Source organism: Rossellomorea sp. NPDC071047, assembly GCF_050270195.1.
GTDB lineage: Bacteria > Bacillota > Bacilli > Bacillales > Bacillaceae_B > Rossellomorea.
Genome location: NZ_JBNNJT010000001.1, coordinates 957,554 through 1,013,656, shown reverse-complemented (window position 1 = coordinate 1,013,656; position 56,103 = coordinate 957,554). Strand labels below are relative to the sequence as shown.

The 56,103-nt window shown below is 38.6% G+C and carries 67 protein-coding genes and 1 riboswitch (1 of these 68 running past the window's edge); of the genes, 46 read left to right on the top strand and 21 right to left on the bottom strand.

From position 1 onward, the window contains the following. From ACQKFO_RS05390 to ACQKFO_RS05370, 5 genes are all read left to right on the top strand, one after another. Positions 1 to 493, top strand: partial view of an ABC transporter ATP-binding protein gene (locus ACQKFO_RS05390; RefSeq protein WP_427597293.1) — the final stretch only. It extends 500 nt beyond the left edge of the window; the window shows 493 of its 993 coding nt (coding positions 501–993); its start codon lies beyond the left edge, outside the window; its stop codon occupies positions 491 to 493. Positions 494 to 497: 4 nt separating this feature from the next. Next, positions 498 to 1,235: an ABC transporter permease gene (locus tag ACQKFO_RS05385; protein ID WP_427597292.1), complete on the top strand. Its 738-nt coding sequence runs from the start codon at positions 498 to 500 to the stop codon at positions 1,233 to 1,235. A gap of 24 nt (positions 1,236 to 1,259) precedes the next feature. Continuing rightward, positions 1,260 to 2,165 (top strand): glycine betaine ABC transporter substrate-binding protein, encoded by a 906-nt coding sequence (locus ACQKFO_RS05380; RefSeq protein ID WP_427597290.1) that lies wholly within the window; start codon positions 1,260 to 1,262, stop codon positions 2,163 to 2,165. Between the two features lie 119 nt (positions 2,166 to 2,284). Further along, the gene (locus tag ACQKFO_RS05375; RefSeq protein WP_427597289.1) at positions 2,285 to 2,686 is read left to right on the top strand and encodes a VOC family protein; all 402 of its coding nucleotides are present in this window, start codon (positions 2,285 to 2,287) and stop codon (positions 2,684 to 2,686) included. Further along, entirely contained in the window at positions 2,683 to 3,255 is a 573-nt protein-coding gene (locus ACQKFO_RS05370) for a sugar O-acetyltransferase (RefSeq protein WP_427597288.1), read from the top strand. Before ACQKFO_RS05375 ends, ACQKFO_RS05370 begins: the two co-directional genes overlap by 4 nt. A 56-nt stretch (positions 3,256 to 3,311) precedes the next feature. On the opposite strand, the gene ACQKFO_RS05365 is transcribed toward ACQKFO_RS05370, so the two are convergent. Next, the gene (locus ACQKFO_RS05365) at positions 3,312 to 3,947 is read right to left on the bottom strand and encodes a glycosyltransferase (RefSeq protein ID WP_427597287.1); all 636 of its coding nucleotides are present in this window, start codon (positions 3,945 to 3,947) and stop codon (positions 3,312 to 3,314) included. Positions 3,948 to 4,725: 778 nt separating this feature from the next. On the opposite strand from ACQKFO_RS05365, the gene ACQKFO_RS05360 reads away from it, so the two are divergent. Both ACQKFO_RS05360 and ACQKFO_RS05355 read left to right on the top strand, forming a co-directional pair. Continuing rightward, positions 4,726 to 6,141, top strand: a complete 1,416-nt coding sequence (locus tag ACQKFO_RS05360) for an N-acetylmuramoyl-L-alanine amidase (protein ID WP_427597286.1) — start codon at positions 4,726 to 4,728, stop codon at positions 6,139 to 6,141. Positions 6,142 to 6,270: 129 nt separating this feature from the next. After that, complete coding sequence (locus ACQKFO_RS05355) at positions 6,271 to 6,585, top strand: DUF3892 domain-containing protein (RefSeq protein WP_427597285.1); 315 nt, start codon at positions 6,271 to 6,273, stop codon at positions 6,583 to 6,585. Between the two features lie 85 nt (positions 6,586 to 6,670). Here the strand turns inward: ACQKFO_RS05355 and ACQKFO_RS05350 are convergent, their stop codons facing one another. Both ACQKFO_RS05350 and ACQKFO_RS05345 read right to left on the bottom strand, forming a co-directional pair. After that, the gene (locus ACQKFO_RS05350; RefSeq protein ID WP_427597283.1) at positions 6,671 to 7,432 is read right to left on the bottom strand and encodes an AAA family ATPase; all 762 of its coding nucleotides are present in this window, start codon (positions 7,430 to 7,432) and stop codon (positions 6,671 to 6,673) included. A gap of 100 nt (positions 7,433 to 7,532) precedes the next feature. Beyond that, complete coding sequence (locus ACQKFO_RS05345) at positions 7,533 to 7,769, bottom strand: hypothetical protein (RefSeq protein ID WP_427597282.1); 237 nt, start codon at positions 7,767 to 7,769, stop codon at positions 7,533 to 7,535. Between the two features lie 205 nt (positions 7,770 to 7,974). On the opposite strand from ACQKFO_RS05345, the gene ACQKFO_RS05340 reads away from it, so the two are divergent. The 3 genes from ACQKFO_RS05340 to spoIIP all read left to right on the top strand — a co-directional run bounded on the left by ACQKFO_RS05340 (position 7,975) and on the right by spoIIP (position 11,329). Next, the gene (locus ACQKFO_RS05340) at positions 7,975 to 9,450 is read left to right on the top strand and encodes a flavin monoamine oxidase family protein (RefSeq protein ID WP_427597281.1); all 1,476 of its coding nucleotides are present in this window, start codon (positions 7,975 to 7,977) and stop codon (positions 9,448 to 9,450) included. Positions 9,451 to 9,590: 140 nt separating this feature from the next. Continuing rightward, positions 9,591 to 10,064 (top strand): DUF2975 domain-containing protein, encoded by a 474-nt coding sequence (locus ACQKFO_RS05335; RefSeq protein WP_427597280.1) that lies wholly within the window; start codon positions 9,591 to 9,593, stop codon positions 10,062 to 10,064. 101 nt (positions 10,065 to 10,165) lie between these two features. Beyond that, positions 10,166 to 11,329 carry a stage II sporulation protein P gene (gene spoIIP / locus ACQKFO_RS05330; protein ID WP_427597279.1) on the top strand — a complete coding sequence of 388 codons (1,164 nt, stop codon included), beginning with the start codon at positions 10,166 to 10,168 and terminating at the stop codon, positions 11,327 to 11,329. Positions 11,330 to 11,411: 82 nt separating this feature from the next. Here the strand turns inward: spoIIP and ACQKFO_RS05325 are convergent, their stop codons facing one another. After that, the gene (locus ACQKFO_RS05325) at positions 11,412 to 11,981 is read right to left on the bottom strand and encodes a TVP38/TMEM64 family protein (RefSeq protein ID WP_427597278.1); all 570 of its coding nucleotides are present in this window, start codon (positions 11,979 to 11,981) and stop codon (positions 11,412 to 11,414) included. A gap of 220 nt (positions 11,982 to 12,201) precedes the next feature. After that, positions 12,202 to 12,417, bottom strand: a complete 216-nt coding sequence (locus ACQKFO_RS05320; protein ID WP_427597276.1) for a Fur-regulated basic protein FbpA — start codon at positions 12,415 to 12,417, stop codon at positions 12,202 to 12,204. Between the two features lie 105 nt (positions 12,418 to 12,522). Beyond that, positions 12,523 to 12,630, bottom strand: a riboswitch (SAM riboswitch). 234 nt (positions 12,631 to 12,864) lie between these two features. On the opposite strand from ACQKFO_RS05320, the gene ACQKFO_RS05315 reads away from it, so the two are divergent. Next, positions 12,865 to 14,253: a protoporphyrinogen oxidase gene (locus tag ACQKFO_RS05315; protein WP_427597275.1), complete on the top strand. Its 1,389-nt coding sequence runs from the start codon at positions 12,865 to 12,867 to the stop codon at positions 14,251 to 14,253. 96 nt (positions 14,254 to 14,349) lie between these two features. Here ACQKFO_RS05315 and ACQKFO_RS05310 read toward each other — a convergent pair whose 3' ends face one another. The 7 genes from ACQKFO_RS05310 to ACQKFO_RS05280 form a co-directional block, all read right to left on the bottom strand. Then, complete coding sequence (locus ACQKFO_RS05310; protein ID WP_427597274.1) at positions 14,350 to 15,264, bottom strand: NAD-dependent epimerase/dehydratase family protein; 915 nt, start codon at positions 15,262 to 15,264, stop codon at positions 14,350 to 14,352. An 18-nt stretch (positions 15,265 to 15,282) separates the two neighbouring features. Further along, on the bottom strand, positions 15,283 to 16,581 hold the full coding sequence (locus tag ACQKFO_RS05305; RefSeq protein WP_427597799.1) for a glycosyltransferase family 4 protein: 1,299 nt from the start codon (positions 16,579 to 16,581) through the stop codon (positions 15,283 to 15,285). Between the two features lie 29 nt (positions 16,582 to 16,610). Continuing rightward, complete coding sequence (locus tag ACQKFO_RS05300) at positions 16,611 to 17,672, bottom strand: phosphotransferase (protein ID WP_427597273.1); 1,062 nt, start codon at positions 17,670 to 17,672, stop codon at positions 16,611 to 16,613. 2 nt (positions 17,673 to 17,674) lie between these two features. Continuing rightward, entirely contained in the window at positions 17,675 to 18,853 is a 1,179-nt protein-coding gene (locus ACQKFO_RS05295) for a carbamoyl-phosphate synthase (protein WP_427597272.1), read from the bottom strand. After that, the gene (locus ACQKFO_RS05290) at positions 18,853 to 20,187 is read right to left on the bottom strand and encodes a glycosyltransferase family 4 protein (RefSeq protein ID WP_427597271.1); all 1,335 of its coding nucleotides are present in this window, start codon (positions 20,185 to 20,187) and stop codon (positions 18,853 to 18,855) included. Before ACQKFO_RS05290 ends, ACQKFO_RS05295 begins: the two co-directional genes overlap by 1 nt. Continuing rightward, positions 20,184 to 20,840 (bottom strand): PIG-L deacetylase family protein, encoded by a 657-nt coding sequence (locus tag ACQKFO_RS05285; RefSeq protein ID WP_427597270.1) that lies wholly within the window; start codon positions 20,838 to 20,840, stop codon positions 20,184 to 20,186. Before ACQKFO_RS05285 ends, ACQKFO_RS05290 begins: the two co-directional genes overlap by 4 nt. Positions 20,841 to 20,932: 92 nt before the next feature. Then, positions 20,933 to 22,900 carry a hypothetical protein gene (locus tag ACQKFO_RS05280; RefSeq protein WP_427597269.1) on the bottom strand — a complete coding sequence of 656 codons (1,968 nt, stop codon included), beginning with the start codon at positions 22,898 to 22,900 and terminating at the stop codon, positions 20,933 to 20,935. 162 nt (positions 22,901 to 23,062) lie between these two features. On the opposite strand from ACQKFO_RS05280, the gene ACQKFO_RS05275 reads away from it, so the two are divergent. The 3 genes from ACQKFO_RS05275 (at position 23,063) to ACQKFO_RS05265 (ending at position 24,828) form a co-directional block, all read left to right on the top strand. Next, positions 23,063 to 24,160, top strand: a complete 1,098-nt coding sequence (locus ACQKFO_RS05275; RefSeq protein WP_427597267.1) for a hypothetical protein — start codon at positions 23,063 to 23,065, stop codon at positions 24,158 to 24,160. Between the two features lie 112 nt (positions 24,161 to 24,272). Then, positions 24,273 to 24,479 carry a hypothetical protein gene (locus ACQKFO_RS05270; protein ID WP_113967737.1) on the top strand — a complete coding sequence of 69 codons (207 nt, stop codon included), beginning with the start codon at positions 24,273 to 24,275 and terminating at the stop codon, positions 24,477 to 24,479. Between the two features lie 160 nt (positions 24,480 to 24,639). After that, positions 24,640 to 24,828, top strand: a complete 189-nt coding sequence (locus tag ACQKFO_RS05265) for a hypothetical protein (protein WP_113967738.1) — start codon at positions 24,640 to 24,642, stop codon at positions 24,826 to 24,828. 174 nt (positions 24,829 to 25,002) lie between these two features. Here ACQKFO_RS05265 and ACQKFO_RS05260 read toward each other — a convergent pair whose 3' ends face one another. Next, a complete protein-coding gene (locus ACQKFO_RS05260) occupies positions 25,003 to 25,551 on the bottom strand; it encodes an RIO1 family regulatory kinase/ATPase (RefSeq protein ID WP_427597266.1) in 549 nt (182 codons plus the stop codon). Between the two features lie 750 nt (positions 25,552 to 26,301). On the opposite strand from ACQKFO_RS05260, the gene ACQKFO_RS05255 reads away from it, so the two are divergent. The 5 genes from ACQKFO_RS05255 to ACQKFO_RS05235 all read left to right on the top strand — a co-directional run bounded on the left by ACQKFO_RS05255 (position 26,302) and on the right by ACQKFO_RS05235 (position 30,508). After that, positions 26,302 to 27,666: a hypothetical protein gene (locus ACQKFO_RS05255; RefSeq protein WP_427597265.1), complete on the top strand. Its 1,365-nt coding sequence runs from the start codon at positions 26,302 to 26,304 to the stop codon at positions 27,664 to 27,666. Between the two features lie 242 nt (positions 27,667 to 27,908). After that, positions 27,909 to 28,754, top strand: coding sequence for an aminoglycoside adenylyltransferase domain-containing protein (locus tag ACQKFO_RS05250; protein WP_427597264.1), 846 nt, complete (start codon positions 27,909 to 27,911; stop codon positions 28,752 to 28,754). A 61-nt stretch (positions 28,755 to 28,815) separates the two neighbouring features. Further along, the gene (locus tag ACQKFO_RS05245) at positions 28,816 to 29,703 is read left to right on the top strand and encodes a diacylglycerol/lipid kinase family protein (RefSeq protein WP_427597263.1); all 888 of its coding nucleotides are present in this window, start codon (positions 28,816 to 28,818) and stop codon (positions 29,701 to 29,703) included. Between the two features lie 12 nt (positions 29,704 to 29,715). Next, positions 29,716 to 30,027 carry an iron-sulfur cluster biosynthesis family protein gene (locus ACQKFO_RS05240; RefSeq protein ID WP_427597262.1) on the top strand — a complete coding sequence of 104 codons (312 nt, stop codon included), beginning with the start codon at positions 29,716 to 29,718 and terminating at the stop codon, positions 30,025 to 30,027. Positions 30,028 to 30,133: 106 nt separating this feature from the next. After that, on the top strand, positions 30,134 to 30,508 hold the full coding sequence (locus tag ACQKFO_RS05235; RefSeq protein ID WP_427597261.1) for a nucleotide excision repair endonuclease: 375 nt from the start codon (positions 30,134 to 30,136) through the stop codon (positions 30,506 to 30,508). Positions 30,509 to 30,602: 94 nt separating this feature from the next. Here the strand turns inward: ACQKFO_RS05235 and ACQKFO_RS05230 are convergent, their stop codons facing one another. After that, positions 30,603 to 31,040 (bottom strand): hypothetical protein, encoded by a 438-nt coding sequence (locus ACQKFO_RS05230; RefSeq protein ID WP_427597260.1) that lies wholly within the window; start codon positions 31,038 to 31,040, stop codon positions 30,603 to 30,605. 232 nt (positions 31,041 to 31,272) lie between these two features. Next, positions 31,273 to 31,830, bottom strand: a complete 558-nt coding sequence (locus ACQKFO_RS05225; protein WP_427597259.1) for an MEDS domain-containing protein — start codon at positions 31,828 to 31,830, stop codon at positions 31,273 to 31,275. A 228-nt stretch (positions 31,831 to 32,058) separates the two neighbouring features. Between ACQKFO_RS05225 and ACQKFO_RS05220 the strand changes: the two genes are divergently transcribed. Both ACQKFO_RS05220 and ACQKFO_RS05215 read left to right on the top strand, forming a co-directional pair. After that, complete coding sequence (locus tag ACQKFO_RS05220; RefSeq protein WP_427597258.1) at positions 32,059 to 32,634, top strand: GNAT family N-acetyltransferase; 576 nt, start codon at positions 32,059 to 32,061, stop codon at positions 32,632 to 32,634. Between the two features lie 369 nt (positions 32,635 to 33,003). Then, on the top strand, positions 33,004 to 33,720 hold the full coding sequence (locus tag ACQKFO_RS05215) for a class I SAM-dependent methyltransferase (RefSeq protein ID WP_427597257.1): 717 nt from the start codon (positions 33,004 to 33,006) through the stop codon (positions 33,718 to 33,720). Positions 33,721 to 33,785: 65 nt separating this feature from the next. Here ACQKFO_RS05215 and ACQKFO_RS05210 read toward each other — a convergent pair whose 3' ends face one another. Further along, on the bottom strand, positions 33,786 to 34,664 hold the full coding sequence (locus ACQKFO_RS05210; RefSeq protein ID WP_427597256.1) for a LysR family transcriptional regulator: 879 nt from the start codon (positions 34,662 to 34,664) through the stop codon (positions 33,786 to 33,788). Between the two features lie 106 nt (positions 34,665 to 34,770). Between ACQKFO_RS05210 and ACQKFO_RS05205 the strand changes: the two genes are divergently transcribed. From ACQKFO_RS05205 to ACQKFO_RS05190, 4 genes are all read left to right on the top strand, one after another. Next, on the top strand, positions 34,771 to 35,865 hold the full coding sequence (locus ACQKFO_RS05205) for a citrate synthase/methylcitrate synthase (protein WP_427597254.1): 1,095 nt from the start codon (positions 34,771 to 34,773) through the stop codon (positions 35,863 to 35,865). 816 nt (positions 35,866 to 36,681) lie between these two features. Beyond that, on the top strand, positions 36,682 to 37,038 hold the full coding sequence (locus ACQKFO_RS05200) for a VOC family protein (RefSeq protein ID WP_427597253.1): 357 nt from the start codon (positions 36,682 to 36,684) through the stop codon (positions 37,036 to 37,038). A 60-nt stretch (positions 37,039 to 37,098) separates the two neighbouring features. Next, positions 37,099 to 37,503, top strand: coding sequence for a hypothetical protein (locus ACQKFO_RS05195; protein ID WP_427597252.1), 405 nt, complete (start codon positions 37,099 to 37,101; stop codon positions 37,501 to 37,503). Positions 37,504 to 37,573: 70 nt separating this feature from the next. Then, positions 37,574 to 38,029 (top strand): NUDIX hydrolase, encoded by a 456-nt coding sequence (locus ACQKFO_RS05190; protein WP_427597251.1) that lies wholly within the window; start codon positions 37,574 to 37,576, stop codon positions 38,027 to 38,029. Positions 38,030 to 38,113: 84 nt separating this feature from the next. Here the strand turns inward: ACQKFO_RS05190 and ACQKFO_RS05185 are convergent, their stop codons facing one another. Further along, positions 38,114 to 38,620 (bottom strand): GNAT family N-acetyltransferase, encoded by a 507-nt coding sequence (locus tag ACQKFO_RS05185; RefSeq protein WP_427597249.1) that lies wholly within the window; start codon positions 38,618 to 38,620, stop codon positions 38,114 to 38,116. A 187-nt stretch (positions 38,621 to 38,807) separates the two neighbouring features. Between ACQKFO_RS05185 and ACQKFO_RS05180 the strand changes: the two genes are divergently transcribed. The 6 genes from ACQKFO_RS05180 (at position 38,808) to ACQKFO_RS05155 (ending at position 42,518) form a co-directional block, all read left to right on the top strand. Further along, positions 38,808 to 38,981: a hypothetical protein gene (locus ACQKFO_RS05180; protein WP_427597248.1), complete on the top strand. Its 174-nt coding sequence runs from the start codon at positions 38,808 to 38,810 to the stop codon at positions 38,979 to 38,981. 12 nt (positions 38,982 to 38,993) lie between these two features. Beyond that, entirely contained in the window at positions 38,994 to 39,455 is a 462-nt protein-coding gene (locus tag ACQKFO_RS05175) for a pentapeptide repeat-containing protein (RefSeq protein ID WP_427597798.1), read from the top strand. Between the two features lie 162 nt (positions 39,456 to 39,617). Further along, entirely contained in the window at positions 39,618 to 39,962 is a 345-nt protein-coding gene (locus tag ACQKFO_RS05170; RefSeq protein ID WP_427597247.1) for a DoxX family protein, read from the top strand. Positions 39,963 to 40,148: 186 nt separating this feature from the next. Then, positions 40,149 to 41,060, top strand: a complete 912-nt coding sequence (locus ACQKFO_RS05165; RefSeq protein ID WP_427597245.1) for an ABC transporter ATP-binding protein — start codon at positions 40,149 to 40,151, stop codon at positions 41,058 to 41,060. Positions 41,061 to 41,075: 15 nt separating this feature from the next. Further along, positions 41,076 to 41,819, top strand: a complete 744-nt coding sequence (locus ACQKFO_RS05160; RefSeq protein WP_427597244.1) for an ABC transporter permease — start codon at positions 41,076 to 41,078, stop codon at positions 41,817 to 41,819. Positions 41,820 to 42,062: 243 nt separating this feature from the next. Next, complete coding sequence (locus ACQKFO_RS05155) at positions 42,063 to 42,518, top strand: GNAT family N-acetyltransferase (RefSeq protein WP_427597242.1); 456 nt, start codon at positions 42,063 to 42,065, stop codon at positions 42,516 to 42,518. A 72-nt stretch (positions 42,519 to 42,590) separates the two neighbouring features. Here ACQKFO_RS05155 and ACQKFO_RS05150 read toward each other — a convergent pair whose 3' ends face one another. Beyond that, positions 42,591 to 43,079, bottom strand: a complete 489-nt coding sequence (locus ACQKFO_RS05150) for a sigma-70 family RNA polymerase sigma factor (protein ID WP_427597241.1) — start codon at positions 43,077 to 43,079, stop codon at positions 42,591 to 42,593. A 328-nt stretch (positions 43,080 to 43,407) separates the two neighbouring features. Here ACQKFO_RS05150 and ACQKFO_RS05145 point away from each other — a divergent pair, with 328 nt between their 5' ends. Together ACQKFO_RS05145 and ACQKFO_RS05140 are read left to right on the top strand one after the other, a co-directional pair. Next, positions 43,408 to 43,707: a hypothetical protein gene (locus tag ACQKFO_RS05145; RefSeq protein WP_427597239.1), complete on the top strand. Its 300-nt coding sequence runs from the start codon at positions 43,408 to 43,410 to the stop codon at positions 43,705 to 43,707. Positions 43,708 to 44,009: 302 nt separating this feature from the next. Beyond that, on the top strand, positions 44,010 to 44,348 hold the full coding sequence (locus ACQKFO_RS05140; RefSeq protein ID WP_427597238.1) for a DUF4181 domain-containing protein: 339 nt from the start codon (positions 44,010 to 44,012) through the stop codon (positions 44,346 to 44,348). Positions 44,349 to 44,565: 217 nt separating this feature from the next. Here ACQKFO_RS05140 and ACQKFO_RS05135 read toward each other — a convergent pair whose 3' ends face one another. Beyond that, positions 44,566 to 45,618, bottom strand: a complete 1,053-nt coding sequence (locus tag ACQKFO_RS05135) for a serine hydrolase domain-containing protein (RefSeq protein WP_427597236.1) — start codon at positions 45,616 to 45,618, stop codon at positions 44,566 to 44,568. 177 nt (positions 45,619 to 45,795) lie between these two features. Between ACQKFO_RS05135 and ACQKFO_RS05130 the strand changes: the two genes are divergently transcribed. Continuing rightward, complete coding sequence (locus tag ACQKFO_RS05130; protein ID WP_427597235.1) at positions 45,796 to 46,161, top strand: VOC family protein; 366 nt, start codon at positions 45,796 to 45,798, stop codon at positions 46,159 to 46,161. Between the two features lie 86 nt (positions 46,162 to 46,247). Further along, a complete protein-coding gene (locus ACQKFO_RS05125; protein WP_427597233.1) occupies positions 46,248 to 46,703 on the top strand; it encodes an NUDIX domain-containing protein in 456 nt (151 codons plus the stop codon). 78 nt (positions 46,704 to 46,781) lie between these two features. Here the strand turns inward: ACQKFO_RS05125 and ACQKFO_RS05120 are convergent, their stop codons facing one another. Beyond that, the gene (locus tag ACQKFO_RS05120; protein WP_427597231.1) at positions 46,782 to 46,964 is read right to left on the bottom strand and encodes a DUF1272 domain-containing protein; all 183 of its coding nucleotides are present in this window, start codon (positions 46,962 to 46,964) and stop codon (positions 46,782 to 46,784) included. A 178-nt stretch (positions 46,965 to 47,142) separates the two neighbouring features. Here ACQKFO_RS05120 and ACQKFO_RS05115 point away from each other — a divergent pair, with 178 nt between their 5' ends. From ACQKFO_RS05115 to ACQKFO_RS05095, 5 genes are all read left to right on the top strand, one after another. Then, the gene (locus ACQKFO_RS05115) at positions 47,143 to 47,814 is read left to right on the top strand and encodes an HAD family hydrolase (RefSeq protein WP_427597230.1); all 672 of its coding nucleotides are present in this window, start codon (positions 47,143 to 47,145) and stop codon (positions 47,812 to 47,814) included. Between the two features lie 240 nt (positions 47,815 to 48,054). After that, positions 48,055 to 48,330, top strand: a complete 276-nt coding sequence (locus tag ACQKFO_RS05110; protein WP_427597228.1) for a helix-turn-helix transcriptional regulator — start codon at positions 48,055 to 48,057, stop codon at positions 48,328 to 48,330. A gap of 262 nt (positions 48,331 to 48,592) precedes the next feature. Next, positions 48,593 to 49,273, top strand: coding sequence for a serine/threonine protein kinase (locus ACQKFO_RS05105; protein WP_427597227.1), 681 nt, complete (start codon positions 48,593 to 48,595; stop codon positions 49,271 to 49,273). 260 nt (positions 49,274 to 49,533) lie between these two features. Further along, positions 49,534 to 50,607 carry an NAD(P)H-dependent flavin oxidoreductase gene (locus ACQKFO_RS05100; protein ID WP_427597226.1) on the top strand — a complete coding sequence of 358 codons (1,074 nt, stop codon included), beginning with the start codon at positions 49,534 to 49,536 and terminating at the stop codon, positions 50,605 to 50,607. A gap of 180 nt (positions 50,608 to 50,787) precedes the next feature. Beyond that, a complete protein-coding gene (locus ACQKFO_RS05095) occupies positions 50,788 to 51,477 on the top strand; it encodes a hypothetical protein (RefSeq protein ID WP_427597225.1) in 690 nt (229 codons plus the stop codon). 35 nt (positions 51,478 to 51,512) lie between these two features. Here ACQKFO_RS05095 and ACQKFO_RS05090 read toward each other — a convergent pair whose 3' ends face one another. Next, entirely contained in the window at positions 51,513 to 51,992 is a 480-nt protein-coding gene (locus ACQKFO_RS05090) for a hypothetical protein (RefSeq protein WP_427597224.1), read from the bottom strand. A 95-nt stretch (positions 51,993 to 52,087) separates the two neighbouring features. Between ACQKFO_RS05090 and ACQKFO_RS05085 the strand changes: the two genes are divergently transcribed. The 6 genes from ACQKFO_RS05085 to ACQKFO_RS05060 all read left to right on the top strand — a co-directional run bounded on the left by ACQKFO_RS05085 (position 52,088) and on the right by ACQKFO_RS05060 (position 55,786). Then, on the top strand, positions 52,088 to 52,675 hold the full coding sequence (locus tag ACQKFO_RS05085) for a vWA domain-containing protein (protein WP_427597223.1): 588 nt from the start codon (positions 52,088 to 52,090) through the stop codon (positions 52,673 to 52,675). 363 nt (positions 52,676 to 53,038) lie between these two features. Next, positions 53,039 to 54,217 carry a TraB/GumN family protein gene (locus tag ACQKFO_RS05080; protein ID WP_427597222.1) on the top strand — a complete coding sequence of 393 codons (1,179 nt, stop codon included), beginning with the start codon at positions 53,039 to 53,041 and terminating at the stop codon, positions 54,215 to 54,217. 105 nt (positions 54,218 to 54,322) lie between these two features. Next, positions 54,323 to 54,517: a hypothetical protein gene (locus tag ACQKFO_RS05075; RefSeq protein ID WP_427597221.1), complete on the top strand. Its 195-nt coding sequence runs from the start codon at positions 54,323 to 54,325 to the stop codon at positions 54,515 to 54,517. Between the two features lie 39 nt (positions 54,518 to 54,556). Continuing rightward, on the top strand, positions 54,557 to 54,865 hold the full coding sequence (locus ACQKFO_RS05070) for a hypothetical protein (protein WP_427597220.1): 309 nt from the start codon (positions 54,557 to 54,559) through the stop codon (positions 54,863 to 54,865). Between the two features lie 69 nt (positions 54,866 to 54,934). Beyond that, positions 54,935 to 55,459, top strand: a complete 525-nt coding sequence (locus tag ACQKFO_RS05065; protein ID WP_427597219.1) for a histidine phosphatase family protein — start codon at positions 54,935 to 54,937, stop codon at positions 55,457 to 55,459. Between the two features lie 27 nt (positions 55,460 to 55,486). Further along, positions 55,487 to 55,786 carry a DUF2812 domain-containing protein gene (locus ACQKFO_RS05060; RefSeq protein ID WP_427597218.1) on the top strand — a complete coding sequence of 100 codons (300 nt, stop codon included), beginning with the start codon at positions 55,487 to 55,489 and terminating at the stop codon, positions 55,784 to 55,786. Positions 55,787 to 56,103 lie beyond the last annotated feature (317 nt).

Genomic DNA, 56,103 nt, shown 5'->3' with positions numbered 1-56,103 from the left:
TGATCCAATCATTCGTGAAAAAATACAGGATGAATTTCTGCAGATACAGCGGGAAGTGAAGAAAACGATTCTTTTTGTGAGTCATGATATCGATGAAGCGATTAAAATGGCAGATAAGATTGTTCTGTTGCGTGGAGGAGAAATCATGCAGTATGACACTCCATCAGAAATGCTCGTCCGTCCAAAAAGTGATTTTGTTTATGAGTTTTTTGGTAAAGATCGTGCTATTAAAAGTTTAAGTTTACATACGATTGAAAACTTGAAGAGCATCATAGGCTTAGCGGACTTTGATGAATCCATTCCTGATACGAAAACGATCAATATTCGTCATGATCTTCGAAATACCTTGTCAATGCTTTTAAATCAGGAAGCTGACCAGGTCATCGTGACTGATGACGCAGGTATCAAACAAGGGGCCATTACCATTGATCTTGTACAAAAATATCTACACTATGAGATCAAAGGAAAAACGAACCTGGTTCAGAAAGGATGATTCTGTGAATACAAAAAAGGTTGTCAGTAATGTCGTTCGGTATTTCGTATATGCACTGGTCATCCTTTTCTTTGCCTGGGCTGTTAGTAATCAATACTTCGATTATATGTTCAGTCAATCGAAAACGTTTCTCCTTTTATTGAAGCAGCATTTGCAGCTGGTATTTGTATCTTCCATATTAGCTCTTATAGTCGCGGTCCCGGCCGGAATCTTGATTACACGAAAGCAGTTCAGACGAGCAGAGTGGATCGTGTCTAATACTGTCAATTTTGGGCAAACGATTCCGAGTTTAGCGGTTCTTGCACTTATGATCAGTATATTAGGAATCGGTTTTAAAACAGCCATTTTTGCACTGTTTATTTATTCCCTTTTACCGATTTACAGAAATACGGTTGCTGGAATTGACTCGATTGATGAAAATCTTATCGATGCTGCCAGAGGAATGGGGATGAAGCCGTATCAAATCCTCTTTCGGATTGAATTACCCAATGCAGCATATTCGATCCTGGCTGGAATCCGAACAGCGGTCGTATTGAATATCGGTACAGCTGCCCTGGCTTATGTCGTCGGTGGTGGAGGATTAGGTGTCTGGATTTTTACAGGTATTCAATTGTTCGATAATGGATACTTAATCTCAGGTGCCATACCTGTAACGATACTGGCGATACTGGTAGATTTACTACTGCGATTGGTGGAGAGAATCGTCGTTCCAAAAGGTACGAAACAAACATTAGAAATGTAATTCATAAAGCAGGAGGTGACGATCGTGATACGGAACTCAAAGTGGATAGGGATTCTCATCCTGACTCTTATGCTAAGCGCCTGTTCGAACGTAGGAATTGGAGGCAAACAAATATCTGTTGGGGGAAAGAACTTTACGGAGCAATATCTTCTTTCAGAGATGACCGCTTTTCTATTAAAGGAAGAGGGTTTTAAAGTAAAGCAAATGAACAACCTGGGAAGTACGGTTGTTCGTAAAGCATTGGAAAACGAGCAGGTGGATATGATGTGGGAATACACGGGAACGGCCCTTATCACATATATGGGGAAAGAACCGATGTCAGACCCCGAAGAGACCTTTCAAAAAGTGAAAGAGCTTGATGCGAAAAGGGGCATTCATTGGATGAATATGTCCAATGTGAATAACACATACGCACTAGCCATGAATAAGGATCAGGCAAAAGAATTGGGTATTGTATCAATCAGTGATCTGGCTGATTATGTCAATAACAATCCTGGAGAATTAACAATGGCGTCTGATGCAGAATTTGCGAATCGTCCGGACGGTCTTCCCGGAGTAGAGGAATTGTATGGTTTCAAATTCGGTTCCGGACAGATCAAACAGATGGATCTCGGCCTGACGCAAAGAGCACTGAATAACCGCCAAGTCGATGTTTCGGTTGCCTTTGAGACAGATGCAACGATTGTAGATTATGACCTGGTGACGTTGAAGGACGATAAGAAATTCTTTCCACCGTACCGGGCCGCCGTCAGCATAAATAAAAACGTTTATGAAAAATACCCGGAAATCAAAGTCATTACGGCTAAATTAGCCGATAAACTTAACAGTGATATTATGCGGAAGCTAAATTACAAAGTGGATATCGAAGGGAATAGTGTATCTGTTGTCGCGCATGACTGGCTTGTTGAGAATGGACTGATTAAGGAATAAGCGAGGGCTGAATCTTAGCGGATTCAGTCCTTTTCTATGGAATCTATTTATTTTTTATATAGGAAAGTTAATGTTTTCATCGAAATAGTTAACTAGAAGATAAAAAGGAGTTGAGTATAATGAACAGCGATCAGAAAATCACAACATTTTTCATGTTTAACGGTATGGCCGAAAAAGCGATGACTTTTTATTCATCGATCTTTGAAGATTCGAAGATTATGAATATGGTGCACCACGAAGATGGCACCGTTTTGCATGCGACCTTCATGTTAAAAGGACAAACCTATATGGCAATCGATAATGTGAATAGGGACGATCATCCATTTTCACCTGCCATGTCTTTATTTGTGGCGTGTGATTCTGAAGAAGAAATCGACCGCGTGTATGATAAACTATCTGTAGACGGAACTGTGCTTATGTCCTTGGAGGAGTCTCCCTTTAGTGAGAAATTTGCCTGGGTAGAGGACAGGTTCGGCGTCTCCTGGCAGTTGAATTTATCAAGGGTGGAGGAAGACATATGAAAACTGAAAAACAAAAAATGCTTGATGGTGAGCTTTACGAACCATGGGATCCTCAGTTACTGAAAGATCGTAAAGAAGCACGTTATTTAACACGAAAGCTAAATCAAACGACAGAAGAAGACGATACGGCGAGGGTGGATGCCATAAAAAGGTTGTTCGGGTCTACTGGGGAAAACGTTTATTTAGAGCCTGACTTCAGATGTGATTATGGATATAATATTCACGTTGGAAATCACTTCTTCGCTAATTTTGACTGTGTGATATTAGATGTGTGTGAAGTCCGCTTCGGTGAAAATTGTATGCTCGCACCTGGAGTACATATTTACACAGCGACTCATCCAGTGAATCCGGTTGAGCGAAATAAAGGACCGGAATTTGGGAAGCCTGTCAAAATCGGAGACAACTGCTGGATCGGTGGAGGCGCTATTATCAATCCCGGAGTCACGATAGGTGATAATGTGGTTATTGCTTCAGGTGCAGTCGTGACAAAGGATGTCCCGGCTAATGTAGTGGTGGGTGGAAATCCTGCCCGTATCATTAAGGATATTGACTTGGAAGATAAGAGATAGAGCGTATTTGCACATTATAGTTGAGCAGCTGGAATAATTAATCCCAGCTGCTTTGATTAAAACTTCTCCGGAAACTGCTTCACAATTCCAGCTGATAGGGCATCAGACAAGTGAAGAATATGGGCTTTTCCTTTATCGAAGCTTGTAATGTTACCTTTCCAGTCTTTCTTGATTCGTGCGACTGCTTCATCGGTGACGAATTGCAGGTGCATATATAACAGGTCTTTTAGCGCATTTTCAGACCAGTAAGGATTTGCTTTTGCTAAAAATCCTGCAATGTCATCTGCATTTCGATACCATTCTTTGTCTAATTTCTCCACCTCTGCTTGCTTTCCATTTTTTGCGGCATAGACGATTTTTCCTGCCAATACAATATGCTCGGTCAACAAATCAGCCAGCTTATTACCAGCTTCTTCGCCGTAAAAAGGTTTGATTGCGTTTCCGATGTCTTTTTGATTCTGAAGTAATCTTGCAAGGACCACATCCTGATCTTCTAATCCATCAACGGCACTAATGATATAACTACGCGTATAGATCACATGATCGGTCCATAAAATTCTCATCTCTTCTTTTGCTTTCACGCTGGCTTCACTTACACATTCAGCCTGCTTAGCTTCAGCTGAAGTACTGAGTAAAGGTAAGAAAGAAAGTGTTATCATCACACTCATTACAAGAATTCCAATCTTTTTCACTAAAACTCCTCCAATCATTTTGCATTCGCCCCTTATTATTCGCTTCTTTTCCCCATTCACTCATAGAAACTTAATTGGAAAAATATGCTGATATATTTAATAATCCGTAAAAGGGTAGATGTTCCTATTAGCTTGAAGGTGGAGAGTGACAGCAGCCTTTAGACTGAATGAGGGTGGGAGGTAAGTAGTATGGTAGCGAATTTCTCTCTCTTTTGAGGGAAGCCATAAAACTTGAGAAGGGCTTCGTTTTTGTTAAAAAAAGGCAGTCCAATTTTCTATAAAACTCGTTGCTTGTCCTCACCTTCCTTTCACTCTCGGCATAAAGTATTCTATGGAGGTGATGCATTGGCAAGAAAATTACAAGTGTATCTTTTCAGCAGTCCACCAGTAACTCATCCTAAGTATGACTTGGGATCTCCTTCTCTCACAAATATGTACGTTGCACAGTTTGGGGTTACTCTTCGACTCCTGACTTAGTAAAAGAACAATGGTTGTAAGATCAACAGTTCATACTGAAAAAAATGAAGCGAGCACCAGTATGAACCTCCGCCGGAAAATTGATACAAAATGATGAATAAGAACGAGAGTAGAGAAATAGAATAAAAACACCTATAAGAAAGTTTCCTCCATAAAAATAGAATCGTGCATAAAAAATGTTCCCTTCACTACAGGGAACATTTTTTAGTATTATCTAAGAGGAGAAAGCAGGTAAAGTCCAAGCAGGCTTGTCCATATGTGAATATAGTACTATATGTCAAACTCTAAGGAGGAAATATTATTGAAAACTATAATGATTGATCCTGGTCATGGAGGTACTGATCCAGGAGCTGTTTACAATGGGAATGAAGAAAAAACATTCAATCTCTCAACGGCCCTTATTGTAAGGGACTTTTTATTGAAAAATTACAATGTGAAAATTTTGATGACGAGAACTGGAAATGAAACGCTTTCTTTAACTGAAAGATCAAACCTCGCCAACCGTACAAGTCCTGATTTCTACTTGTCCATCCATCATAATGCTGGAGGTGGAACCGGGTTTGAGAGCTATATGTATAATGGCAGTGTTCCTAACCAGACGATTACCTATCAGAAAATCATTCACGATGAAGTGACTTCAGCTATTAAATCAACTTATAAAGTGCTTGATAGAGGTAAAAAGAGAGCGAATTTTCATGTATTACGTGAAACGAACATGCCTTCACTTCTACTTGAGATTTTATTTATTGATAATCCAAAAGATATTGTGTTAATGAACAACGCTACATTTAGAAACGCTGTAGGAGTGGCAATCGCAAGGGGTGTTGCAAAGGCTTTAGGTTTACCTGCGAAAATAGTGAATGGGAAAGAACTTTTCAAAGTGATTGCTGGTTCATTTACAAAGCGTGAAAATGCTGAAGACCGGGTAAATGAATTGAAAAGAAAAGGTGTGAATTCATTCATTGATACTGTGGTGGTTTTGGATAAAACGTATTACAGGGTCCAAACCGGAGCTTATGCGGAAAGAGCGAACGCAGATAAACAAGTGGCCAGCCTGAAAAAAATGGGTATTGAAGCATTTATTTTAGTAAGAGCTGACGATGATAACCCTAAGCCACCTGTACCGTCTCCGACTGAACCGCCAAAACCGACACAACCTCCTCAGCCACCGGGAATACAGTATTCGATCCTGGGTACATCTGTATTAAAAGCTGAACAACTGGATGACTTTGCGAGAACGATTAACCGGGATGCTCCACTTTTAGGCAGATTCTATCTCTTTTACGGGAATCTTTATGGTATTAGAGGAGACGTAGCTTACGCTCAAGCTATACATGAAACCAACTATTTCAGGTTCACAGGACAAGTCAAACCAAATCAAAACAACTATGCAGGGATTGGAACTACCGGCCCTGGTAATGACGGAGCATCATTTAAGACTCCTGAAGAAGGGGTTCTTGCTCATATTCAGCATCTGTACGCGTACGCATCAACCAATCCAATTCCACAAGGACAAGCACTCGTGGATCCCCGTTTTTCATTAGTCACACGAGGGAGTGCCAAAAATTGGACAGACTTGAATGGAAAGTGGGCAGTGCCAGGGACTACCTATGGACAAAGTATACTCTCTGTTTTTAATAAAAACATCCAAAATGCGATAAAAACAATGGATGAACAAAAAATTGTGTTAAATGATACTCTTGGGAAATTGAAATGATGATAGTGGAGTGCCTCAATGGATGGCACTCTTTTTGGTTGGAAGAGAAACCAATGTATACTTGCCTTTTTTTATCATAATACATTGCTCCGGAGTCAATACTAAACGTATGTTCGGGAGGTGAACCAGATGGAAAAGAAAAGCTTTGAAGAGATTTATGAAGAATACAAGAAGCAGGGAGAATTTCAAGCTAAAGTAGAGATGGCTCAGGAGCTTGCAACTGGGGCGGAACAGATTGTAGCCGTTCGCCGAAATGGGGATGACGATCTCATCGCTTTTAAAACCGAAAGTGGGAGGGAGTTGGATTATATCACTGCACTAGAAGAAGCAAAGTCAGGAAAACTGGCTCATGTCGATGTGATTCATCGGTATGGCAGAGATGTTCTTCGCAGTGAACCCGACGGTTTAAAAGAAAATAACCTTAGTGAACTTCCTTCCTTTTAAAAAGAAAGAACCGAGCCTAAATCCGGTATTGGTATTAGGCTCGGTTTTAGTCATCTCATGTTTTGGTTAATTCATCTTTCCACATTCAGTTATCTTCTTTCAGTAGATGATGGATCATTCGTTCCCGGTCATCAAAAAATTGCTTCATAATCTTGTAATGGCTCGTTTCTTCCAATGAAGACTCTTCTAAACCTTCTTCTGTTAATTCAATCAGGGAAGAAGAAGGGTATGCCATCAGAATGGGAGAATGAGTGGCAATAATGAACTGGGAGTTGTCATTCACAAGTTCATGTATCCTTGAGAGCATGGATAACTGCCTTAAGGGGGAGAGTGCGGCTTCCGGCTCATCCAGTATGTAAATCCCTTTACCTCGAAAACGATTCATAAAGGTTGAGAAAAAGGCTTCTCCATGTGATTGCTCATGAAGAGATTTCCCTCCATATGAATCAATCACCCGTGGCCCAAAAGAGGGCTGCTGATCCATTTCTTCTATATTCGTCGCAACATTGTAAAAGCTTTCTGCCCTCAAGAAAAAACCGTCCTTAGGTCGATCGACTCCTCTCACAATCCTTAAGTACTTATCCAGATTCGAATACGAATCATATGTGGAGAATGAAAAGTTCAGCGTACCTCCTTCAGGATTAAAACCAATGGCCATTGCAATGGCCTCAAGGAGAGTTGATTTCCCCATTCCGTTTTCCCCCACGATAAATGTAACTTTTGGGTGAAAGGAGAGGTCTGTCAGGCTTCGTATACTCGGAATATGAAAGGGATAAGAATGAAAAGAAGGAACGTTTTCCCTATGGAGTGACACTTTTCGAATATAAGATTGAGAAGATAAAGACATAATGTCCCTCCTTTTTATCTATAGGTTAGCATAATAAAACAGAATCCGGGTACAAAAAAATGCCATCACGATTTTCGTAATGGCATTTTATATTATAATCTTATCTTGAAGGTTCGAGAAGAACAACACTTTCTATAGTTGTAGCCAAAAGGCTGATGTCTGTAAACTCTTCAACTATCATTGAATCCATATATGTGATTTGAAAGCAATCCCTGTCCAACTGGTAGGTAACAGTCATAACAGGTGAGTGATCATAACTTGATATCGTATGAACGATCTCACTATCCTTGAATTCCTTAAGAGTATTGAGCATGGTTACGATATTTTCTAGTGACATATAACATGTCTCCCTTCTACTTGCTAGAGGGATTGACTAAATACAGTCTCGTAGACCCAATGAAACTTAAGTATAACACATAAACGTATATATAGAAACGTTTGTTCTGAAAATGACTGGAAATGAGCTCTTTGTCTCAGAGGTCATACGTATACCCCCTTTCTTGACGTCATATGATGTAAGAAAAAGGGAGGCGGGTGATGAGGTGGTAATTCAACTTTCAAGAGATGACCCCTCCGAATTGAACTATCCAGACGATATGCTGGCCATTATCCGGAATGGATTAAATCCGACAAAGTCTAAAAAAGTGATAATCATTGGAGCAGGAATGAGTGGTTTAGTCGCTGCATCTCTATTGAAAAAAGCCGGGCATGACATAACGATATTAGAAGGGAATAAACGAATCGGCGGCAGGGTATATACAGTGCGGAAGCCATTCACATCCGGTAATTATATGGACATGGGAGCCATGAGAATTCCCGATAATCATAAGTTGGTGTTTGAGTATATCCGAAAATTCAATCTGCCTTATCAAGAATTCATCAATAATTCCCCAAGAGATTTACTATTTGTAAACAATATCCTTACAACAAGGGAGATATATGAAAATAATCCAGGCATTCTACAGTATCCTTTACCAGAAGGTGAGCAGGGAAAAACGGCTTCGGAATTATTCCTTGAAGCAACCAGACCCTTTATCGAATTGTATAATAACAGTGACCAAGAGGAACAACAAAATTTAATAAAAAAATACTCGGGCTATTCGATGGGACAATTTTTAGCAAATAACCCATACGGTAAATCTTTATCCTTTAATGCAATCCGGAAAATCAATGTTATTCTCGGGATAGAAGGCTTCCCGGAATTCTCCTTTGTCGACATATTAAAAGACATTATTTTTCCTATATTCAGGAAACAAACAAAATTTTATCAAATAAAAGGAGGAAACGATCATTTAGCTTATGGATTTGTCCAAGAGATTGGGTCACACATTCTACTGAATCAAAAAGTGACCCACATTATTCAGTCCGATGGCGGAGTAAGCGTTCGATCAGTAAACTCCGCAGACGGATTGGTGCGGGAATACAATGCCGATTATGTCATTGTCACCATCCCATTTACTGTCTTCCAGTATATCGATGTCATACCTTATGATTCAATATCCTTCAAAAAGTGGCAGGCGATTCGTGAAGTAACGAATGTTCCATCCGTCAAAATAGGAATCGAATTTCGTCGTCGCTTCTGGGAAGATTTGAATTACGGAAACATTGTGTCAGATCTCCCCACACGCTTTACGTATATGCCGAGTCATGACAAGGGTAGCAACAAACCAGGGGTCATGTTAGCAAGTTACAGCTGGGGACAGAATGCACTCTTATGGAACAGTAAATCAAAACAAGAAATCATCAAAGAAGTTTTAGAAGACCTCTCTAAAATATATGGCGAACAGGTGTATACAGAAATGCTGAATTATGTAGTCTACAACTGGAGTAAAAACCCATTCTCTGCAGGATGTTTTACCCTTTATACCCCTGGTCAGGCAAGTGATATCGGGGATTATATTAAGATACCCGAAGGCAGAATTCATTTTGCCGGAGAGCACACGTCCTCATTTCACGGTTGGATGGAAGGGGCGATTGAGTCGGGGGTGAGGGCAGCAAATGAAGTGAATATCAGATAAGGGTGTAAAACGCATGAGTTTACTCATGCGTTTGTTTGTAAAGAAGTTTTTAACAGAGAATATAAAAATCAATAATATTTTATTGGAAAACAATAAATCTCATTATATAATTTAGAAAAACATGGTATCAGAGGTGTGTTATGAAACGAGGAACGACGATTTTTTTAAAAGGGGCAGTAATGGCAATAGGAGCGATTGTATTCATCCTTTGTGTTGTCTGGCTGCCAACCATGGCGAAGCATTCAGCTGATCTATTTCCCGAATTCGCTTATTTGAAATGGCCGATTTTAGTAGGATTATACTTAACAGCGGTTCCATTTAATTTAGCGTTGTACCAAGCATTTAAGCTTTTAAAATGTATTGAAGAGAACGCTTTTTCAGCGAAAGCAATAGAGTCTCTTCACCGAATAAAACTGTATGCCTTACTAATTACTGCCATTTATGTGTCAGGTATAGTGTTTCTACTAATCCAAAATGCTCTTCATCCGGGTATTGCTATGGTTGGGATCATTATTAGCTTTGCGTCTGTCACCATATCTATTTTCGCGGCAGTCCTTCAAGAATTACTGCGAAACGCACTTAAACTAAAAGCTGAAAATGATTTCACAGTATGAGGTGAAATAGGAAATCCGACCGAATCCCGGAAAAGACCTTCTACTCTATCAACCCCCTGCATAAAGTTAACTATTAAATACTTTATATAGGGGTACTGATGATGTCGTATAAGTCTCGTAACAACAATAGTTTAGTCCCACTAGTATTCGTCTCTATGAAGGCCATCATTCGGGTAGTATTGATCGGTATTGTACTCATGTACTTGACCGTCTGGTTGATTTCGTCAACTGCCATTAAATTGAAGGTGGATAGTTTACTGTATTCATCAATGTCGGAACTAGTACCGAAGGAAACGTTTCTTATGTTGTTGTCACAGGAAATGACAGGATTGCGGGTTACAAATGAGGCAGCTTTAAACAGTGATTTTGATTGGTTGGAAAGTGTCACGAATGTTTCACTCCTTGATCCGCGAAGTTTATTTGGAAGGGAAATCCCAGGAATCGAAAATTATCATACTCACATAGCCGTTGCGGGGAAGGGGACGGACATTACGAACCTCCCAAATGAATCACCGGCTCCAACAGAAGATCAGTTGAAAGATCAGGAAATCGATCAGAGTCAAATTGATCAGGCAAACAACAACTCAGGAGACGGAGTACAAGAGATTGATGAAAAATCCGTCTACATCTATCATTCACATAGCTGGGAAGCGTTCAGCCCGCTAATCAAAAATAACGATTCGAAAGATCCAGCGAGTACCAACGAGAAGGTCAACGTCATCGCTGTAGGATCCAAATTAAAGCAAGAGCTTGAAGCAAGGGGGATTGGGGCAGTTCAGGATAAGACAGATGTAAACAAAGCACTCAAAGACAAGTCATGGACATATTTTGAATCCTATCAGTTATCAAGGGGACTAGTACAAGAAGCCATTGCCCAAAACGATGATTTAACGTACCTGATCGATATCCATCGTGACTCTCAGCCGCGGAGCATCACGACCAAAACCATTAATGGTAAAAACTATGCCCGCTTATTTTTTATCGTAGGGAAAGAAAACAAAAACTTTGAAAAGAACCTTAAGATCGCAAAGGAATTGAATGCTAAACTGGAGGAAAAATATCCTGGCATCAGCCGGGGAGTTTTCATCAAAACAAGAGCAGAAGGTAACGGAGTTTACAATCAGGACCTAACCGAGAGAGCCATGTTACTTGAGTTTGGCGGAGTGGAAAATAATTTAGTGGAATTGTATAACTCTACAGAAGCGTTCGCGGAAATCTTTGCAGAATATTACAAGAAGGATGCTGTCGAGGTAAATGCACAATAAGTGAAAGGGAGAAAAGACGTACGCCATGTGGTGGACGTCTTTTTTCTTTTCCTGAGGGGAGTGGTGTCCGTAACTGACACAATTATGATTTATTGTTCTTCCACCAACGATATCCCAAATATAGCATCCCAATCACCATCGAACCTGCCAATAAAATGACCGTGCCCTTATCCGCATCCAACACATTCATCACCACGAATGCCTCAATCAACAACGAAGGAATCTTTCCGACAGAACTGATCATAGAAAAAGCAACGATAGAAATAGAGCTAAAGGCAGCGGCAACGGTTACCACACTTGAAGGAACAAATGGAACCATGCGGAACAAGAATAGAAGAAAGATCCATTCCGTACCAGACGCTTCTTTTAATTTAAGAAAGTATTTATTTGACAGAATTTGATCAATACCTGCGAACTTCATTCCTTTTCGGTACAAATAAAAACTAACAATGGCCCCTAGGGATTCACCAAGTATGGAAATACAGATTCCTGGCCAAAACCCAAATGCAGAAATATTAAAGGCCGTTAAGAAGACACTTGGCAGGAAACCAAGAATACTGATGAGTATATTAATGAATATACTGATGAAAATGAGAGACCAACTATCTAAGCCGATGAATTCGTTCATGAAATGCTGCAGGATGGAAGTCATATATTAATTCCTTTGTAAGAGATAATAGATTATCAGAATAAGACATCTGGATTGTTTTTGAAAGAATTTTTTTGAAAATGGATTAGATAATCGTCTATATATGAATCAACTTTGTTAAAAAACTAGAATCACAACGAGGAGGATGTGCAGTTGAATGCAAACATTTAATTTAACTATAGAAAAAAGGAAGCAGCAATCCACAACCTTGGATTGCTGCTTTTTAACTGCTTAATTTCGCACAATTTTTCCAATGGATGGACCCAACATCGCTATGCGGATGGCATTCCTTTTGAAGATATTCGTATTCATCCTCAAGTTCTTGCAACGTCAGCTCGAATAATTGTTTGTCCCCTTTTTTGAAAATGTTGTGGACAATTAATTTGTTTATTAACTCATTTTTGCGATTATGAATAGCTTCCTGGAGAATTTCCCCCATGTTTGATCACTCCTCTTATTAGTATTCGAACATTGGAAGTGGCTCATTCATTGAAAAGAGCCCTCTTCCTAGTAGATAAGAAGAAGGCTTTATGTATCAAACTTCAACTCATCTTCCAAGCTCAATGCTTGTGGAATTAGCACAGTGTTCTACGATCTAGAATCTGTTGCTGAGGCATCATCGGGCCAGTCCCTCTACCTCTCTGGATAAGTAGCTATATAGTTGTCATGGAATACTTATATTATATATATAAGTATTCATAGTTGTCAACTAGGGATTGAAAGGTGGATATAGTTAATAGGATAGAATAGGGGCATTAAAAATAAAATATAAAGGTTTAACTAACCTTCATTCCGACTTTTTCCCAATTCAGACACAGAATCTTTTTCTAATCAACCAAAAACATGATAATCTGTATACATAAACGCAATTATTGGAGTGAATCGTATGAAGACAGTGGTTGTTATAGGTGGAGGAATTACAGGATTAACAGCTCTGTACCATCTTCAAAAAATGTCCAAAGAACGAGAAATAGATATTGAGTTAATCTTAATCGAGCGAGATCGGCAGCTTGGCGGCAAAATTAGAACCATAAGAGAAGGCGAATTCATTATGGAAGCAGGAGCAGATTCCATCGTAGCCCGAAATGAAGGGGTTCTTTCTCTAGTTGAAGAACTTCAACTTCAAGAGGATCTGGTCTATAATGAAACAGGCACATCCTACATATATACAAATGGCGAATTACACGAGATTCCCCAAGATACGATATTCGGAATTCCCATGTCAGTCGAGTCACTTAAAAGTAGCACCCTGGTGTCAGAAGAAGGAAAGATTGACGCTCTTAAAGACCTTGAATCGGAAAATATACATTTTACAAAAGAGAGTTCCATCGGTGAATTTTTAGAAGCATTCCTGGGTAAGGAACTTGTCGTAAAACAGATAGCTCCAGTATTATCAGGGGTTTATTCCGGTAATTTGCATAAACTCACTATGGCATCAACACTTCCGTACTTACTTGATTATAAAAATGATTACGGCAGTATTATTAAAGGTTTATCAGCAAATAAACAAAAATTCCAAGGGGCATCCAAAAAAAAGTTCATCTCGTTTAAAAATGGTTTATCAACCATCATCGAACGGTTAGAAGAAAAATGCTCAGGTGCCACAATTTTAAAAGGTGTAGAAACAAAAGCTTTTCAAAAAACGGGTGATAAATACAAACTCACTCTTAATGGTCATGGCAGCATTCAAGCGGATTATGTAGTTTTCGCAACACCTCATGATGTAACCCAAAAGATACTGACTCATGAACAACTGGAACCAGATTTTAATAAACTGAAAAACTCATCACTGATTTCGATCTACCTCGGATTTAACATTCCAGATGCGGACCTTCCTGCTGATGGGACAGGCTTTATCGTATCAAACGGCAGAGATGTGAAATGCGATGCATGCACATGGACGAGTCGGAAGTGGAAGCATACATCCAATAACCAAAGACTATTATTGAGACTTTTTTATAAAAGTACAAACCCTCATTACATCGAGTTGAAAGAATATAGCAAGGAAGAACTTGTAAGTACGGCACTGGAGGATATCAGAAAAAGCATAGGTATAGACTGTGACCCGGTTTCTGTTGAAGTAACGAATTGGAAAGATCTGATGCCAAATTATCATCTTGAGCACAGTCAGTCTGTCCATTCATTAGATAACAACCTGGCAAACGAGCTACCAGGCGTGAAGCTGGCCGGTTCTTCGTATTATGGAGTGGGTATAGGTGCGTGCATTCAGAACGGAAAGAAAACAGCCGAATGGATTGTAAATCGTCTAGAGTAGAATACATGAAAATATTGACAGAAGATCGCGACCTAAGAAAAAAAAGCCTGGCATACAGGCTTTTTCTTCTAATTTATGCGATTTATGATAGCATGACTACTCTTTCTTTTTGAAATATGCTGCCGTTTTCTCGAGTCCTGAGATCAGATCATATTCAGGTTCCCATTTAAGGTTTTCAAGCGCTTTCGCGTTTGATAGGTGACTGTGTAAAATATCTCCTTCCCGTTTCGCTTCGTAGTTTGGCTGTTTGGAAGAGTGGATTTGGTTCGAGAGCAGGATGTAGAGTAAATTGACGGATGTTTGGGTGTTGGTGCTGATATTGATGACTTGGTTGTCAGCATTGGTGATGGCAAGAAGATTCGCCCGGGCTACGTCTTCTACATATACAAAGTCCCGTGTCTGATTTCCGTCCCCAAAAATGATTGGTGTCTCATTGTTTAATAGTTGCTCAATAAAAATGCTTATGACTCCGCCCTCACCATCAGACCTTTGCCTTGGTCCATATACATTGGCGTATCGCAAGATGGTGTACGGCAGGTCGTAGAGCCTATTAAATAATTTGATATAAGTTTCAGATACTAATTTTGAGGTACCGTAAAAGGAAATAGGACTAGTGGAACTATCTTCATGAATCACCTCATTTGTATAGCCATATACTGCGCTCGAAGAGGAGAAGATGAATTTTTTCACATCGTATTTGATGCTGTACTCCAACAACTTTACGGTTCCTAATACATTGACTGCGGCATCTTCTGCTGGATTTTCCAACGATTTGGCTACGCTTACTTGGGCAGCAAGGTGCATGACGATGTCGGGTTTTTCTTTTTCGAAAATTCGTTCAACTTTATCAGATAAAAGATTTTTCCTATATATTTTGACTCCGCTTGGCACATTTCCCTCCTTGCCATTAGAGAAGTTGTCGAGAATAATGGGTGTGTGACCTTCCACGAGCAGTAAATCTATGAGTTGGGAGCCGATAAATCCGGCACCGCCTGTAACTAAAATCTTCATTTTTGATCCTGGATCAGTTTATTCTCCCTCATGATGAGTCTCCTTTCTACATAAATATAATTGATAGATCTGTTCAATTTTTCTCGTCATTTCTTTGCTTGTTAAGTGTTGATGAGCATAGGATTCAGCAGCTTTTGCAAACCTATCACGTTCTTCCCTGTCTGTAATGAAACGCTTTATCGCTTGTGCAAGCTGTTCGACGTTACCTGGTTCACAAAGGATGCCTGTTTCCTCATGTTGGACCATTTCCGGGATTCCCCCACATGTGGTGGAGATGACCGCTTGCCGGGAAAACATCGCTTCCATGACGGATAGGGGAAAGTTATCATTCTCAGTTGCTAACACATAAATGTCCGACATCGAAAGAATATCGGGTATATCGTGTCGTTTTCCAAAAAAAACCACGTTATTCAGATTAAGTTCTTTTGCTTTTTTCAACAGTTTTTCCTTCATGACACCATCTCCGACAATCCATACTTCTACATTGGTCAGGTGTTCCCGAACCTTGGACAATGCTTCTAGGAGAAATCCATGACCTTTGCGTGGAGATAATCGGGAGACACATGTCAGGATGATGTTTTCATGATGTTTATGAGGAAGTGGTTTGAAATCTATACCCGTATGAACAGTGACCATTCTTTCATCTTTTGCACCGAAGTCCATTAAGTTAGATCTAAAGGAATCTGCAATCATCACGATTTCAGTACTTGCTCCAATACCTATTTTTTCAAGCTCAGTAAAGTAGGCTTCTTCAATGGAACCTTTCTCCATTTTGTTGAATTTCAAGCGGCTTTTCGTAAAGAAGCCGTGTGGAGTAAAGAGTAAAGGTTTTTTGTACGTTTGATTTAAATGTCCCAGAATGAAAATGGCAAATAGGTCTTGAGCGTGAATGATGTCATATTGATGGAGATTTTTTTCTTTGAGAAAGTGTTCAAATACATGAAGGTAGCTAAGATTTTTGACGATTTTATCATTTGCGTTTCCGTAGCGGTTAAGCATAAAGTTATGGGCTTCAGAGGCAGCTTGGGGAATCCATACTTCCAGCTGTTCTGAAGACATTTGATTGGGCGCAAGTACATCTACAATATGACCGACCTTTTCAAAACCGTTTTTTATTGAAGTGATGTAATGAGATAATCCCCCTGTATGAGGGTATTGAAAAAATGTAACGTATAAGATTTTCATTGGCTTTGAATAACCGCCTTTTGTCTTCTGACCGAATGGTTGGAGAGTGAGAGACTCCTTAAAGTCTCTTTCCACATCATAATACTGATCCATGATGGCAAGAAGAGAGGGATGAATGTTGAAAGGGGGCATTCGACTCAAGTTTTCTCATCCTTTCGTATCTATTTATAGATTCCCAGTTCACTTCCCCAGGTTGATATTTTTTCTAAATGGTAGGGAAGAAGCTCACCTCCGCGGTTATCAAAGATCCGTCTCAGCTGAGTGTGTAATCCTTTTTCGAGGGTTCTTTGAAGGTACGCCATTTTGTACAGGTGAATCGGTTTGGTTTTAAACTCGATTCCATATTTCTTCATTTCATTCGTATACACGGTGACTGCATGGGTACGAATTTCTTCCGCATTGCTTTGCCAATCCTTCCGAAAACCTAGTAAAATTTCTACCAGGACAATCATGTCAAACCATGTTGGGGAATACTTGGCTGATTCCCAATCGATGAATTGAATCGCCCAGGGTTCATTTTTGCTGACATCTTTAGAACAGATATTCTGCATATGAAGATCTCCATGAGTAATGGAGGAGCCGCTTGCCAATAGTTCCGGAAAGAAGTCAGGACCATGACTGTATAAGTTTTTTAGTGATTTATAATGTGGTTTGATGATGTCCTTCAAATTTTTATCCTTCTTGGCATTGTCTAGAAAAGTCATGGTATTTGAAATGAATTTTTCCCTGTCGCTTTTCATTTTTGGCGAGTTGTAAATGGGAAACCAATTTTGAAATGTGTTTTTTTCTTTCTTGAAATTTTCTTCGTACGTGTGGGCGTGAAGTTTTGCAAGTGTTGGGATAATAAAATCAAAATGTTTGGGTGTAAAGGTCAGCTGTCCACGAATTTGACGGACAAACTCCATGAACACCCACGTATCACTTCCATGTTTCTCGATTAGGTAGATTTCAGGAAGAAACTCTTTTAAAAAAGGGTAAGCATGACTGTAGATATTAATCTCGACTTCATTTTTGTATTTGGTAGAATGGTAGATTTTAAAAATGATAGGGAAGGTGTCGGTGTGTTTTTGTAGCTGAAGTTGATAAATGCTGCTTCTCTTAGTTGATTTAAGGTTTTGTATTGATGAAGCAATGATAGTCACTTTATTCCCAAGGGTTGTGGAGAGTTTTTCTTCCATTGAGTGTTTATGAAACATAGAATTCAGTTCTTGTGGTGTGTACATAGTCAATCACTCCTTCGTTTTCTTTTCCACGCATTCCGCAGGTGAGACATGGTACTCCGGATAAAGGGCATTGGGTCATCATAGGCAAGAAGAGCGAATACCTTTTTTCCTCTGAGACCATAAAAGAAGTCTTTTAAGCTCATTTCCCCACTTTTTCTTTTTTCAAGAAAGGTAAGGAAGTACCGTACCAGGTAAATCCATTGAACACCGTCTATTTGCTTAAGTTTCGGAGTTGGGCGTTGACCTGTGAGATACAGGTAATATTGGAGGGCAAAATCAACTCCGGAATGACCGGTTAAACTATGGGTCAGCCAGAACCTGGGATTGATTTCAATGAGCTTATATTGCCCATCCCGTGGATCTTTTTTATATTCGATCATACTTACTCCTTTTAGTCCCAACTCTTTCAATAGTGGAACACCAACTTCGACCAGGTCAGGTATTCGTTTGCTAACAATATGTGCTCCCGTTCCGAATTGTGCAGGGAATTGGTGGTTTTTCTGGAGTGTGAAAAGGGCAAGTAATTCCATTTCATCATCGAAAAATGTGGCAACTTTATAAAAGCATTGGTTGTCTCCAGGAATGATTTCCTGAATAATAAGTTCACCGAACTTGCGGTAAATAGGATAGATTTTCTTTAATTGGATTGGGTCTTGAATATGAATGGCTTTCTTATTTACATGTTTTCTGAATTCATGTCCGAACACAGGCTTTAAAATACATGGGAATTCTAATTGAGCAATCGCCTCCTCAAGCTGCTCTTCATTTTCAACAAAAAAGGTTTTGGCTGTTGGGACATTATATTCCAATGCTAAATCATAGGTTTTCTTTTTATCTAATAAATCCATAATTAATGAGTGATCAGGATATAAAAACAAGAAGTATTGGGATAATTCGTTCCTGTATTTTGAGATGAAGACAACATAATCATCTGCACCTGCGTAGAGCACAGGTTTCATATCAAGATTTACCGCGATTCCTTTTAAAAAAGAAAGCAGTTCTGCTTCTTGGTTTAAGGGGCTTGGACATACCCCACATGTTGCTAGTCTTGATTTCCCCTTTGAATAGGGACCTTCTGTATCAAATGCAAATACATCAATTCCTTTTCGGGAAAGGGCATGAATGATGCCGACTCCATTAGCGCTTAAATCAAGGACAACAGCTGGATGTGATGACAACATTATTCATCCCCCGAACCTAGTAGATTTTGGTAAATACCTTCAATCTTGCCAACCTTGGCTTCCCGAGTGAGATGATTTTTGGCATATTGATACGCATTGCTTCCCAGTTTCTTTCGCAATGCTTCACTCCCTATCAAGAGTTTGAGTTGAGCTGCTAACTGACTGACATTGCCTGGCTCTACAATGATTCCGGTTTGATTATGGTGGACGATTTCCGTAATCCCACCGCAATTAGTTGTCAGGATCGCTGCACCGCTGTGCATGGCTTCAATAATGGAAATAGGAAGGTTGTCATTGACGGTTGGAAGAACAAATATATCTGTTTTGCTTAATATGGCCGGGACATCATCGCGTTTACCTAAGAATCGAACGTTTGAGAGCCTCAACGATTTGACTTGAGCTTCAAGCGCTTCACGCATTTCCCCATCCCCTACAATTTGAACCTCAACCTGATGACTTAATCCATTCACTCGGGAAAGGGCATTAAATAAATCCGAATGTCCCTTTCTAGGTCCAAGTCTTGCAATGCATGAAATCACAATTTTCCCACTTGTTTTACCTCGATCAATGGTTTTAAAATCAATCCCTGTATTAATGGTTGTAAGATTTGCAGGTTTTGCTCCCAGTGAACTTAATGGATCACGGAAAGAGTCACTTAAAATGACCATATGGGTCGCATATTCAATCGCTTTTTTCTCAATCTCTTTGTAATACACTTCTTCTACGGACCCTTTTTCAATTCGATTAAATTTGACCCTGCTAAAGGTGAACATGCCATGTGGGGTAAAAAGAAGAGGTTTACCTAAATCTTCATTGAATCTCCCTAATATATTGGCTGTGAATAAATCCTGAGCATGAAGAATATCGTATTTTTCCAGTTTTACAGATTTCAGCATCTGTTCATAGATGTAGAGCAAACGACAACTTTGTATGATTTTGCTTGTGTATGATCCGTATCGTTGCTCAAAAAAAGTCTTTAATTCAGGGACGATCACTTCACGCAGCTTTTCTACATTCACTTGTGAAAACTGATTCGGAGCAATGACATCCACTTTGTGACCTAAAGATCGCAAGCCTTCTCGTAGAGTAGTAATGTAATTAGAAAGGCCGCCCGTATGAGGATAGTCCCAAAAAGTCGCTATCAAAATGGATAGTTTCTTACTGCCAGGTTTGCTTTTTTTCTTTTTCGTCTTTATTTTCTTTTTCCGTTCTTTTTTTCGTTTAGAATCTTTATCCTTATCCTTTATTTTTGCCGTTATGGGTTTTGACTTTACTCCATAATAATTATCGAGAGCAGAAACAAGGTAAGGATAAGGAAAATATAGTTCTTTCAATTCCAGACCCTCCTTATAACTTCAAATGCTTCAGCATACGGTACCCCAACCGTCATACCTCGGACACTTGCTAAATGTTTGACTCCCTCATAGGAACGCGGATGTGGATACTCTCGCATTTCCACTTCATAATGCTTTAAGGAAGCAATTTTTTGAACAATCACCGATGAAATGTTCACATAATAATTCGGTTTAAATTGCTTATCATTTGTCTGGGTATTCCATTCACTTGAGGATACCGTTTCAAAAGTAATCAATTCAATCGGTTGTCTATTTGGTAGAGGACGAACTGCTGTTAATACGGCTTGAAACGTAATTTGGTGATCACGATTCACATCACCGTAATGATGGGTAAAAATCTTAGTAGGTTGATAGATATCGATTAATTTTTCAATTTCCTTTGTAAATAAGTGAAGAGGCATCATTTCTAATTCCAGGTTCGGATGCTCCAGAAATATAACTTCTTTAATCCCAATTTCTTTGTTTGCTTTCCGGGCAAGCTGCTGTATGTGATGGGCCTCTTCTTTTCTTCCGTTTGCTGTAATGATCGAGACGACTCTATTTCCTTGATCCACTAACCTTTTTAGCGTACCAGCTGTCCCAAGTAGTTCATCATCTGGATGTGCTGCTAAGACCAATACAGTTTCTTTCATTCCCTTCACCCCATTCTTATCTCTATTACATTACTATATGTATCCTTCTATATTGTCGAAACAGACACCAGCACAGGGCTAATGTCTGTTTCTTATTTTTTCTTTTTTGTTTGACCGATACTAATTCCACCGCTGATAATTTGTAATCGTACAAATCCTTCACCATCAATCCATATGAAGAAATCAGGTCCGGCTGTTAAAAATGTTCCTTGCTGATCAAGTAGTTTACTTCCCGCATATACATTGATTTTGTCACCAAGTGTGAAATATTTATTCAAAATCGTGGTATGGAAGTCGTCTTTATCCTTGGTATGAGAGGAAGTTGAGACTGGCTTTCTAACCTTTTTCTTAGCTTTCTGGTGGAATGGTTGTAATTTTGATTCATCAATTGGGGTGCTTTTGTGTAAGATATCGAAATCCTGCTCTTTAGTACTTTTAACTTCGTCTTTTACGATATTTTTTTGTTTGTGATTTTTGTATTTGACTTGTTTGTTAGTGCGATTTAGTTTGTATTTCACTTCAGTCCCGGGTGACTTAGAACTTAAGGTATCAGATTGAACTGTTTTAATAGATGGAGTAGATTTTGTTTCGTTTTTATTCACTTTCATAGGTGAAAAGTCAGTTGGCTTGACGTCCTTTTTAACTTCTTTGACAGATGAAGCAAAGTGTAAGATATCAAAGTGAGATTCTTTAGTAGGTGTAGGGAAATTTGATTCATCACTTACCGATTCTAAAGATGAGTGATCTTCGCGTTTGACTTTATTATTTCTTTCTTCAGCTGGTAAGCTCGAGTTTAAGGTTTCATCAGCACTTTTCTTATATTCATCAACGGTTTTTTTTGTTCTAAATTCAGTGCGATTTAGTTTGTATTTCATTTCTTTGCGAGGAGGGCTTGAGCTAAGGATCTCGAAATTAAATTCAGCAGCATACATCTTATGTTCACTAACGATTTTCATAGCCCTGACGCAAGTGCGATTTAGTCTATACTTGACATCTTTCGCTGGAGGAATCGAGACTGGTTTGTTGTTTTCTGTAGAAGATTTTATATTACTATCTTCGTTTACGTTTTTATTTGTTTTGTTACCCAATCTTGATGTGTATGGGGGTGTTTCCTCGTACGAATTCCCGGGTTTTAAAATGTCAGTATCCATTGTAAATGATGATTGGTTAGAAAAATCTTTATCAACTTCATATAATCTAGTTTGGAGCTGCTCATCATTTTCACCTTCCAGAAGGTCATCATGTAAAATTGGTTTCATTTTTTCTTCTTCTTTCAAACTCATATCATGAATACCATCTTCAATGGACGAGCTGGCAGAGTAAGTTTGTTTCGTAACATCTGATTCTAATAAGTGTGAGGGACGCATAGATTTCATTTCGTGCTTTTTTATGTCATGTGGTTTTTTCTCATTAGAAACATTATCTCTAACTGGTTCCTGACTTTTTATATAGGTTTTTTGATCATTTTGATGAATGTCTTTCCTAGTCTCTTTTCTTAATACTTTCTCCTGCTCGTGCTTAATTTCAATAAATTCTTCTTTACCTTCTTTATTGTCACATTGGCTGTTCGATGGATTATTTCTTTGTACATATTGTAGGGGTGCTGCGCTTGCTTGATATTTTGATTGGGGGATACTGTTGTTGTGATCGATATAGTTGAATCTTTCGAATGCTCGCACCTCTCGAGATAGTAAGCGAGGACATCTGCCACGTCTTTTAGGGTGTTTTGGCTTAGATACTCGAGAAAGTACTATGCTGGGTTGATCTTCTGTTGTTAGAGTGATGTCGAAAGAAGGTCGCTCAGTAAATTGATGGTGAGTATTGGTTTCGTTCAAGCTGCTCATCATACTGTGAATGATTTGAGATACATGAGTTTGATTTAGAAAAGGAGCATCTTGCAGCTGTTCTACTACGGGAAAAGTAACAGATTCTTTTTGGGGTTTTTGGTAACTCACAAAGATGGATTGATTGTGACAAGGGACCATAAAGTCATCGTAATAACAGGAGGAAAAGATCCTTGGCAATATATATTCATTAATAAAAAGATAACAATTGGGCATGTGCTTCACTCCACGTCTCTGTATCTATTAATAACCTATTCAAAAGCCCGGTTAGAGTGAGCGGAATTTAGGTTAATACGATAAAAATAGGCTATACATTCCTTTTTTACATACATATATTGATTATGAATTGTAGACAAATTGTAAAGGAGTGGAAAACCTATGGTAGAAGAGTATGATGATTACACTAGAAAATATTCCGATCATCATGACGATGAAGAGCATTGTGAGGGAGACCCCGATGAGCAAGAAGAGTTATGCTCAGGAGACGCCGGTGTGAAAGAAAACCCAGGCAATCAAGATCTTCCAGAAACAGATGAGAACTGTGCACACGATCATGAAGAGCATTGTTCAAATCAGGATTTTGACGACCTTCCGTGTAAAACCGTTGAAGGCGTGTTAAATTCAATGTTCCAACTTGGAGATCATCTTGAAGTTTTCTTTGAGGATGAAATGATTGACAGCGGTGGGACATTCGTAGCAGCATTCGACAATATCCTCATTTGGATGGATTATGATGCAAATGTCAATTTCACAGATTTATGCGGTCCGATCAGTGTAAGAAAAATGGGCTCCAAGAAAAAGAAAAACCAGAAACACAATGATAAAAAGAAAAATGAGCCTAAACATAAAGCTGATAAAAAAATCGATAAGAAGAAAAAAGACAAATCGGATAGGAAAGAAAAAAGTCCAGAGAAAAAGGCTGTAAAGAATGAACAGTCCGATGTTAATGAAGAACTTCTGACCTTCGTAAAGCTTGAGAAAGAAGAACATGAGACTGAGGGAATGTCCCAGGAGAGTCTAAATCTTCAACACATACATGAAGACAATGAAACAATTGAAAATGAGAGCAACACTGTAGAAACTGTTGATTCCTCTGTTGATGAAGGAGAAGACTCCGATCCAGGTTCAGTTGATGAAAAAGAAGGGATAATCAATTTGCTCGTTGAAGATTACTCGAACGATTCAGATGAGGAAGAAGAGGAGTACACTTCACGATTGGAAACAGATGAAGATCAACGTGAGGAAAAAGAGTTAGATCAAGGCAATGAAGAGAAAACTTCAGAAAACGAAAGTGACTCACAAGAGGTTTTAGAGGAGGAGCTGGACATCAATATCCAAGAGGAGAGCCTGGCTTCTTCACAAGTTGAAGAGTTCGAAAGCCAGGAGGAGACTTTGTTCAGTATGGAGGAAAGCTCTTCAGAAGATAATTCGGAACATTCTCCAGCCAACTCACCCATTGAGAATGAAAAAGAATAATTAATCTAGTAAATGACTAATTCGAAAAATTTTTATGAAATCTAGTTATCTGCCTTTACGCATTTAACGGTTCAGCATAAAAATAGAGTAAACACCGAAAGGAGGAAACATAATGTCTAATTTGTTCAAAGATGGTAATATGGCTGATTTTCTTAATAAAATTTTATCTCTAGGTGATAAAATCGAGGTCCTATCTGGTGACGAAGAAATCGAAGAGGGTTCATACGTTTACGCAAGCGATAACTTCGTTGTATGGGCTGATGATAACGGCCATATGAACACGTCTAACTTAAATAATGTTACTGTTCGTAAAGTTTAGTTAACATTATTTAGAAACGAAAAAAAATGACTGGACGCAATCCAGTCATTTTTTTTTTGGAGGAAAAATAAAAATGATAGGTAATAGCCCTATCATTTTCCGTTTTTTTTAATATAAATATATAGACTGTTGAATGTTAAAAGAGAAAGGAGGAGGCATTATGGGATTTTCCGATAAACTTAATAAAGTACTCAAGCTTGGTGACAAAATCGAGGTTATTTCAGGGGCAGAAAAAATAGACTGCGACGGAACATTTATAAAAGCTGAAGATCACTATTTAGTATGGTCCAATGGTAATGGTGACGTTTTATTTACTCACCTGGATAGGGTAACGGTGAAAAAAGTATAATCATTTTAATTAAAAAATCCAGGGATAGTACTTTATATGGGAGTACTATCCTTTTTTTTGATTCCAGTTGCTTGTACTAAAACTTTTTAATAAAACATTCTTTCCTTATTGATTAAAGGAAAGAACGTTCTTGTTTCTATGATATTTTAGTGAGGAACTTCATCATGTATGGAACTACTTATGTTTCTTCCAAGCATCATGGAGCTCAGGATTTAAATTCTTTACATTTTCCAGGAATTCGCCTGTTAAACCAAATTTCTTCATTCCTTTTAACAACTTCGTTGGAACAGGTGAGTCGGATGTAAATGCTCGCTTGTGATCAATCACTTTGAATTCCCCATTTTCATCCATTAACATATGGCGAACCTCCGTATCCCATCGAGTAAAGCCTAATCGTTTAAATTCTTCTATGACGAATAATATTTTTCTAGTCATTTCTTCATCAATATAGCCGTGTCGTTTCATATGACGGGCAAGGGATATTCCTTGTATAAACTCCATGACAATGTAATTGTCACCAAATTCATATAGACGAGGCATAATGGCCGAAGTTTGACCTATTTTCATCGCTTCTAGTTCCCGTTGATGTGTTTCTTCTTTAAAGAAGTACTTAACAACTTTATCCTCAGCTACCTTGTAGATTTCCCCATCTTTCCCATCACCAATCATTTCAAAGGCTTCCAGGTCTTTCTTCGAAATTTTTCCGTTAAAAAAGTTCTCCATTGATCATCACTCCTTTACATGGTAGACTTTCACTTTTTTATATTGTATGGAAATAGATTCAGTTTTGTAACCGAGCCAAATGCTGAAATTTATTAAAACTTGGATTAAAATAATGCTTTCTTAGCAAAGTGTGTTGATTTGTAACATAACATCCAGGGGTTCAATCAATCAGTGAGCGCTTGATATAAAAACTGCGTAGATTTAATCGTATGGGTAGTAACAACTGTGCCAACAGCAAAATGAGTTACGAAGAAGCAGGATGTAAAGGAGGAGAAAAACGGCAAGAACGAATGACAAAAAGTTCTATAGAGAAATTGGTGAAATAGGAGAAGATGCTACTTCTGATAATCATGGCATGATTCGATCAAGGAGCTGGACCAAAGGCAAGCAGCATTTTCAGTAACTCCCATAACTCAAAGAATAAATAAAGATAAAGAAAATAGGAAGTTGTTAATAGTATGCCTATTCTCTTTCTCTTCTAAAGAACAATAATGCTGAAGGAATGAAAAATACTATATAGTATTAAAATATTAAAAACTGGCTCATCCTATAGCCTGACGCTTTCTCGGCAGTAGCTACCATATTAAAGTATACTTTCAAAATAATAGACTATCGTTTATTTATAAAACCACAGGATGTTTGTCTACACGTACTATTCATATCTTTCATAAACTATAGTAATTCTGTTTAGTTATTCATCATTTGATTAAGAGGATTAAAATATTGATATATGAAAAGTAGGTGAGTAAATTGGGATCTAAAAGAGGTCATGATAAGAGAGACAAGGATAAAGTGTGTAAGAAAAAAAGCGAGAAAAGCAAAAAACGAGAAAAGCGATTATATCAAGAAGAGTTAGCACCCCAAGATGTCCAAGTAATTCAAGACGAACAAGTGCCTCAAGGCGAAAAAGGCCCTCAAGGCGAACAAGGACTTCAAGGCGAACAAGGCCCTCGAGGCGAACAAGGGCTTCAAGGCGAACAAGGCGAACAAGGACTTCAAGGCGAACAAGGACCTCAAGGCGAACAAGGGCTTCAAGGCGAACAAGGACTTCAAGGCGAACAAGGACCTCAAGGCGAACAAGGACCTCGAGGCGAACAAGGACCTCAAGGCGAACAAGGACCTCGAGGCGAACAAGGCCCTCAAGGCGAACAAGGACTTCAAGGCGAACAAGGACTTCAAGGCGAACAAGGGCCACAAGGGGAACAAGGGCTTCAAGGCGAACAAGGACCTCGAGGCGAACAAGGGCTTCAAGGCGAACAAGGACTTCAAGGCGAACAAGGGCTTCAAGGCGAACAAGGACTTCAAGGCGAACAAGGACCTCGAGGCGAACAAGGACCTCAAGGGGAACAAGGACCTCGAGGCGAACAAGGACCTCAAGGCGAACAAGGACTTCAAGGCGAACAAGGACTTCAAGGCGAACAAGGACTTCAAGGCGAACAAGGACCTCAAGGGGAACAAGGCCCTCGAGGCGAACAAGGACTTCAAGGCGAACAAGGACTTCAAGGCGAACAAGGCCCTCGAGGCGAACAAGGACCTCAAGGGGAACAAGGCCCTCGAGGCGAACAAGGACCTCAAGGCGAACAAGGACCTCAAGGTGAATCGGGCCCTCCTGGAGAGCGTGGAATACAGGGTGTAACAGGGCCTCGAGGGGAATGTACATGCAATAGTAAGTACTGTAATGTGTATAGAATTGGTGGAGATCTTATAATACCTGACCAACCTGTTTCTTTTAACCATACTGGCATTAGTTCTGCTGGGGACTTTATTCACTTGGGAACCTCGATAATCGTAGTAAATGAAGGAGACTACAAAATAAACTATAACGTTGTATTTACTAGTGGTAAAACAGGATTTAGTAGAGGGGGAGCATACGCATTATTCGTGAATGGTTCAATAGTTACATCCAGTAGGTATGGTAACCAACTAGGCATCTTCACAAGTGCTCCTGTGACCCTGGATTCCATTTTTCAAGTTAATGGAGAAGCGATTGTCACTATACCAGCAGGAGGAAAAGTAGAACTTAGAAATATTGGGCATACGACAGATAACCTCATTGGCAACGTGGATAATACTCCAACTAATAGTGCAGGATTAACAATGTTAAAGCTGAACTAAAGTAGTAATTTTAACTATCTGGAAGGCGCTGACCGAACATGTGGTGGTCAGCGTTTTTTATACTCTTCCTATTACCTCAATGCTATTTTCCAATTCTTCATTAACCTCACACATTTATGGAATTAAATGTTAATATATTTACTGAGTGATGATCTATCAATACCATTGATACTATAAGCATAAATTAGAGATGGATAATAATGAGGACATCGTATATTTAGTATTTTAAAGGGGGATATTCAATGGCCAGATTACCAAGTGTTGTCCAAGCAGTATTAAATGACTACCTGATTTTATTTAACAAATACTTGCCAAATACGATGAAAGGCGTGTATTTACACGGTTCCATCTCGTTGGATGCGTATGTGAATAATTCCAGTGATATTGACTTTATCGCAGTTACCCGCCGCCGAATGACATCTGAAGATGCTGAGAGTTTATTTCTTATACATAAAGAATTAGCGTTGACATACCCTAAGCCAGAAATGGATGGAGTTTACATCACTCAAGAGGAGATAGGAAAACTTAGCACGAATAACACAAACGAATATCAAGAAAATGCTTATTACAATAGTGGTGAATTAAAATTTGGCGAATATTTTAATTTCAACCCAATCACTTGGTATTTGTTTAAGCATATGGGGATCAGCGTTATGGGTTCGGACACGGCTTCTTTTGATGTAACCATTTCTTTACACCAATTAAGCTCATATGTTCATTCCAACATGAATTCGTATTGGATGGGAAGGGTCAGTGGGCTAGAAAATTCAATTGAGGACGTTATGAATTATCCGACTGAAATCATTGATAATGAGATAGAATGGTCCGTCCTTGGTTTACTTCGTCAATACTATACATTAAGAGAATCTGGAATTACCTCCAAGCAAGAAGCAGGAGAATATGGACTTCAACATCTTCAGGATGAATGGCACAAGATTATAAGTGAGGCCATGAATATTCGTGACGGTTTGAGAGTGAGTCTCTTTAACTCAGAAGAAGAACGTATTAAACATACCCTGGAGTTTGCAAAGTATATAATTTCATATTGTAATGATCTGTTCTTTCCTACCAATTTAAATCATACATAAGGTTCCAATTCTCTAAATCAGGGTAAAGATATTGTATACATATTTAAAGGAGGATGACGCTGTGAAACAAGCCATGCTAATCGTTAACCCCTCTTCTGGGAAGGAAAAAGGTCAGGACTATAGTGAACATGCTCTTGAGACCATGACTAAAATGGGGTATAAAACGGAATTGCGCATTACAGAAGGGGAAGGAGATGCCATGGATTTCGCCAGGGAAGCATGTGAGCGAAAATTTGATTTCGTCGCAGCCATGGGAGGGGACGGAACAATCAATGAAGCGATTAACGGAATAGCTGAGCAGGATCACCGTCCTCTATTTGGTCTGATCCCGCTCGGAACAGTAAACGATTTCGCACGAGCTTTAAATATTCCTATGAAACCTGAAGAGGCCATCGACATATTTAAGCATAATCATGTGCAGAAGACAGATGTAGGAAAAATCAATGACCGATACTTCATCAATATCGTCGCAGTAGGTGCGTTGGCAGAAGCCTCCTTCTCAACACCTGTCGAACAGAAGTCCAAGCTTGGTCCACTTGCATATATAATCGAGGGAATGAAGAAAATGAAGGAGAAGCAGCCGTTCGAGCTTAAGGTCCATTCCGACCATGACTGGGAAGGGGACGCGCTTCTCATGCTTGTTGCCCTGACAAACTCTGTGGGAGGCATGGAAACCATTGCACCCGAAGCCAAAGTAAATGACGGGAAGCTCCATGTCTTTATCATTAAAGACATAGCCCTTCCTCATTTTCTATTGCTCCTTCCAAAGATCCTTTCAGGAGAACTGGCAGAAAGTGAACATGTCCATTATATGAAAGTCACAGAACTGGAAGCGTCATCGTCCTATAAGATGATTGCCAATGTTGATGGGGACGAAGGGGACAAGCTGCCAATCACAATAGAAAACCTAAAGCAGCATCTTGACATACTTGTTCCACTTACAGAATAGGAGGGACCTACAATGAAATTAGTAATCACCAAATCGGCAAAAGAAAAACTAAACGAAATTCCTGCTGGGAAAATCATTCAGCTATCACTTGACCGCGGAAGCTGCGATATAGTGAACAATCTCTATGAAATAAAGCTAGTAGAAAATAGAGAACCTGATTCAACAGAGAAAATAATCCAATCCGACGATTTATATTTTATTGTTGATGACGACTTCGAAGATACCTATGGACACGAAGTCACGATTGATTATAAAAATAATTTCTTTGTGTTTAAAAATAAAAATCAGACGTTTAATAATCGAATTGGACTCAGGTACGTGTAAGAGGGTGAGGGACTTTCTTTTTTATTGGTAAGTGCCACGTTGTATAGTAATTCTATACTTAATGTGTTACCATTACTTCTTAGAGCAAACAAAGGACGTGACATTCATGATAAAAATTGAAATCCCACAAGCGGATATTTCCATAACGGAACGCAGACAGACAAGAGACTCAGAAGAACCGAAGATCAAAAGTATCCAAGGGTTCATCGACCTTCACGAAATCCCTAGAGACAAGGGTGGCATCATTTTGTTTTACAACATCAACGACGAACTTCTCTTCGTTGGGAAAGCACGTAAACTAAGACAAAGAGTCAAGAAACATCTTGAAGATACCGCATCACCACTACGTAACCACAGAGGCGAAATCTACCGAATCGATGTTAGCATTGTAGAGGATGCGATGGATCGTGAGATTTACGAAACTTATATCATTAACAAACTCCAATCGAAATATAACGTAGACAAAGTTTTCTATAAATAATATAAAAAGGAACCAGAGTCACTAAATAGACTCTGGTTCCTTTTGGATTAAAAATAAAATGTAATTCATCATGTAATATACGTCTTTCATGCTTTTACCTAATCACAAATTCTGGATTCCACTTAACCAACAACTCTTCTCGAACACCATAATATGTCGTATTAGTCCGATCCGTCACTCCATAAGATACTACACATCCATCATCCGACCAAGCGATGTTGATTGTTACTATGACAGAAGGTCTCTTCACTCCGGCAATCTCAATATCCACTGACTGATTTAATTCAAAAATCGTCCGAAAACCAATCTCTTCCCGAGGAATCGAAGGCGGGGAAGGAGCATCTTCTATATTCACAAACTTCTTATCTCGATCAAGGATGTCATACGTAATAAATGACTTCCCAGGCTTTATCCAGTACATGATTAATTCCACACGTCCTGCTTTTAAAGGTGACCCCTTAAAAGCTTCGTGATATAGATCTTCATACTTAATGACTTCGTTCAGCTTGATGGGATTGATGGTTCCGTTCACAGAAGCACCTCCTTGGAATATGCCTATATATGTTCATAGTTATACATATTGGAGGTTGGGCTTCAATAGAACAGGTAGTTAACTGAGAGATAATTAACCTATCAAAGGATGACGGTCAGGGAAAAGGAGTAATTGAGACAAGTATGTGCCCGTGCGGATTTTATACTCATATATCCTTTCACAATAAATAAGAAGACTCGTAAAAAACGAATCTCCTTAAACATGATATTTTTTATTTCCCGTACACCATTGATATACTAAGCTCATCATCTGTCATCACATAGTTATGGACTTTCTCAAGAGTTTCATTCAAAGCAGGTGATAGACTGTTTTTAGAATATGCACAGACAGATAACAGGCCTTCCTGTAATACGTAATCATCAGCAGTGGATTCAAATTCGTTGAGAATGGTTGCATCTGGTTCACTGGATGTCCACTCGATATGTGCCCAGGTTCTGATGGAAGGGTTCTGCTTCTTTATGACGGAAATGTCTTTCTGGAAATGCTTAAGTATATTTTCAGTATTAAAGTCACCATTTAAAAAGTAGTAGTCAAAGTTATCAACTAAATAAATGGAAGATTGTTGCTCCTCATTCAATAACCTTTTCATTCTATTTCTGACCTTGGCGATATTTCTCATGCTTTCAATAACCAGGATATGCTGGTTATTCTCTAATCCAGAGCGAATAAATAGCATAAGGTTACTAAGGTAGGTTTCTTCTGACTTAAATTGATAAAAGACATGGCCTTTGTGTAACGTTACTAATTTCACTTCATTTAACGCTTCCATTACCTCACCTCTCATCCGTTGGGAACCAGAACTTCTAAGGCTTAAATGCTTGAGCCTTTAGAAATTTGATTATATAAATCATAACACAACTATTTGTCATTCCATACACATTTTGTTACTTGTTTGTTTAGAAGTTTGAAATTTCTGAATATATCCAAATGATTATTTCAAATTTTCAAACAATACAATTGATTATTATTGAGGTTATTGGCATGAGCCGTATTATAAATGGTACTATTAAATCAGTTGTTAAAAAAATTAGAATGGAAAGGGAAAATAATGACTATTCATTTTACTAAGGTAATCGAACCAAATCCTATAATTGTAAATGCCTTGAATCGTTGGGAAAACAATCCACAATTAGTTCCATTCATTCGCCCTAATAAAAACAAGATGGAACTGGAACAACAGTTGCAGATAACTATAGAAGAGTTCAAAAACCGCTTAGACACTCAGCATTTTTATCTTATTTTTAGTGATGACAAGCTTGTCGGAGAAATGAATTACATGGTAGACCCTAACCATCTTCACAAAAGAGCACCCGGAACTGCTTGGATAGGAATTACAATAGGTGAAGAGAATGGACGTGGTAAGGGAATAGGTTTCAAGGCTATTCAACATTTAGAAAAAGAGGTAAAAAAGCAAGGTCTTTCAAGAATTGAATTAGGTGTATTTGAGTTTAATACCCGCGCATATAAGCTTTATCAACAGTTGGGATATCAAGAGATCGCAAGAATTGCTGACTTTACCTATTGGAATGATTCAATGTGGTCTGATATCAGGATGGAGAAGTATTTAGGATAATAAGTTTGAGAGAGATAAATGAATTTAAATTACAAGAGTTAAAAAAAGAAATCAAAATCATCTTCCGTAATATTCCTTTTGCTGAAACATTTCTGTAACAAATGTAATGTTTAATCTTTATCATCTACTGGCACCACCCACGCTGATGAGCTTAAATTAAGCAGAATTGGGCTTGAATACTTCTGTATATCTCCCTATTAAAAGTGGTTTTTAGAATCTTCTGAATCAACACAATCACTTCTGGGTGCATGATAATCTTCGCTTTAATCATCTCGATTCATACAAAAATACACATTTGTAAAATCGTGGTAACCTTTCTTTTGTTGTAATAAAGTAAAATATAATTAGCTTAAAAAGGGGGGGAACCACATGCAAGAAAACATTCATAACTATGAAGATTTACTGGAGATGCTGGATTCATTTTTAAGGGAACCTGCTCACTTTTGGGATGAATTTTTTTCTGATCGTGACAAATCAGTACCAATATTTGTGAATGCACCTGACGAAAATTTAGTATCATACGTGGAAACGGGAAGGATTTCGGCTGGAAAAGTACTGGAACTCGGTTGTGGGCCCGGCAGGAACTCGATTTATTTAGCGGAACAGGGCTTTGATGTAGACGCAGTTGATTTATCAAAAACGTCCCTCGATTGGGCAAAGGAACGCGCAGATGATAGGAATCTTACAATCAACTTTTCGCACCAGAATATTTTCGACTTCACTAGTGAACAGGGGAAATATGATTTCATTTACGATTCCGGTTGTTTTCATCATATAGCACCTCATCGAAGAATGAGTTACATAGATATTATTGACAAATCATTAAAGAATGAGGGATATTTCGGTATTACTTGTTTTCTTCAGGGTGGAAAGTTGGGGGGCTCTGATATATCGGATTGGGAAGTATATAGGACAGGGTCACTTATGGGTGGACTAGGTTATACAAAGGAAAGATTAAAGAATGTATTCCGTTCATTAAAACCTGTAGAAATTAGAAAGATGATCGATAAAGTTGATTCTGAAAACCTATTTGGCGCTTCAGACTTATTGACTGGCCTTTTCCAAAAGAGGGAATCAAAAGAATAGACCTGCTAAAATTAACTAAAAGAGGGATGACATGATTGGTATTTACTGATCATGTCATCCCTTTTTCACACCCTGAATCGAGACAAGAAACGTAAAAATTCCTTTTGTACTTTATGTTGATATTTTGTAATGGCGAAGGTTTTTGCTTCCGGCAAGGGAAAAGCTTTTGTTTCAACCTCCAATAGTCTTCCTTCCAGCAGCTCTCTCCTAACTGTAGACGATGGAAGATAGGAAATGCCAAGGCCTTCTGCGATGAATCGTGTCGTAATATGTGTTTGTGAAACCCTCATCATCTTCGTTTTCGGATAGAATTGCTTAATTGTATAACGAAGATCATCCCAATAAGCAGGGTGATTGTGGGTCAATAAATAATTGGATGCTAACAACTCCTCTTCTTCCAAAGGTGGGGCTGATTCAAAATCCCGTCCATCATGAGGAGCCACCAAAATGACTTTATCGGAAAACAATAGAGTATGTTCAAGTTCAGGACTAAAGCAAGGGAGGCAGGAAAGTCCAATATCGACTCTTTCCTCTAAAACAGCCTTCTCTATCTCAGCAGATTCAATAATTTCAACAGATATCTCGACCCTGGGATGAGTTTGTAAAAATTGTTTTAAAACAAAAGGTAGCACATTATCAGCAATCAAGGGGGATATAGCCATTTTAAGTGTTGTCGTGTATCCCTGACTAACGGAATGAAGGTCAGAGATTCCTTCCTCATAGATCTCAATTAATCTCTTAGCATGCTGTAAATAGGACCTTCCTGCTTCTGTCAGTTTTAGTTTCTTCCCCACTCTCTCAAATAGGATAACTCCCAGTTCTTTTTCGAGTTGTTTAATGTGTACCGTAACGGTCGGCTGTGAAATATATAATCGCTCGGCCGCTTTCCTGAAATGATTGAATTCAGCTGCTATAATAAACGTTTTCACCACATTCAAATCCACTTTCTTCCCCCTATCTTTATTAATAAATATAATCAATTGGATTAAATATATTTAATTTTCTTAATTATAAATCCATTATACAATAATTGTAATGAAGGAAAAGGGGATGAAAAGAATATTTAGTGATGGATTAAAAGGAATTATAGCAGCACAAACCACGATCAGTCATATCGATGGACAGGAGGGCGTCCTCATCTATAGGGGATATGAAATCGGGGAACTTAAGGATCTTTCATTTGAAGAAGTCGCTTTCTTATTATGGTATGGGCATCTTCCTACAATGGCGGATGCAGTGGACATAAAATACAAACTGAGCAAGCTTCGATTCTTAACGCCAACAATGAAGGAGATTCTTCATACTCTACCAGTGGAAATGGACATGATGAGTGTATTAAGAACCGTCATCTCTTCTCTGGGAGGATCAGAATACGGTTGGAAGCCAACTATTGAACAGGCAATGAGATTGACGGCCGTTATTCCGACCATCATCGCCTACCGTTTTAATATGAATATGAAAAAACCTTTCATTGAACCGGATCCCCGGCTGAACCATGTGGAGAATTATCTCTATATGCTATCCGGAAACAACCCGTCCAAGGCAGTTGCTGGTGCATTGGAAACGTATATGGTCCTGACCCTTGAGCATGGAATGAATGCTTCTGCTTTTTCAGCAAGAGTAACAGCCTCAACGGAATCCGATCTGGTTTCCGCCATCACTTCAGCCATCGGAACGATGAAAGGACCGCTTCACGGAGGAGCACCATCCGGGGTCATTGATTTACTGAACGAAATAGGTACGGCTGAAAAAGCCGAAAGTGTCATCAGAAGAAAATTGCTGAAAGGAGAGAAGCTGATGGGGTTTGGACATCGTGTGTATAAGACTCATGACCCAAGGGCCGTCGCTTTAAGGAATACCCTGTTAGAAAATAAGGGGGATAATCAATCTCTGGATCTAGCACTTTATGTGGAGAAGAAGGCGATTGAACTTTTAGCTGAAATTAAGCCGGGGAGATCCCTATACACAAATGTAGAATTTTATGCAGCTGCCATCATGAAATCGATTAATCTGCCATCGGATCTCTTTACACCGACATTTACGGCCAGTCGCATCGTTGGATGGACTGCACATGTGATGGAGCAGGCTGCAAACAATACCATATACAGACCTCAATCCAAATATATAGGAAAACGAAATTGCTAGTGAGATAAAACCTGCTTGATCTACACATATCGGGTTTACTTGTGAGGTGCAAAACAGTAACTCGCAGACCAGATCTATTAGCAAATCACATAAACTTCACAGCATAATTCAAAGTCAAAAAAGGCTTAGAGATACAAATATCTCTTGGCCTTTTGTGACTTTTCTCTTTTTCACTAAATATCGCCAAAGGGATGCGAGTCTGATAAATTAGCGGAGAATTTACTCTTAATGAGGAAATAGCACTGAAAATAGCTTAAATAGACGGAAAGATTTCCCCTATTGACTCAATAAACGTGAGAATCGTTAATTTTGCTTTGCATAAGAGAAAAACCTCCCCTTATTTACCCCGAATAGAGCTCTATTCCACAGAATAACGGGGAAATATCCGCTTATTTTACATTTCACTGGTTGCTCAATTTTCTTACTAAATAACACCCAATTCACATATCCTCCAATAATTATTTCCTACCCTGTGATTTACTATGTGAATTAGGAAACAATAAGCAATCAAAATTCCTCAAAATGCTGCTGAAACAATAAAAACGCACTGTGAATGATATTGTGAATTCAAGTGCGTTTTCCTATGTGTTTTACAATTTTTGCACCTCTAAAATAAACCCGTTATTCTACGCAACCCAGGTTCTTATTTTGTTATGATCGCCGTTCACTCGACAATTGACCTTACATTTGGGAATGTTCCTTTTAATGGAGGATATTGGGAAATTTTGTCGAATTTAAAATAATACGTATTTGTACAAGGGCAAATATATAAGAGTGCTCAATTTTCATGAATGAAGGAATAGGGAGGTAACGAACGTGAAAAATTCAGATGGGAAAGTGATTGGCTTTGAATTAAGCTGTCAGGAGCCGGAAAAAGCAGCATCATTTTACTCAAGCGTATTCGGATGGGAAGTGGCTGAACCTCAATGGGACTACTGGGCAGTCTCAACCGGACAAGGTGATGAAATGAATGGGGGTATAAGCAAAGGACCTCATGATCATCCACACGGTACACGCATCCAAATTGAAGTACACTCCATTGACATGACCATTTCTTCAGCGAAAGAAAACGGGGCGATGGTGGTCAGGGATAAGATGGAATTTGATGATTTCTTCCTTGCATATTTGGTGGATCCTACCGGAGTGGGAATTGGGTTGATAGAAAAGAAATAATAGAGGAGGAAATTTTCATATGGCAAGTATAATGAATCTACTATTAAAAGGGGAAGAGACATGCTAAAGTTAGAAAACATTAATAAAGCGATGGATTACAAGAAAGCGATTATCACTCACCTGGCTGATCAAAAACAACAGTTTGATGAAGGGTTGATTCACGAAGAAGTGATTTCAAACAAACAAGGTATGATTCAAATCCTTACGCAAACTGCCATGATTGAGGGGGAAATGAATTTTTTTGATGGTGGTGAAAAGATGAAGACATTCCTTGAATATGGCCTCGATCGATTCGGGGAAGAACTCCAGGAACTTTCACCTGATATGATGGCAACAAATGTAACTGGCCCGATACATATTAAAAACGTTCGATTCAAATCAATTTCAGCCCGCGATTCTATTATCGAGATGGATGAAATGATTATCTTTTCAGATCAAGTTGTTGGAATCGCTATTATTAAATAAAAGGATTGGAGCGTCACTTTTGTTTGAAACCGTATTAGGAAAACCCAAAAGCGAGATAACGGAATACAAAATGAAATTTAGAACCTCCGTAAAAGCAGTCATCATTCAAGAGCATAGGATTCTCCTCCTGCATTCAAACAGGGGAGATTATAAATTCCCTGGGGGCGGGGTTGAAGAAGGAGAAACCTTGCAAGGTGCCCTGATAAGGGAGGTGGCTGAAGAAACAGGCTTTATAAACTGTGTTGTTAACGAGCCCCTTGGAATTGTGATTCAAAGGCATTTGGATGAGTTTGAAGAAGAGGCCATATTTGAAATGACTTCCCACTATTTCCATTGTGAATTAACAGACGGAGAAAGAATACCACAACAATTAGAAAAATATGAATCGGAACTGGATATGAAACCAAAATGGGTTACACTAAATAAAGCGATTGAGGAGAATGAAAAACTGATGGGTCAGTTTGAAAATAATCGCTGGATTAAACGGGAGAACTATGTATTGAGAGAGTTGAAAAAATTTATATAGATAATTACAGATACATGTAAGTGAAAAAAGAGCTGAGAAAATCCAAAAATCAGCTCTTTTCAATATGAATAACGCGTTCCACATCTAGAAGTTCAGCCCGTACTTTATTAATTCTTCTGTATCATTCGGCAATGTCACATCACCTTCTAATTGCATATCAAGTTTTTCAAGCAGTTTAGCAGAGGGTTCATTGTCCTTCGTCGTAATCGCAACAATACGGTTTATTCCTATATTCATTGCAAGTTCCACCGTAGCTTGTGCTGCTTCAAAAGCATATCCTTGAGATTGATAGGAAGCGAGAAAAGCAAAGCCAATATCTACATCTTCAAGTCCGTCCCGCTTAATCAATCCACATAATCCAATCGGGACACGATCTTCCTTTCGTTCTGTTAAGAACAAACCGAATCCTTCCCGCTCATACATTGCCCTTGGACCTTTCATGATATAGCCCTTAGCATCATCGATTGTTCGAATACCCTTGTCACCTATGTACTGCAGCCAGCCAGGTTCATTTAATAATCTCATAATGAATTCTGCGTCAGCAGCCTCGACCCATCTCAGGGTGAGTCGATCCGTTTCTAGTACCTTCAAGTGGCACACCTCACTTCTTGTCCTTATATCTTATTTTAACCCGAAAAATAAATTAGGTATACCAGCCATTCGATTAACCACTAAAATCATTTGCGAGACACACAGCCGAAAAAAATCCAAGACTACTATTCATATTTGTACATGCTATAGTTTCAATATACAAAAAGAACATAGTAGAGGTGCAGTCATGACATTAAAGTTCAAAATAGAAGCCCCAAAAATCCCGACTCGATTAGAGTCAGCAAATTTTCAGGATGTTTATTATGAAGAAGATCCATTCCTATCGAATTGTACGATAGAAAATGCAAGGCTGGATCACGAAGAAATCGATCAGCTCGTTTTATCAAAAATCGTTTTTTAAAATGTCACTTTTATAGGTTCATCATTTCCCAGAGTCGATATGACCGATGTTGTATTTGAAAACTGTGACCTTTCGAATGCGAACTTCACCGAAGGCATCATTCATAGGGTCACGTTTAGAGAATGCAAATTAATGGGAGTGGATTTTTCCGAGGCGAATTTGGGCAATGTCAGTTTCATAGAGTCATTGGCAAATATGAGTGACTTTGTTGACTCACGATTAAAGCAGGTGAAATTCAACCAAACCTCCTTACAAAATGCCAACTTCTCAGACTGCAAGCTCGTGAAAGTAAACTTTGATCAGTGCGATCTTAATGAGATTGATTTCACCCAGACTAATCTTAAAGGAATCAATATTAGTTCGTGTACATTTACCCGAATAAATGTATCCCTGGAAAATCTGTATGGATGTGAGGTTTCACGAGAGCAGGCGATTGGGTTTGCAAGCTTATTGGGATTGAAAGTGAATGAGTAAAAAATCAAAGACGTGTAGAGGTTGTTAACTCTACACGCTTTTTTATGCCACAGTCAGGTAAAGTTCCATTTTTCACCCCATTAAAATCTATGTATGAAATGATTCAAGCCAGCATATTCATGTATCAATGCCCATTGCATTTAATTCGAAGGGGGAAACAACATGACCATCTTCATATGGGTTTTACAAGGATTATTAGCAGCGATGTTCTTAATGGCAGCAGTAGGTAAATTAACCGGATCTAACATGCATCGCGGTGTATTTGATCATTTACGATTACCTCAATGGTTTCGGGTTGTCACTGGATTGGTTGAATTAACAGGGGCTGCGCTCTTAGTGATTGGATACTGGCAGGAAACGTTCATTGTTCCTGGCTCATTCATCCTTGGTGTAACGGCTATCGGGGGGATGCTTGCACATATTCGTGTGAAAGATGGATTTAAAGAAATGTTCATGATTGTCTTTCTGGGAATCCTCGCATTTACTTTACTATATTTATCTCGATAAAGAGGTGTTTTCCTTCATGACCTTCTCATGAGATCCAATCCGATTATATTTAATCGGATTTTTTATGATTGAAAGAGAAAGTCAGTTTAGGGAACAAAATGGTGAATTGAAACTTTTTCCAGTGTTAATCGTATATTTAGTATACACAACGTAGTCAGAAGGTTATCGATGAAAGGAGTGTTTTCGATGATTGAAGTTGTTAACGTGAGTAAGCGATATGATTCCATACAGGCACTTGACGGAATTCAATTCAATATCCAAAGAGGAAGTTGCTTTGGGCTGGTAGGACCAAATGGGGCAGGGAAATCGACTATAATGAAAATTTTATCTGGTGTCCTACAAAGTTTTGAAGGGGATATCATGGTCAATGATCATTCAGTATGTAAGGAACGATTGAAAGTAAAGCAGATGATAGGATACATACCTCAAGATATTTGTTTGGAAGAAACCCTTACGGCAAAAGATAATCTCATTTATTTTGGCAGTCTTTATGGATTGAAAGGAAAGATCCTTCAAGAACGATCTGAAGAGATATTAGAGCAAATCGGCTTGAAGGACCGGGGGAAAGACAAGGTTTTTACCTTTTCAGGAGGGATGAAAAGGAGACTGAATATTGGATGTGCCCTGCTGCATAATCCGGCGATTGTCATCATGGATGAACCCACTGTCGGCATTGATCCGCAGTCTAGAAACTCCATTTTCTCCATCATCAATCAATTAAAAGAAAATGGTAGCACTATCATCTATTCAAGTCATTATATGGAAGAAGTGGAACAGCTATGTGACAGCATCGGTCTAATTGACAAAGGAAAGCTGGTAGAATGCGGGACAATGGCTGAATTACATCATAAATATAATAAGCCTTCACTATTTATTTCTGGAGACCGGTTAGATAATAATATGCTATCGAGACATGGTCGTGTGGAAACAAAGGGAAACGGATTTTTATTAGATAGCGAGGACCCTTTAGAAACGCTCCAAGGTCTGATTGCTGAGTTTCGTAATCATAACATTGAACCACGCAGACTGGAATTATATCATCCAAGACTTGAAGATATTTTCTTCAACTTGACTGGAACACAACTGCGAGATTCATAGAAAGGAAGGATAAGCATGTGGGCTATTGCACGAACGGAATTAAAGAAAAATATTCAGGATAAAGGGTTATGGTTTTGGACGTTTATCTTGCCAATCGTCTTTATTATCGCTTTTGTATCCATTTTTTCAGGGGATGAAAATACTAGTTATAAGGAAGTAGTCACACAAATCATTCCCGGATACACAATTATGTTTGCCTTTTATATCATGATTTCCATGGTGATTGCCTTTGTTAAGGATAGGGATAAAGGGATGGTGTCCCGTATCGCCAGTACACCATTACCAATCAGAGACTACTTTATTGGAAAGTGGATCCCATTTTTATTGATTGTGTTGATCCAAGTTGCAGTATTATTTGGGTTCGGTGTGGTTGTTTATGATCTGCCATTGGGAGATCCATTCGCATTGGTCATGTTAACATTATCACTAGCATTTATTGTAACAGGATGGGGGATGGCTCTCGCCGTATTGGTGAAAACGGAAAACATGGGGATTGCTATGACTCAGATCATCGCCCTGGGAGGTGCCATGCTTGGAGGTTTATGGCTTCCGGTAGAACTAATGCCGGATTTCATGCAAACCATCAGCAAGGCATTGCCTCAATATTGGGCTATCGAAGGTTACAAAGAAGTAATCCTTGCAAAGGGCAAAATAGGAGATGTTTTGTTTAATATCTGCATTTTGCTTATCGCTGGAATAGTGGGTGGTTTCATATCGTTCGCTGCTTATCCGCGGTTCCTTCGTTTATCAAAGAATTGACGTGTATGAAATGGCTTCCGATACGGGGAGCTTTTTTTAATAAACAAATGACAATAGTTTTATCGGAAAAAGGAGGTTCTATAAGAAAATAGTGGTATAATTCAATTGTCTGAAAATTAGATTCTATATTTATTTGTTTTTGAGACAACATTCAGTATTACTTAATGCTGAATGAATGATTTCAAGTTACGGAAAGTGCTGCGTACAAATAACATAGTTTCCTGTATATCGAAAGGGGAAAAAATGAATTCAAACAATGTGAAAATAGTAGAAGTAAATAAAGAAAATTGGTACTATTGCTGTCAGCTGGAGATTTCCGATGACCAAAAGGCATTCATCGAGTCAAATGCGGTATCGATAGCCCAATCAAAATTTGAAACTTCACTAAAGCCATTCGCCATCTATTCTGAGAACAAAGTGGTCGGCTTTTTAATGTACAATACCGTGCCAGAAGAACTCGACGCTTTCTGGGTATACCGGATCATGGTGGATAAAAACTATCAAGGTAAGGGTATTGGAAAAACTGCAACTGCCTTGATGATTGAAGGGATGATTGAAACCCTTGATGCCGATAAAATTGTAGTGGGGTACCATCCTGAAAATAAAGGGGCTCACCATTTATATTCCAGTCTGGGATTTATCGACCAGGGGGATAGATTCGGCAGGGAAATGGCTGTTGTAAAAAATTTGAAGTTATAAGAAATAATACAGAAAAGGCCAAGTTTTGATCATTGGCCTTTTGGTATCCTGGGCTTGAAAACCAATCAACTATCAGTTTATGTCCAACATTTCCCTAATTCTTTCTTTCGCTCCCTTACGCCACTTTTTCACTGCGGAAATCGAAACATTCTCAACCTCTGCAATCTCACTTACCGTCAGCATGTGTACACATGTATAAAGTACCCATTTTTTCTGATTTTTAGTTAAACCCTCACAGTAACTGTACAGTAACTCCTGTGCCAACCCATCATTCACTCTTTCATCCTCCATGATCTCAAAAAATTCCGCTTCTTTGAAAATACTTCTCTCTTCATTCCGATTTTCACTTGTTAATTGAGATAGTATTCTGCCACGTACAAATGAATAAGCATATGCAGGGAAAGCCCCTTTCTCTGGATCGAAATTTTCATGTGCTTCCCAGAGTGCAATGAGACCAGTCTGATAATATTCATGCTTATTTTTGTATATGTGTAAAGAATGAATCACTTTATGAATCATTAAATCATATTGCTTATAAAGCTCTTCAAATTTCTCCAACACAGATTCCTTCTGATTGGCGCGCCTCTCTTTGTATTCCCGGGTAGCTTAACCATACAAAGAAATAGGGAGAGGGACAAAAGGAGTAAGTGTCCGTAAACCTGAAGTAAACACAAAATAATTTAATGGCGTGGTATCTCTCTTTTTCTCATTAAAAACGCATTGTTCAATTAAATTATCCTCGTATTAAAATATATATAGAAATACGAATCAATTTTGTCTCCATTATTCAAGGTATATTTCTTTAAGGACATATTATGGTAGATTCGTTTACCAAATCTCATCATTAGGCAATACTAAAAGTACCAAGTGATGCGAAGGAGGGACTAACATGCCAAGGAAAGTTGAATCCTCAACTGAACAAAAAGATGAACGGGTACAGGAAAAAGAAAAAACCGAGATGCTCGAACGAATGTTAGCGGCTGTTCTGAATTATTTATCGGATGATGAAATAGAAGAGATTGATCTTGAATATCTCCTGACGAATACTAAAGATCTTAGGCAATGGTGGGATCAGTACCGGGAGAAAAACAAAAAGCAGGTTGAGGATGAAATCAAAAAGTCTTTGAGTAAGTTGACTCTTGAAGAACTAGAAAGTATAAGGGAACAAATAAAGGAAAAGAAAGGCTAAGTCATCAATGACTTAGCCATCTTATATAGAATATTTTTATTTATAATAATTCCATACTCCTTTGTTTGAATAAGTGCAAAGTTATTTAGCTTTCCATATTTTAAGTTATTCATACTATTATCATGTTTACCAAAAAATATGATTTATATTGGAATCAAATTGCTAAATTAAATGTTTTAAAAGGGGCACGAGCATTGGATTAACTAGCTTATTAGGTAATTTATGTTAAAATAGAAAGAAGCTTATAGGGGGGGACAATCATTCTACATTGGTATCTTACCTCAGCGTTTGCATTAATCTTAATGGTCTTTAACGCTATGATTGAAAAAAAATTAAGAAAATCATTTCATATTTACAAAGAGGATATGAATGAATTAAGACACCCGTTACATCAATGGGGGGAGAGAATACTATTAGTGCTCATGGTCGCCGGAGTTATCATAATACTATACAAGTATGAAAATATCATTAGCCCCGAATGGTATTTTCTGTGCTTCTTCATTGTTCATCACGTATTCAGAGCTTTCATGGAATGGTTGTTTTACCGCAAAACAAAAGAATATGTACTAACGATTTCTACTATTGCATCTGCCATCACCATGGTAATCTTCATGGCAATTCTTGAACAGCTTTCAATATAGAAGAGGAGAATTTATTTTATAGGGGGATTATTTAATTTACGCTGGGTGTTTCTTGTACATTCAGCGGATCGTTGTTGGAACCTTGTTTAGTACCGTTGGTGGTTTAATAATGGGGAGCAGGTCACACTTATTGGGGCAGAAAGCTGTGAAAAGACGATAAGATTAATTAGTCATTTGAATGAAGAAAAAACGCTCTGACTGAGCGTTTTTTCTTCATTCAAATCCCCTTAGTAATTTCTCGAAACAACTGATCTGCCATCGCCACAACCCCGACTGGCATTTGATTCACGATAACGGTCAGAGACATTTCACAGTCAGGATAATAAAGTGTCACAGATTCGTACCCATGAATCCCTCCCTGATGACCAATGGCTTTTCTACCATTATCAAAGGTATATTGTTGGAGTCCCAAACCATAGGACTGCTTCGGATCATCAGCTTCCAGGAAACACATCATTTCAGTCATAGATTCCTTAGATAATAGCTGACCGTTAAAGAGGGATTTCATAAACGTTTGAATATCGAAAGGGTTGGAAATAAGAGCCCCTGCAGTCCAAATAATCGATACGTTGAGATTCGTAATCTCTGAAATTTCATCTGAAAGATCCGTCAGGTCAGAAGTAGCCCTAGAATAACCTGGCGCAAATGGTTTTCTCAGATCATTCGTACTAGGAAAGTATGTCCTTTCCAATTGAAGCGGTTGGATGATCCATTGTTCGGTTAGGTATTCTATCGACTCTCCCGTGATTTTTTCTGCTATCATTCCAAGCAGGATATAACCTGTATTCGAGTAGTTAAATTCAGTACCCGGTTCAAATTCAAGATCATGGGTGGCAACAAGTCTTATGAGGCTCTTTGGCAGGAATTCATCATGAAGGCTGGATACTGCGTGCTGAATACATTTTGTTCCTGCAACGTCCATCCATATATAGTCCTTCAAGCCACTTCTATGTTGAAGTAATTGACGGACGGTTATATGAGGCCCATCTTTCAAGATACCGGGTAAGATGGAATCCACGGTTTGTTCAAGTGACACAATGCCTTCATCCTTCATTTTTAAAATAAGTGTGCTCATGAAAATCTTCGTAATACTCCCGACCCTTAGATGATCATACGGGTCTAAATTTGCATCTGTTGCAATATGACGAGCCCCGGCTGCCGTTGGATAGTCCTCTCCAGAAGAATCTGTAAAACAAACTGAGATGCCAGGAAGCTGATATCTATCACGAAATGAACGGACTGTATTCTCAACCAATAGTCGATCTATCACAATAATCATCCTTTCGAGTTGTAATTAAACTAAGTGTATCAATGGTTCATCTTAAAGTACTCAGTCTGGAAACCGAGATCTCTTACTCCTAAGGGGGAAATCAAAGAAACAGGCAGGATATGTGTTGCCTTATATTGAATGGTATTCTAGTACTCTACAAGAAATGGAGGAAGCTATATGATCAAGAGTCCGATCAAAAACAAAGTTAACCTGGTTTTTATTCCTGTAAGTGACATTGAAAAGTCTAAAGAATGGTACTCAAAAATCCTCGGGATCGAAAAAGGAGAAGAACATTTCGACCATTTATTCGTTGCCGATATGGATGGTACAGGAATGATCCTTGATACAATGCCAATGTGGAAAGACGAAAATGGAAAACTACCCAGGCTGAACTTCCCGGCCATTCAATTTGCCACTGATGATATCCATTCATCCTATCAATTTATGAAAGACAATGGTGTCGAATTGGTAACAAATATTCAAAATGAACAATACTTTGTTTTTAAAGATCCTGATGGGAATGTATTGATGGTTTGTAAATAGTCTTCATTTAATAGTCGGGAGACTCTTTTTATGTCTCCCGTAGTATACATATGAGAAATGAAAGCAATTAGAAGGAGCGATTATCCGTGCCCATACGAAATTCAGCTAAAGCCATCATTATAAGAGATGACAAAATCCTGCTCACTAAGAATAAAGACGGGAATGGATTCTTTTATCTGTTTCCAGGTGGGGGCCAGGAACAAGGTGAGACACTTCATGAAGCTTTAAAAAGAGAATGTATCGAGGAAACCGGATGGGAAGTGGAAGCTGGGGAACTCATACATATACGTGAGTACATCGGGCAGAATCATGAACATGCTTCCTTTGATTATGCAGTACATCAGATGGAGTTTTATTTTAAGTGTTCAATTTTCAATGAAATGGACAAAGATCCTGCTCCTACCAATCCAGATAGTCATCAGGTAGGGGTCGAATGGATGGATTTGTCTGAGTTAATGAAGTATAGATTATATCCCAAGAAAATCATTCCATATCTAAATAAAGAACTAACTCCGGTAGTATATCTTGGAGACATCAACTGATGTTACAAGATCAGGTTTCACACTCTGAGCTTGTTTCCATTTAGAAATCATCCTTGACCCCTTCAAGCGATTCCCTCCTCAATGCTCAATCCCCGTAGGTGGTTTTGGTCTTCTGACTAACTCTCCACTACAGTTCGGGCAGGTAGAGTCGTTTTTCGCTGTACAATCCTCACAAAAGGTACATTCATGCACACAAATGTAGGCATCATCCGTCAAAGTCCTCCCGCACGCCTGACAATCCATCTTCATTTCTAATCCCATATGTATCTTCCTTTCTATTAGTCTCTTTCCATTATATTCTAAAATACGTTAATATAGTGAATATATGAAAAAATCTTAATTTATAATTACAAAAACAGCTTATGGCGAAGCAAATCCCTTAATCAAACGAAATCTGCTCTTTATTTGACTAAATTGATAGAAATGGAGGACACCAATCATGATCAAAGCTGCCATATTCGATCTGGACGGAACCCTGCTGAACAGAGAAGCCTCTGTAAATGAATTCATCACTAGTCAATATGAAAGACTGGATAAATGGCTAAGACATATCCCAAAAGAATCGTACAAAACCAGATTCATTGAATTAGACCAACGCGGCTACGTATGGAAAGATGAAGTGTACAAGCAGCTTATCGAGGAATTCACTATTCCTGAATTGACCTGGGAAGAACTGCTTGAGGATTACATCAGTGAATTCAAGCACAGCTGTGTACCTTTTCCACATTTACATAGAATGTTGGATGAATTAAGTTCGAATAATATCAAACTAGGAATGATCACAAATGGATTTGGCCAATTTCAAATGGACAACATTCTGGCTCTTAAAATAAAAGCATACTTTGATGAAATTCTAGTTTCAGAATGGGAAGGCTTGAAAAAGCCTGACCCTGAAATCTTCAATAGAGCATTAGTAAGGTTGAATTTAGAACCTCATGAATGCATCTTCATCGGGGATCACCCTGAGTATGATGTGTATGGTGCTCAAAAAGTCGGGATGAAAGGTATTTGGAAGAAAGACCCTCACCTGGGTCATGCAGAACAAGCAGATTGGGTGATTGATGATTTGATAGAATTGCCGAAATATATTGAACATCTTAATAGCAAATGAAATATGGGAAAATATTTAGAGTCAATCCTCTAAGTATTTTCCCATCTGTTCTTTAATAAAAAATTTATTTTCTTCTCTGTAATCCATTCATCGTGTTCAGAAGGCGCACCTAACAAATCAGGAAGAATTTCGATTTACTTTTATTAAAAAAAGAAAATCACACGGTATCCCTTGAAAATGTGTAGAAATTTCTTTATATTTAGTAAATATAATTTTACCAATTGTCGGAGGAGTCAACCTATGAAGGACATGAAGAAATTATGTAACTCCATAAATAATTGTTTTGTAAAAGGTGACTCAAATGCTGAAAAACTACGTATGGGTGAGATCGTACACATTTTGCGTGTGAAGTCTCAATTAACACAAGAAGAATTAGCTCATAAAGCAAACGTGAGTGCTCAAACGATTAAGAGGCTTGAAGGAGGAAAGGGAAAAGTAAGTGACATCACATGTCGATCAATTTTTGAAGCACTTGGAGTAAATATTACTTTACTAACGGAGCTTTTAGAGAAATGACGTAAATTATTGTATTAACAACAGAGAATCGCAAAAGTAGGTTAATTTATTGGAGGCATGATTTTTTTCTTCTTTTTCTTGAATATGGATATGTTCATCATGATTAAGAATATCTGCTATTACATACAACTGTCTAAAATTACTAGCAAATTACAATGGTGCAAAATTGATATCTGGGATTGGTAGGTGCTATATTATTCTGAATAAGGTATGAATTCCAATCATACCTTTTATAAAGTTCAATCCAAAGAAGGGAGAACTTATGGATAATAAATGGGAAGCAGCACTACCATCTCTTTCTCAGGTTACAGTGTTTTCCAATCTCAATAATGAACCTGTCAGGATCCATGGTGGGGATGATAGTCTAAGATGCATCGGTGTCGGGACGGATGCAGCGGTCTTTCAATCCATTTATGCTCCAGAGTTTGCGTTTAAATTGTACGCGGAGGATAAGGGATCGAAAATTAAAATAGAAGAAAAAGTTTACAATACCATTGGGAATTCACCTTTTTTCTCAACCTGCTATGCAGCTTACGATAAATTTCTCGTTTTAAGTTACGAAGAGGGACCAACACTATTCGATTGTCTGCTCCAAGGAATTCATATCCCAGAACAAACAGTTCAAGATGTGGAGGATGCCAGACAATATGTTCGTGATCAGGGATTGAATCCCCGTGATATTCATTTAAAGAATATATTGCTTCAAAATGGAAGAGCGAAAATCATAGATGTGTCCGAATACGTGCTACCGGGAAATGATTTTAGATGGGAGCATTTAAAGAAAGCATACGAAGAACATTACCACCTCATTGATGGAAGAGCCATTCCGTTTTGGTTACTTGAAACAATCCGGAAATGGTATAACTCATGGAATAAACATTTCACATCTTATGAGGAATTTATGAAAATTGTATTAAAGTTTACTTCCTTTAAAAAAGACTAATAAAGCATTCAGAGCTGTTAAAGCTCTGAATGCTTTTTTCTTTGTAAAGGTACCTCCAGATTCGAATGCGACTTGCAAGTCATGGAGGAAATCTTTTATGAATTTTCATGCTAATACAATTAATCTCAATTAATGTCTTACATCTCTTTCCGTGCTTTTCTATGGTAGAAAGAGTGAAATCAATTGTACATGCAGGATAAATTTGTCATAATTTATTCATACTTCAACTTTAAGTAATTCAAGAAAAAGGAGGGGAAACCATGTGGAAGCAAAACATCGTTTCTAATTTACTGGGCACACACTACCCCATCATTCAAGCAGGAATGGCAGGTGGAGTCACTACTGTAAATCTGGTATCTGCGGTCTCAAATTCGGGAGGGTTGGGAACTTTGGGAGCAGGATATATGTCCGCTGATGATATGAAACCAGCAATCAAAGAAATAAAAGGTCAAACTGATCAGCCTTTTGGGGTGAACCTTTTCATACCTGAAACTCCAATAGTAAATGATGAACAAATAACCAACGCCGAAAGATTATTGGAGCCTTATAAAAAAGAATTACACCTAACGGACAATGGCTCGTTTTCAGATCTGCAATCCGATTTTGAAAATCAGCTTGAAGTCATCTTCAATGAAAAGATACCCGTTTGCAGCTTTACCTTCGGTGCCCCATCTAAAGAGCTAGTGAAAGAGTTAAAAAAGGAAGGGACCATCGTGATCGGTACCGCGACGACTGTTGAAGAGGCAGTTATCAATGAAGAGCGCGGAGTAGACATCGTTGTCTCCCAAGGAAGTGAAGCTGGTGGGCATCGAGGCACGTTTTTAGGCTCATTTGAACACTCAATGATCGGAACCTTTTCTCTCGTTCCACAAGTGGTGGATGCCGTATGCATACCTGTGATTGCTGCAGGAGGCATTATGGATGGAAGAGGGGTTGTTGCAGCACTTGCTTTAGGGGCAAGAGGAGTCCAAATGGGAACTGCTTTTCTTACATGCAAAGAGAGTGGGGCTGGTGCCTTTCATAAAAGGGCTGTTTTAGAATCATCAGAAACTCATACGGTCATCACAGCGGCCTTTAGCGGGAAACCAGCACGAGGGATCGAAAACAGATTTACTAGGGAAATGCAGGAATTCGAGAGCCTATTACCACCGTACCCCATACAAAATGCGTTAACGAAAAAAATGAGAAAGGAGGCAGGGAAACAGGGGGTTCCACAATTCATGTCCTTGTGGTCTGGACAAAGCCCGAGACTCAGCAGGGATATATCTACTAAAGACCTGCTTGTATCCATCGTAACTGAAGTTGATGATTCGATAAGGAGATTGAATGAATAACTAGGTCACTCTGTACAATTCATAGTGCCAATCTCACAAATCCTAATTTCCAAATATTAAACCTTGTAATCATTTCTAGCAAAGGTATAATTTTGATATAAGGAAAGCGTTTTTTTATTTATCGTAAATTTTCTAAATAGTTAAAATCCATTCGTTATGTTGCGTTTTTAGGAGGTACAAATGAGAGAAATATTACCTGGATCTGTACTGTCTCATATTCAGTATGGTTATCAAAAAGTTCCTAAGAAGGTTAAAAGCCAATGTCCAGGCTGTTCCAAGACAAGTGAATTTGTTTTGAAGGCCAATTTTTATCAAGTGAATAAAACAGGACTGTTTGCAGAGGCAAATTGTTCAGAATGTAAGAAACCTGCCCTATTCGTTATTATGCTTAATGATGACTTGGTGAATCGGAGAGAGGAAGCTGGCCTCTATATCTATGATCCCCTGGCAACGAACGGTCCGTTGGATCAGATTCAAGGAAATAAACGGATTCCACAGGACCTCGTCCGCTCATTTCGATCTGCATTAAATGTCAGTCAGTCGAAGGATAACTCTGCCACAGCCGTCATGTCTAAGCGTGTGCTCGAAAGTGTTCTGAAGAATTTTAATGGGGACAAAGTAAACGGGCAATCCTTATCGGAACAATTCGACCAGTTACCCAAAAATGTCGACCTTACGAAGCCGATTCAGGCGTTGAGCCATCTTGTTCACCCAAACTCTCCCTTCTATGAAATGCTTGAATTGGAAAGAGAAATCGACGATGAAACAGCAGGCTTATTGATGGAATTGTTAGAAGGCCTCATTGAATACTTATTTGTTCTTCCAGAAAAAATCGAAACGTTACAAGAAAAAATCGAAAAGAAATATTAGTAGAAGTAGAGTGCCTTTTCTAGCACTCTGCTTTTTTATAGTGGTTTTAGATCAAGGGAATACAGTGCCTGGTTCACGTCATCGATGTCATAGATATTCTTCTCTAAACAAAACTGAATCACGAGATCGAATCGGTCGTTTCCTGATAGGGAGAAACCGGCTGCACTCAATAAATCATCGGTTTCTTCCACCGATAGTTCAAGAGATAGACATAGGGCTACTATAGTCCGTTTACTCGGTTTGTATTCAGGAATCGATCTCATTTTTGAAAAATGCTTTCGATCGATCCTCGCTTTTTTGTAGATGGAAGCATCCGTCTGACCTGTGGCATCGATATGCTGAAACAACATCTGTGAAAAAGGTGCTGATTGATGCCGCTCAATAAATTCTTCAAGCTCACTGGAGTGAATTTCATCACTTAAAAAGGGTTCTTCTTTATGTGTATCATAAATACGTATTTCTCTATTTGTTTCCACGAAATCATGAAGTTCGTTCAAAATCTTTTCATTAAGCATACGTTCACCTCCAAAATGTCGCTTACGAGGCGACCCATTTCTTACTATTCGTGGTTATGATTATATCAGAAACCAAGAAGAGAGGATGGAAAAAAATGAATACTGCATTAACTGAAATAATTTTCTTATTAGACAGAAGTGGATCAATGGGTGGACTTGAGCATGACACGATTGGAGGCTTCAATGCTTTCATTGAAAAACAGAGTCGGTTACCAGGAAAAACCGTTGTAACAACCGTTCTATTTGATGATAAATATGAGCAATTATGGACCGAAATTGAAGCAGACAAGGTAAGGCTAACCCCCGAGGATTATTATGTAAGGGGAATGACGGCTCTTATGGATGCAGTGGGAAAAACGATCCTTGATGTAGGTCATCGTTTGGCTAAGCTTGAGGAAGCAAAACGGCCAGGGAAAGTCATCTTCGTTATCACAACCGATGGTATGGAAAATGCGAGCGTTGAGTTTTCTGCCAGTAAGGTAAAAGACCTTATCAGTCATCAACAGGAGCGATACAATTGGGAGTTCATTTTTCTAGGAGCGAATATCAATGCTGCTGAAGAAGCCTTGAAGATTGGGATTGACTTAGAGAGCTCCTATCAATTTGAAGCTTCTGCTAAAGGTGTTGAAAAAATGTATGATATTGTGAGTGAGGCTGTGTTTGAGAAGAGGAGTGGCTATTGATATTTTATTTGGGATCTCATCTATCTATTAGATGGGATTTTTTCATTATAGAAACATTTGATGTCCTTTATAATGAATTCGCCGTTATATCTTAAATTCCGCCGATATAACAAGGATTTCGCCGTTATATTTGAGATTTCGCCGATAAAATTGAAATAGCGCCGTTAAATCGGACGAATAAATATCAACACCCCAGATTTCTAGCCTTAATCCATACAAAACGTATAAAAATAACCTCAACAATCAATAACTTTCTCGATTCTAAATAGAATTTATTTAAATTTTGCCAAAACTAGTTTATCATTATGAGGTAGATTCAATTTAAACCAATTGGAAGTCAACGGAGTTAAAGGAAGGTACAATATGTCGAGAGAAAACGAAAAGAATATTACTAGAATACATATGGACGGGAAGGAATACATTCTCATTGGGACTGCTCACGTATCGCGTCAGAGTGCAGAGCAGGTAAAAGAAGTGATCGAAGCCGAACAACCGGATACGGTATGTGTCGAGCTGGACGAACCTAGGTATCAATCAATCGTCGAGGAAGATAAATGGAAAGATACAGACATCTTTCAAGTAATTAAAGACAAAAAAGCTACTTTGCTTCTTATGAATCTGGCCATTGGGTCATTTCAGCGACGGATGGCCAAACAATTCGGCATCAAACCGGGTCAGGAAATGATTCAAGGAATCGAGTCGGCGAAAGAAACTGGTGCTGAACTCGTCTTGGCTGACCGGAATATCCAAATTACGTTTTCCCGTATTTGGAATAGTGTCGGATTCAGTGGCAAAGCGAAACTTATGACACAAATCATTTACAGTATCTTCAGTAACGATACCATTACAGAAGAAGAACTCGAGAAAATCAAATCTCAAGATATGCTTGATTCGATGCTAAATGAATTCACCCAAGTGTTTCCTAAATTGAAAACACCATTGATCGATGAACGGGATCAATATCTTGCCCAGAAAATCAAAGATGCTCAGGGTGAGAAAATTGTTGCGGTGTTAGGTGCAGCACATGTTCCTGGTATCACTAAAGAAATTTATAGAGAACATAATTTGGACAAACTGAACGAACGTCCTGCTAAATCAAAATGGCCAAAGATTATCGGATGGGCTATTCCTGTAATGATACTTGCCGTGATTGCCTATACCTTCATTTCTAATCCAGATGCCGGGATACAGCAGGGGATTAGTTGGATATTATGGAACGGAGGATTCTCTGCACTTGGCGTAGCCATAGGACTAGGACATCCATTAGCAATATTGACAGCATTCGTAGCAGCACCATTTACGTCATTAAATCCGCTTCTGGCAGCAGGATGGTTTGCCGGATTCGTACAAGCATATTTCCGCAGACCGAATGTCGGTGACTTTGACTCACTATCTGAAGACGTTCTAAGTGTAAAAGGATTCTGGAGAAACAAAGTAACGCGAATCCTCCTCATTGTCGTGCTTGCTAACTTAGGAAGTACACTTGGTACTGTAATTGGTGGGGCTGATGTTGTGCGACTGTTTATTGAAAATTTAAAGTAAAGTGAATTAAGTTACCCTTTTGAGGGTAGCTTATTTTTTATTATAAGATGTTGGAATATTATGTTAAAATAAATAGAATAATGATATTTTGGAGGAATCTTTTAAATGAACTACTTTATAAGCAGATATGCCCACTGGTTACTTCTCCTAATTGTAGGTTCTAGTTTTGCTATGGGATTCACACTCTTCACCCATTCTGTTCAAGGAATAATCGCTGGTGTTTTTGGGATCATTGGATTTAGTGGTGTGGCTTTCCTGGTTTTTCATATTGAGAGGCAGAGGAGGAAGGAGACTAAATAATAATACGGTGAGGAATTATTAAGTTCAGGAGGCATTATGATGTATCCAGAATCACTATCGAACTTGATATCTATTAACAATGATGTTTTGTGGGGAATCATTTTAGTAATGGGACATTTAATCTCCACTACTCTAGCATTAGCCATATTTTCATCAATCATGCTTCAAAATAAAAAGAACGGATTATTATTCCTTATTCTCATAATGGTCATGGGTGGGCTGACCCTCTATAGATTAATGACATATTCTATAACATTAGGGTTAATCATTGGTTTTATGTATATCATTTTATGTTTTGTTACCTTTTTCTCTTTGAAAAAGAAAATGAACAGGGCAAATCAATTGTGACTTGGATTTAAACCGGGAGTAAATAACTCGTTACATATGGGAGATAGAATGATAGAAAGGAGTGTCTATATGATATATGTTATCAGACACGGTCAAACTGACTTGAACAAGGAAGGCAGATTACAAGGAAGAACGGGACTCCCCTTAAATAAAGAAGGTTTCAGACAAGCTGAATACTTAAAGTACAAACTGTCACAGATTCCTTTTGATTATGTCTATTCCTCTCCTCAAAAAAGAGCGATTGAGACGGCTGAAATTGCCACTGGAAAAGAAGCCTACATAGATCCAAGATTGGATGTTTATGATTTAGGTGAAGCTGATGGGCTGCTGAAAAGCGAGGTGAAAATGGCTGGGGTTCTCCCAGATGCCAGAATTTATAAAGGACTTGAAGAAACAGATTGTTTCATGGAGCGGATTTTTTCGTTTATGACTGAACTGAAAAAAGAGCATGGAAATAATGAGAAGAATATTCTGATTTCAGGTCACCGTTGTACGACTGGGGCTATCGGCTCATATTTCACTGTAGGGTCAATGGATGAAAATATCCTGAAGCACTCTTCTAATAATGGCGATTATAGATTATTTTCTTTCTGAGCTATAGACAAACTTAAGGGGGATACGATGATTGAAAGAAAATTTGTTCCACGCTGGGGGACTACTTTTAAAGAGAAAGACATAAAAAAAATCGAGGCTTTTGCAAGAAAAGGATGGCGTTTGGAAAATGCATCTTTTATTGGTTTCACATTGAAGAGAGGTAAGAGTGATAAGATACATTATTTCATAGATTATGAGACCGATCCTCATGAAGAGTACTTTTCTAACTTACAGACGTCAGGGTGGGAGCATGTTTGTTCCGTCAAAAATTATATTCATTTCTTCGCTGCTCCAACCGCATCAACTTTGAAGAAAAACAATAAATGATTTTACATCCATATAAAGATGAGAATGCCCGATCAAAGCAGTCCGTTAAATAAGCTATTTATTCATGCTTGATATACGTTTTCAAAAAAGATCATTGGGTAAATAGTAAGTAGCCTTTACCCGCAACCTTGTGAGGAGAGAATAATAGGAGCTGTGACGATCGTTGCTCAATATACATGACAAATATTCCATTGTTTTGTATCAAACACATATGGCAAAAAATCAAGCTTCTCGTAAATCTCAGAAAATTACGATCCAAATGCTTTCTCAGTATACAGGTTTCTCTGAGGAAATCATTCTCGAAGCACTTGAGTTTG

Coding starts and splice junctions, on each gene's coding strand:
- ACQKFO_RS05375 (WP_427597289.1), top strand. CDS start 2,285: ATGAACAGCGATCAGAAAATCACAACATTTTTCATGTTTAACGGTATG.
- ACQKFO_RS05370 (WP_427597288.1), top strand. CDS start 2,683: ATGAAAACTGAAAAACAAAAAATGCTTGATGGTGAGCTTTACGAACCA.
- ACQKFO_RS05355 (WP_427597285.1), top strand. CDS start 6,271: ATGGAAAAGAAAAGCTTTGAAGAGATTTATGAAGAATACAAGAAGCAG.
- ACQKFO_RS05350 (WP_427597283.1), bottom strand. CDS start 7,432: ATGTCTTTATCTTCTCAATCTTATATTCGAAAAGTGTCACTCCATAGG.
- ACQKFO_RS05345 (WP_427597282.1), bottom strand. CDS start 7,769: ATGTCACTAGAAAATATCGTAACCATGCTCAATACTCTTAAGGAATTC.
- ACQKFO_RS05335 (WP_427597280.1), top strand. CDS start 9,591: ATGAAACGAGGAACGACGATTTTTTTAAAAGGGGCAGTAATGGCAATA.
- spoIIP (WP_427597279.1), top strand. CDS start 10,166: ATGTCGTATAAGTCTCGTAACAACAATAGTTTAGTCCCACTAGTATTC.
- ACQKFO_RS05325 (WP_427597278.1), bottom strand. CDS start 11,981: ATGACTTCCATCCTGCAGCATTTCATGAACGAATTCATCGGCTTAGAT.
- ACQKFO_RS05320 (WP_427597276.1), bottom strand. CDS start 12,417: ATGGGGGAAATTCTCCAGGAAGCTATTCATAATCGCAAAAATGAGTTA.
- ACQKFO_RS05315 (WP_427597275.1), top strand. CDS start 12,865: ATGAAGACAGTGGTTGTTATAGGTGGAGGAATTACAGGATTAACAGCT.
- ACQKFO_RS05310 (WP_427597274.1), bottom strand. CDS start 15,264: ATGAAGATTTTAGTTACAGGCGGTGCCGGATTTATCGGCTCCCAACTC.
- ACQKFO_RS05305 (WP_427597799.1), bottom strand. CDS start 16,581: ATGCCCCCTTTCAACATTCATCCCTCTCTTCTTGCCATCATGGATCAG.
- ACQKFO_RS05300 (WP_427597273.1), bottom strand. CDS start 17,672: ATGTACACACCACAAGAACTGAATTCTATGTTTCATAAACACTCAATG.
- ACQKFO_RS05295 (WP_427597272.1), bottom strand. CDS start 18,853: ATGTTGTCATCACATCCAGCTGTTGTCCTTGATTTAAGCGCTAATGGA.
- ACQKFO_RS05285 (WP_427597270.1), bottom strand. CDS start 20,840: ATGAAAGAAACTGTATTGGTCTTAGCAGCACATCCAGATGATGAACTA.
- ACQKFO_RS05280 (WP_427597269.1), bottom strand. CDS start 22,900: ATGCCCAATTGTTATCTTTTTATTAATGAATATATATTGCCAAGGATC.
- ACQKFO_RS05275 (WP_427597267.1), top strand. CDS start 23,063: ATGGTAGAAGAGTATGATGATTACACTAGAAAATATTCCGATCATCAT.
- ACQKFO_RS05270 (WP_113967737.1), top strand. CDS start 24,273: ATGTCTAATTTGTTCAAAGATGGTAATATGGCTGATTTTCTTAATAAA.
- ACQKFO_RS05265 (WP_113967738.1), top strand. CDS start 24,640: ATGGGATTTTCCGATAAACTTAATAAAGTACTCAAGCTTGGTGACAAA.
- ACQKFO_RS05260 (WP_427597266.1), bottom strand. CDS start 25,551: ATGGAGAACTTTTTTAACGGAAAAATTTCGAAGAAAGACCTGGAAGCC.
- ACQKFO_RS05250 (WP_427597264.1), top strand. CDS start 27,909: ATGGCCAGATTACCAAGTGTTGTCCAAGCAGTATTAAATGACTACCTG.
- ACQKFO_RS05240 (WP_427597262.1), top strand. CDS start 29,716: ATGAAATTAGTAATCACCAAATCGGCAAAAGAAAAACTAAACGAAATT.
- ACQKFO_RS05235 (WP_427597261.1), top strand. CDS start 30,134: ATGATAAAAATTGAAATCCCACAAGCGGATATTTCCATAACGGAACGC.
- ACQKFO_RS05225 (WP_427597259.1), bottom strand. CDS start 31,830: ATGGAAGCGTTAAATGAAGTGAAATTAGTAACGTTACACAAAGGCCAT.
- ACQKFO_RS05220 (WP_427597258.1), top strand. CDS start 32,059: ATGGTACTATTAAATCAGTTGTTAAAAAAATTAGAATGGAAAGGGAAA.
- ACQKFO_RS05215 (WP_427597257.1), top strand. CDS start 33,004: ATGCAAGAAAACATTCATAACTATGAAGATTTACTGGAGATGCTGGAT.
- ACQKFO_RS05205 (WP_427597254.1), top strand. CDS start 34,771: ATGAAAAGAATATTTAGTGATGGATTAAAAGGAATTATAGCAGCACAA.
- ACQKFO_RS05195 (WP_427597252.1), top strand. CDS start 37,099: ATGCTAAAGTTAGAAAACATTAATAAAGCGATGGATTACAAGAAAGCG.
- ACQKFO_RS05190 (WP_427597251.1), top strand. CDS start 37,574: ATGAAATTTAGAACCTCCGTAAAAGCAGTCATCATTCAAGAGCATAGG.
- ACQKFO_RS05180 (WP_427597248.1), top strand. CDS start 38,808: ATGACATTAAAGTTCAAAATAGAAGCCCCAAAAATCCCGACTCGATTA.
- ACQKFO_RS05170 (WP_427597247.1), top strand. CDS start 39,618: ATGACCATCTTCATATGGGTTTTACAAGGATTATTAGCAGCGATGTTC.
- ACQKFO_RS05165 (WP_427597245.1), top strand. CDS start 40,149: ATGATTGAAGTTGTTAACGTGAGTAAGCGATATGATTCCATACAGGCA.
- ACQKFO_RS05160 (WP_427597244.1), top strand. CDS start 41,076: ATGTGGGCTATTGCACGAACGGAATTAAAGAAAAATATTCAGGATAAA.
- ACQKFO_RS05155 (WP_427597242.1), top strand. CDS start 42,063: ATGAATTCAAACAATGTGAAAATAGTAGAAGTAAATAAAGAAAATTGG.
- ACQKFO_RS05145 (WP_427597239.1), top strand. CDS start 43,408: ATGCCAAGGAAAGTTGAATCCTCAACTGAACAAAAAGATGAACGGGTA.
- ACQKFO_RS05140 (WP_427597238.1), top strand. CDS start 44,010: ATGGTCTTTAACGCTATGATTGAAAAAAAATTAAGAAAATCATTTCAT.
- ACQKFO_RS05130 (WP_427597235.1), top strand. CDS start 45,796: ATGATCAAGAGTCCGATCAAAAACAAAGTTAACCTGGTTTTTATTCCT.
- ACQKFO_RS05120 (WP_427597231.1), bottom strand. CDS start 46,964: ATGGGATTAGAAATGAAGATGGATTGTCAGGCGTGCGGGAGGACTTTG.
- ACQKFO_RS05115 (WP_427597230.1), top strand. CDS start 47,143: ATGATCAAAGCTGCCATATTCGATCTGGACGGAACCCTGCTGAACAGA.
- ACQKFO_RS05110 (WP_427597228.1), top strand. CDS start 48,055: ATGAAGGACATGAAGAAATTATGTAACTCCATAAATAATTGTTTTGTA.
- ACQKFO_RS05105 (WP_427597227.1), top strand. CDS start 48,593: ATGGATAATAAATGGGAAGCAGCACTACCATCTCTTTCTCAGGTTACA.
- ACQKFO_RS05100 (WP_427597226.1), top strand. CDS start 49,534: ATGTGGAAGCAAAACATCGTTTCTAATTTACTGGGCACACACTACCCC.
- ACQKFO_RS05095 (WP_427597225.1), top strand. CDS start 50,788: ATGAGAGAAATATTACCTGGATCTGTACTGTCTCATATTCAGTATGGT.
- ACQKFO_RS05090 (WP_427597224.1), bottom strand. CDS start 51,992: ATGCTTAATGAAAAGATTTTGAACGAACTTCATGATTTCGTGGAAACA.
- ACQKFO_RS05085 (WP_427597223.1), top strand. CDS start 52,088: ATGAATACTGCATTAACTGAAATAATTTTCTTATTAGACAGAAGTGGA.
- ACQKFO_RS05080 (WP_427597222.1), top strand. CDS start 53,039: ATGTCGAGAGAAAACGAAAAGAATATTACTAGAATACATATGGACGGG.
- ACQKFO_RS05075 (WP_427597221.1), top strand. CDS start 54,323: ATGAACTACTTTATAAGCAGATATGCCCACTGGTTACTTCTCCTAATT.
- ACQKFO_RS05070 (WP_427597220.1), top strand. CDS start 54,557: ATGTATCCAGAATCACTATCGAACTTGATATCTATTAACAATGATGTT.
- ACQKFO_RS05065 (WP_427597219.1), top strand. CDS start 54,935: ATGATATATGTTATCAGACACGGTCAAACTGACTTGAACAAGGAAGGC.
- ACQKFO_RS05060 (WP_427597218.1), top strand. CDS start 55,487: ATGATTGAAAGAAAATTTGTTCCACGCTGGGGGACTACTTTTAAAGAG.